Origin of the sequence: Nocardia lasii (assembly GCF_042658545.1) — a bacterium.
Classification (GTDB): domain Bacteria; phylum Actinomycetota; class Actinomycetes; order Mycobacteriales; family Mycobacteriaceae; genus Nocardia; species Nocardia lasii.
Genome location: NZ_JBHSQN010000010.1, coordinates 2,457 through 60,127 on the forward strand (window position 1 = coordinate 2,457; position 57,671 = coordinate 60,127).

A 57,671-nucleotide genomic window follows, 5' to 3' on the forward strand; every position below is an offset into this window, starting at 1 on the left:
CACCCCGATCGGCCGCCGTCGCCGTGTCGGGCCCCGCGCCGCCGACGCGTCATCGACGGCGACGGATTACTATGGGGTAGCCGATCACGGCACCAGGTTCGTTCCCGCCTCGAAAGGATCCAGTTGTCACCCGCGTCCAAGGGCGCCACACAGGAGGGCTCCTCTACGGAGCCGGGTGACAAACCCGGCGTCCTCCTTTCCCCAGCGTCCGTTCCCTTCTCCGGTTTCCCTGCGGCATCACCCGGGTGGTGCTGAGGATGTCCATTCTGATCACCGTGCTCAGCCTGCTCGGCTTCGTGGCACTCACCCTCGGAACGGCCCTGTTCGTGGCCGCCGAGTTCTCCCTCACCGCGCTCGAGCGCAGCACCGTCGACGCCGCCGCCCGCGAGGGTGACACCCGCGCGCGACTGGTCAAACAGGCGCACCAGACCCTGTCGTTCCAGCTCTCCGGCGCCCAGCTCGGCATCACCATCACCACCCTGATCACCGGTTTCATCGCCGAACCCGTTCTGGCCCGACTTCTGAACCCGCTGCTGCACGGCGTCGGCCTGAGCGAAAGCGCTTCGGGCGCTGTCGCTTTGGTGCTCGCGCTGGTGCTGGCGACCTCGCTGTCGATGATCTACGGCGAACTGGTGCCCAAGAACATCGCCATCGCCGAACCGATGATGGTGGCCCGGTTCACCGCGGGCCCGATGATCGCGTTCTCGGTGGTGTTCGGGTGGCTCATCCGCTTCCTCAACGGCACCGCCAACTGGGTGGTGCGCCGCCTGGGCGTCGAGCCCGCCGAGGAATTGCGTTCGGCGCGCTCCCCGCAGGAGCTCGGCTCCCTGGTCCGCACCTCCGCCATGCGCGGGGCGATGGATCAGCGCACCGCGCTGGTCATGGACCGGTCGCTCGAGTTCGGTGAGCGCAGCGCCGAGGAACTGATGACCCCGCGCGTGAAGGTCGAATCGCTCGACCGCGACGACACCATCGCCGACCTCATCGCCGCCTCCGCGCGCACCGGCTACTCCCGGTTCCCGGTGATCGACGGCGACCTCGACAACACCCTCGGCGTCGTGCACGTCAAGCAGGCGTTCACCCATCCCGGCGAGTCCCGCAAGCGGATCCCGCTGAGCGAGCTGGCCGTGGCGGTGCCGATCGTGCCCGCCAGTCTCGACGGCGACGAGGTCCTCGAGCGGGTGCGCGCCGACGGCATGCAGGTGGCCCTGGTCGTCGACGAATACGGCGGCACCGCGGGCATGGTGACCATGGAGGACCTCATCGAGGAGATCCTCGGCGATGTCCGCGACGAGCACGACGAGGAGGAACGCGACGTGCGCCGGGTCTCCGACGGCTGGGACTGCTCGGGTCTGCTACGCATCGACGAGGTTTCGCGCGCGACCGGCTACGACGCCCCCGAGGGCGAGTACGAAACCCTCGGCGGCCTGGTCCTCACCCAACTCGGTCGCATCCCGACCGGCGGCGACGAGGCGGTCCTGCCGGACTCGCGCGGCGCCGGTGGCGGGTGGATCGCCCGGGTGGAACGGATGGACGGCCGACGCATCGACCGGGTGCGGTTGATCCCTGTCGACGCCCAGCATCTCGCGGAACGGGAGCACAACCATGGGTGACCTGTTCGGCATCGTCCTGACCGTCGTGCTGTTGGCGGGCAACGCGTTCTTCGTCGCCGCCGAGTTCGCGCTCATCTCCGCGCGCCGCGATCGCCTGGAAGCCCTTGTGGCCCAGGGCAAGAAGAAGGCGCAAACGGTCATCGAGGCGGGCGAGAACCTGTCGATGATGCTCGCCGCCGCCCAGCTCGGCATCACGATCTGCTCGATCCTGCTGGGCCGGGTCGGCGAACCCGCCATCGCGCATCTGATCGAGCGCCCGTTCGCACTGCTCGGCCTGCCCGACCAGCTGCTGCATCCCGTCGGCTTCACGATCGCGTTGACGCTGGTGGTGATCCTGCACATCCTGCTGGGCGAGATGGTCCCCAAGAACATCGCCCTGGCCGGTCCGGAACGCTGTGCGCTGCTGCTGGTTCCGATCCATCTGATGTTCCTGCGCCTGGCCCGTCCGCTCATCGCGGTCTACAACCTGGCGGCGAACATGACCCTGCGCATGCTGGGCGTGGAACCCAAGGACGAACTCGACGCGACGGTCTCGACGGTGGAGTTGGCCGAGATGATCGGCGAGTCCCGCTCCGAGGGCCTGCTCGACGAGGAGGAGCACCGCCGCCTCACCCAGGCACTGGGCACCTCCGAACAGGTCGTCGGCGACGTGATGGTCCCGCTCGCCAAGGCCCGCTCGGTGCCACTGATCGGCAACGGCACCACCCTCGGCGAGGTCGAAGCCGCCGTCTCCGAAACCGGCTTCTCCCGCTACCCCGTCGCCACCCCCGACGGCTCCCTGGTCGGCTACCTCCACATCAAGGACGTCCTCGACGAGGTGGCCGACGACAACGCGGGCCCCGACACCGTCATCCCCCGCACCGACATCCGCCCCCTGCCCACCGTCAACACCCGCACCCCGCTCTACGAGGCGCTGGCTCGCTTGCGCCGCACCAGTTCTCACCTGGGGCGCGTGGTGGACAGTCGGGGTAACACGGTCGGCGTGGTGGCGCTCGAGGACCTGGTCGAGGAGTTCGTGGGTACTGTCCGAGATGGGACACACCGCAACGCGGAATGAGTCCCCTTTCCTCAGTGCCGGAAGGAACCCGATGCCACACGGGAGCATCTCCCCGTCCCCTTCGATCACCGAACAGTGGGGTCGCGTCGCCGCCTGGCTGCGCGCCAACCTGTCCTCGGTGACGCTGAACGGGGCCGAGCCCGCAGACCTCACCCGGACCATCGAAGCCATCGGCGGCACGTGGCCCGCGGAGCTGTCGACGCTGTTCACCCACATCAACGGCTTCGCCCGCGAACACTGGGTCAGGTTGCTCCCGCTCCACGACCTCTTCGACCTCGACAGACTCGTGCGGGAGTACCGCGTCGAACTCGAGGTCTGGGGCGATGTCGACGCCGACATGGTTCCGCACGCCCCGTTGGCAGGCGACACCGCGGGCACCTACCTCCGCCAGTTCGTCCCTTTCGCCGGGGAAGACGGCAATCTCCTGTTCGTCGACACCAGGCCGGGACCGCTGCACGGCTGCGTCAGCGAATTCGACAAGGTCAGCGCGGACGGCGGTCCGCGCTGGGCTTCGCTCAGTGCCATGTTCGCCGACCTCGCCGACAGCTTGGAAACCGGTGCGGTGTTCGATCAGTACTGGGCGCCGAGCGTGGAGCAGGGTGAATTGTGCTGGGAGTTCGAGCCCTGAGCGAGGTGCCGCACGCCGTCTGCGCACCACCCACGCTGTCACGGCCCGGCGGGCGGTTGGTGCGCAGGGAAGTCGATACGCTGGCGGGACGCTCGTTCCGCGCGAGGTCGATCGTTCACCGGCTACCCGAAGGAGACCCGATGGCAATGACGTGGGACGTGTTCTATTGGGATGTCGCCCGGGGATCCGCGCATTCGCGCTTCGGCAGCGCGGCCGACCGCGCGGCGGCTGTTCGGGACCTCATCGGGGTGGCGCGCACGATCGCGTCCCTGCGTGATGAGGGCGGCGCACCGCTCAACACCGTGGTCCAGGTTCGGGTGGGCGACGAATTCGCCGTCGCGCCCACCTTCGACGACCCGACCCTGTCCGATGCCGAGCTGAGCCGACGCATCGACGAGGCGATCCGAGCGCAGAACGAACTCAACAGATCGGTGCCCGTCCCGCCCCCACCGGCCGCGACCGTACCGACTCGCTCCGCGACCTCGCCGAGTTCGGTCACCGAACAGTGGACGCGCGTCGCCACCTGGTTGCGGGCCAACCTGTCGTCGGTGGCGCTGAACGGCGCCGAACCCGCCGACCTCGCCCGCGCCGTCGAGGCGACGAATATCCCGTGGCCCGAAGAACTTTCGACCCTGTTCACCCACATCAACGGCTTCCCCCGCGAACACTGGGTCCAACTCTTCCCGACCCACGAACTGTTCGACCTCGACCGCCTAGTCACCGAACACCACATCGAACTCGACGTCTGGGGCGAATTCGGCGAGGAACTGGAAGCACCCGCGCCCGCCGCGGGCGACCCCGCGGGCACCTACCTCCCCCAGTTCCTCCCCTTCGCCGGCCGCGACGGCAACCTCCTGTTCGTCGACACCCGCCCCGGACCACTCCACGGCTGCGTCACCGAATTCGACAAGGTAGGCGCGGACGACGACGGCCCACGCTGGACCGCCCTGAGCGCCATGCTCGCCGACCTGGCCCACAGCTTGGAAACCGGCACCACCTTCGACCGCCAGTGGCTACCGACTGTCGAAGCGGGCCAACTCCTTTGGCAGTTCCAACCCTGACCGCCGCGCGACCACCGACTCTCGGATCCGGTCGACGAGCGGCGTCTAGGTAACTTCGCGGCGGATTCTCTCGCGGCCGTTTTCTTCTTCGGTGGTGCCCTGGCGCCAGTAGCCGGTGAAGGTGATGGTGCGTTTGTCGATGCCTCGGTCGGTGATGAGGTGGCGGCGGGTGTGTTTGACGAGGTCGGCCTCGCCGGAGATCCAGGCGTAGGGCGGGCCTTCGGGGAGGTGGGCGGTGCGTAGGGCGGCCAGGACGGCCTCGCCGCGGGGGCGGTTGCCGCGGTGTACCCACTCGATGTGCGTTGTGTTCGCGTCGGCGAATCGGAGGTGGTCTGCGGAGTCGGTGACCTCGATGAAGGCGTGGACGGGGGTGTCGGTGGGGAGGCGTTCGATGATGGCGGCGATGGCGGGCAGCGCCGTCTCGTCGCCGATGAGTAGCTGCCACTGTGCCTCGGGCGGTGGGCAATACAGGACGTGGGCGGGGTAGAGCAGGCCCACCTCGTCGCCGGGGGCGGCCGTTGCCGCCCAGTCCGAGCCGGGGCCCGCGTGGCCGGGGTGGAGGACGAAATCGATATCGAGTTCGTTGAGTTCGGGGCGTTGGGCGCGGATCGTGTAGGTGCGCATCGGGGGGCGCAGCTCGTCGGGCATGGCCAGATACCTTCGGTACCAGGTTATTTCGGTGTCGGTGGTCTCGCGTGGCGGTAGGGTCACCGGCTGGTCGGGGCCGGGCGGGAACAGGACCTTGGTGCACTGGTCGGGCCCCGCGTCGATCAGGGGGAACGGCGGGTCGCCGACGAAGGTGACGCGAATCATGCGGGGGGTCAACGGGATTACGCGGAGCACGCGCAGGGACACGAAGGACCGGTTCGGTCGGTGGGTGCTCATCGGTTGCGGCTCCCGGGCACGATCATCGGCGAACCTGTCACCGGGTCGTCGATGACCACGCAGTCCAGGTCGAAGACCTCGCGCATCAGCTCGGCGGTGACGAGTTCGCGCGGGCTGCCGTGGCCGATCACGCGTCCGTCGCGCATCGCGATGAGGTCGGTGGCGTAGCGGCAGGCCAGGTTGAGGTCGTGCAGGACCGCGACGACGGTGCGGCCGTGCTCGCGATAGAGCCGTTCACACAGGTCGAGCACGTCGAGTTGGTGGCTGATGTCGAGGTAGGTGGTCGGTTCGTCGAGCAGGACGATCGACGTGGACTGGGCGAGCACCATCGCGATCCAGACCCGTTGGCGTTGACCGCCGGACAGTTCGTCGACCCGACGGTGGCGCAGTGCGGTGGTGCCGGTGGCGGCGAGGGCCTCGGTGACCGCGACAGCGTCGGCGTCGGACCACTGACGCAGCAGACCCTGGTGCGGGTAGCGCCCGCGCGAGACGAGATCGCCGACGAGGATGCCCTCGGGGCTGCCCGGTGATTGCGGCAGCAGACTCAGGCGGCGCGCGGTCTCCTTCGTGGAATAGCGGTGGATCGCGGCCCCGTCCAGGATCACCGACCCGCCGTCGGGGCGCAGGATCCGGCTCAGCGCGGCGAGCAGCGTGGATTTGCCGCAGGCGTTGGGGCCGACGATGACGGTGAATCGCCCGTCGGGGACGGTGATGTCGACCTCGTGCAGGACGGTGTGGTCGCCGTAGGCGACGCGCACCGCTTCCGCGCGCAATCGCGCGGTGGACGTTTCAGACACGATGGCTGATCCCTTCGCGAATCAGGAGCCAGAGCAGGAAGATCCCGCCGATGCTCACGGTGAGCACACCGACGGGCACCGGCGCGGGAAAGGCGTGCTCGGCGATCAGGTCGCTGATGCCGAGCAGCAGCGCGCCCACGCACGCGGCGGCCAGGATGCCGGGACCGCGGGTGAGGCCGCGCGCGAGATGCGGTGCGGCCAAGGCGATGAAGGTGATCGGGCCCGCGGCGGCCACCGCGAGTCCGACGAGCAGGGTGGCGGCCAGCATCAGCGCGAGGCGGGCATGACCGCCGCGGACGCCGAGGGTGGCCGCGACGGTGTCGCCCAGGTCGAGTGCGCGAAACGACCTGTGCAGCAAGGCGATCAGCGGCGCGATCACCGCCAGGCCGAGGGCGAGGATGGTGACGTGGCCCCATCCTCGACCGCTGAGCGACCCGATCAGCCAGGTGTGGGCCACGGCCGCCGAGGGGAGGTGGGCCTGACTGAGGATGTAGGTGGTGGCCGAGGAGGCCAGGGCGCCGAGCGCGATGCCCACCAGCACGAGTCGGGTGCCGCGCAAACCGCCGACGGCGGTGAGCATTCCGATGATCGCGAAGGTGGCGAGAGCGCCTGCGGCCGCGCCGATCGCGCCGGTCGTGAGACTCCCGCCCAGGGCGATCAGCACGAACACCGCCCCGAAGGCCGAACCGCTGGTGAAGCCGATGATGTCAGGGCTGGCCAGCGGATTGTGGTGCAGGCGTTGGAAGATCGCGCCCGCCGCCGCCAGTCCGCCGCCGACCCCCACCGCGACGAGGACTCGCGGCAGTCGACGGTCGAGCACGAAGAACCGGTCGAGGCGGCGCTGTGGCGCTCCGGTGAGCACGTCCCACAGCGCGCTCGGCCCGATCGTGTACTCCCCCACCATGAGTGAGAGCACGATCATGACCGCGACCGCCACCACCAGCACGGCGGTCACGGTCGCCCCCCGCCGATCCCAGCGCACGGTGGCGCGGCCGGTTCGTAGGACGCGATCGGTCGGGGTGATCCCGGTCGACGCGATGAGCCCCTTCATGATCCGGCTCCCAACTGCCGACTGCGGACGATGAGCACGATGAGCGCCGGGCTGCCCAGGAACGCGGTCATCACCCCGACCGGGACCGGCCCACCCCCGCTGAGCACCCGCCCGAGCACATCGGCGGTCAACAGCAGCGACGGCGCCAGCAGCATCGACAGGGGCACGAGCAGGCGGTGATCGGAGCCGACGAGGTAGCGGGCGATGTGATAGACGAGCAGCCCGACGAACGCGATCGGGCCCGCCAGCGCGGTGGCGGCGCCGCAGAGCACGGTGACCACAAGGAAGCCGGCGAAACGGACGAACCCCAGATTCACTCCGAGGCCGGCGGCGGTGCGGTCGCCGAGGCTGAGCGCGTTCAACGCCCGACACAGCCCCAGCGTCACCAGGGCGGCGACCAGGACGTAGGGAATCAACGGCACGATATCGGGCAGATCGCGCGCGGCCAGCGAACCGACCTGCCAGAACCGGAACGAGTCGAGCACGCTCTCGTCGAGGAACACCAGCACCTGGGTGACGCCGGTCAGGACCGCCGCCAACGCCACCCCGGACAGGGCCAGCCGCAACGGCGACGCGCTGCCGCGCCCGATCATCGACAGCAGGTAGACGACCACGGCCGCCAGCCCCGCGCCGACGAAGGCGAACCAGGTGAACCCGGTGACGCCCATCCCGCCGGTGAGGGTGAGTCCGACCGCGATGCCCAGTGCCGCACCGGCATTCACGCCGAGCAGCCCGGGATCGGCGATGGGGTTGCGGGTGAGCGCGCCGATGACGACCCCGGCGGCGCCGAGCGCGACCCCGCACACCAGTCCGACCAGGGTCCGGCTCAGTCGCCACTGTCCGACGATCACCCGCACGCTGTCCTCGCCGCGCCCGAACAGCGCCGCGAGCACGTCGCCGGGCGGGATGGACTGCGCGCCGATCGCCATGCTGGCCACGCACACCCCGCACAGCACCAGCGCCGCGACCACCAGCACCGCCCCGCCGCGAGCGAGTCGGGCGGGTGCGGCGGAGGGCGGCAGCGTCGAAGGCACCGGCGGACTGTACCCATCAGTAACTGGATAGGGCAACCTAACTAAGGATAGGCTATTGTTCGGCGCCATGAAGACAAGATTTCGACCGATCCTCGCGGTCGGCGCGCTGGTCACCGCGTTCGGACTGCTCGTAACCGGTTGCGGCACAACCGATGTCGCCACCGAGGACGGCCACGTCGTCGAGCACGCGATGGGCAGCACCACCGTGCCCGACGCTCCCCAGCGCATCGTGGTGCTCGATTCACCGCACCTGGACGCGCTGCTGGCCCTCGACCTGACGCCGATCGCGTTCACCGAACGCGCGATGGGCTACGGCGCGCCGAAGTACCTCGGCGACCGCCTCGACGGTGTGGCGACCGTCGGCACGATCCAGGAGCCCGACCTCGACGCCATCGCCGAGCTCGAGCCCGATCTCATCATCGGCGCCAAGGTCCGCCACGAAGCCCTCTACACCCAGCTCGCGGCCATCGCCCCCACCGTGTTCTCGGTGACCTCGGGCACCGACTGGCACGACCAGGCCACCCTGACCGCCGCCGCCGTGGGCGAATCCGCCGAGATGACCCGGCTGATCACCGACCTCGACACCCGCGCCAAGGCGGTCGGCGAGCGGATCGGCGCGACCGGCACCACCGTGTCGATGGTGCGCTTCACCCAGGACCGGTTCCGCCTCTACGGCCCCGACACGTTCTCCGGTTCGGTCCTCGCCCAGATCGGCTACACCCATCCCCCGCGCGAGTGGAACCAGTACTCGATGGTCGAACTCGATCCCGAGCAATACGCACAGATCAACGGCGACACCGTCTTCCACGCCGACTACACCGGCAACGCGACCGGCACCGTCAAGGCCAGGGTGGTCGGCCTGTGGGGCACGCTGCCCGGCGTGCGCGCCGGGCGCGATCACGCGGTCGACGACGACACCTGGATGCTGGGGATCGGCGTCATCGGCGCGAACAAGATCATCGACGACGTGGCGCGGATCACCGCGAAGTAGTCGCCGCCGGTGTGTCGAACGCGGCCCTGCTCAGCGCTCGTTCGACACACCGGCACCCGCTGTCCATCGTTCGCACTACAGACACGCCCCGGGCCCGGAATCTACGGTCGATCTGGGCTGGGGTCAGCTCCATCTGTGCTGTGGGCGAAGGGAATTCACCATGCGGATACCGTCACGGATCCTGCCGGCGGTCGTGCTCGGCGCGCTCACGTGTGCGATCCTCGCGATCTTCGGCCGCAAGACCACCTCGAATCACACAGCCAACGAAACCTACTTCCCGGACGGGCTGTTCCTCGCGACGATCCTGTCGCTGGTGATCTCGATCGGCGCCACATTCGTCATCGATCGAGCGTTCGGCAAGTCCGAGCGCGCCCCGCGCTGGTACTGCATCGGCTTCGCGGTCGGGGTCGTGCTGTTCCTCTTCGGGTTTCCGTGGGCGAATCTGGACTGGGGTGGCGGACAGGCGTTCACCCAGCTCGAGTGGTGGCGCGCGCCGGTGATCGCGGCGCTGGCCTACCTGGCCGCCGCGGTCCTCGACGCGTACGCGCGGGAACAGCGCGAGCGGGCGGCGGCGCTCGAACAGCGCCAACGCGACAGTCGCGCGCGGGCCGAACGGCAGCGTCACCTGGGCGAGTCACTGCAACGCTGCACCGACGGCGCGCTCGAGGCCTTCGAGGAGCTGCCGAGCCATTTGTTCGCCGCCAGAGACACTCTCGACCAGGCCGAACAGCTCTTTCGCGAGAACGCCTACGCGCCGTTCTGGTCGGCCATCGAGGCGGGCACCGCGCACCTCGGGCGATTCAGCGCCACGCTCGTTCGGCTGCGGCTCTTCGCGGCCGACTACGCCACCGCGGCAAGCGAATACGAGGGTGTGGCGCCCCCGTTTCCGGTCGACACCGCCAGCGTCGACCAGTTGGCGGTGCACCAGGTCCTCGTCGCCCGCCTGCACGAACGCGTCCGTCCCGCCCAGCGCGACTTCCACTTCGCCAGCATCTACGAACAGCGCAAGACCAACACCATCCTCGTCGCCGGCTTCGGCACCCTGGCCTCGGCGATCGAGACCATGGGCGCCCACCTGGCCAACGAGATCGCCGACCTGCGAACGGGCGTCTCGACGATGTCGACCAGCCTGAGCAGCGAACTGTCGGGCATGCACTCGAGCCTCACGACCTACCACCGCGACCGCAGCCACGTCGACGGCGAACTGCTGCACCGCCACGACCGGGTGGTATCCATGCTCGACAACATCCAGCGCGGGCATCGTCCGCTGCTGTGAGCCGATCGGCTACCGGTTGTCGCGGTCGGGTCCGTTGAGCAGGCGGGTCATCGCGTCGAGGTCCTCGGTGAAGGTGTCGCGGGGGTGGCGGCGTTCGCAGGAGGTGAGCAGGCGGGTGAAGTCGGCGGCCGCCTTGTCGATGCGGGTGGACAGGCCGCCGGACTCGTAGGCGCCGAAATCGTCGGTGGCCGCGTAGACGCCGGTGGGGGCGATGATCGCGTGCAGATACGAGAACATCGGGCGCAGTGCGTGTTCGAGGACCAGGGAGTGGCGGTCGGTGCCGCCGGTGGCCGCGATCAGCACCGGCATGTCGGTCAGTGATTCCTCGGGCAGGACGTCGAAGAACGACTTGAACAGGCCGCCGAAGGAGGCGTTGAAGGCGGGGGTGACCGCGATCAGGCCGTCGGCGTTGGCGACCGACTCGAAGGCCTGCTCGAGGTCGGTGCCGGGGAAGCCGGTGAGCATCGCGTCCATGATGGCGCGGCCGTGTCGACGCAGGTCGATGAAGGTGAAGTCCGCGTCGCCGTCGAGGGCCTTGCCGACTGCGGCGGCCAATCGGTCGGCCAGGAGCCGGGTCGACGAGGGTTCGCGTAGGCCGCCGCTGACGACCGCGATCGCCTTCATGCTTCAGCGGCCTTGTCGTCGGCGGCCTTGTTCTCGGCGGCCGCGACCAGCGACGCGTGGGTCGGGGCGGCGGGGACATCGGCGGGGCGACCGATCGCGAATTCCTTGCGCAGCACCGGAACTACCTCACCGCCGAGCAGATCCAGTTGTTCGAGCACGGTTTTCAACGGCAGGCCGGCGTGGTCGACGAGGAACAGTTGGCGCTGGTAGTCGCCGACGTAGTCGCGGAAACTCAGGGTCCGGTCGATCACCTCCTGCGGTGAGCCGACCGTCAGCGGCGTCTGCGCCATGAACTCCTCCAGCGACGGACCGTGCCCATAGACCGGGGCGTTGTCGAAATAGGGGCGGAACTCGGTGATCGCGTCCTGACTGTTGGGGCGAATGAACACCTGCCCACCGATCCCGACGATGGCCTGTTCAGGGGTGCCGTGGCCGTAGTGGGCGAAACGCTGCCGATAGAGCCCGACCAGTTTCTCGGTGTGCGAGGACGGCCAGAAGATGTGATTCGCGAAGAAACCGTCGCCGTAATAGGCGGCGAGTTCGGCGATCTCGGGAGTGCGGATCGAGGCGTGCCAGACATACGGCGGAACCCCGTCCAGCGGTCGGGGCGCGAGGGTGAAACCCTGCAGCGGGGTCCGATACTTGCCGTTCCAGTCGACCACCTCGTCGTCCCACAGGGCGCGGAGCAGTTCGTAGTTCTCGACCGTCAACGAGATCGCGGCCCTGATGTCCTTACCGAACCACGGATAGACCGGCCCGGTATTGCCACGCCCGAGCATGAGATCGACCCGGCCCTCGGTGAGGTGTTGCAGGACGCTGAAGTCCTCCGCGATCTTGACCGGGTCGTTGGTGGTGATCAACGTGGTCGAGGTCGACAGGATCAGCCGCTCGGTCTGCCCCGCGATATAGCCGAGCAGGGTGGTCGGCGACGACGGCACGAACGGCGGATTGTGATGCTCACCGGTCGCGAACACGTCCAACCCGACCTCTTCGACCTTCTTCGCGATCGCCACGGTGGCGGTGATGCGCTCGTGTTCGGTCGGCGCCCGCCCGGTCGTCGGGTCCGGCGTGACATCGCCGACGGTGAAGATCCCGAATTGCATACCGCTCATGCAGTGCACCTCGCTCGTTCGGAGCCGGTCGATTGCTCGGAGTTGTAGTGATCAGGGTAGGTGGGGTGGTGGGGGGCTGCATCACACATCGTGGGTGAGATCGGACTTCCCGTCGGCGGTGTCGACCATCGACCTCCGCGATCCGAACCCGGCGGTCGAAACGGCCCATGTCGAGTGATCGGCCGATACCGCATCGGTGCGTGACGGCGCATTCTGCGCTGATGGTATTCAGTGGTGGCCCGCGAGGCCGTTTTCTCCCAGGGGCATCCGTCGCGGTGACGTTCTTCGTGGCACTGACCCTCGTCGGTTGCTCCGAGCCGCCCCCTGCCCGAGTCGCGGGAGGCCCTGTCACCACCACAGAATCGTCGACCGTCTCGCAGGCGGCGGCACCGATCACCGTTCGCAACAGCGGAGCGGGCAGGTCCGCTGTCGCTGTTCGTCGGGGGGTCCTGGCTTGGGGGTGCAACGGCGCACCCTTCGCGAAAGACAGCCCGGATACGGCCCAGATCCTGGTGCCCACCACGGCGACCCGCGCCGAGATTCGGGTACCGACCGTGCCGAACGAAGTGTCCGGCGATACGAAGTGCGCGACTATGGGCTCGGGTGCCGAGAGCATCGTCGTCATCGCCGATGTCGTCCACCGGAAATCGTCCGGACTCGAGTCCGAGTCCTACGAATTGACGCTGTTCTCCTTCGATCTCACGTCGCCGTCGCCACTCGCGAAGACAGTGGTGACCAGCGACAGCACACCGATGTCGCTGACCGGAATATTCGGCTCCGCGGACGGGATAGCGGTTTCCTATGCCATGGCGAACAACGGCTATGAACCCCAGGTGCACTATTACTCGGGTCGAACCTTGACACCGACCTGGAAGGGCCAGGGAACTGTCATCGGCGCGACGGACTCCCTGTTCGCTGTCGAGCACCCGATCCTCGCAGCGACTTCGCGGTATTCAGTGTTGGCCGCAGCCGATGGGCGTCCGCTGGACGCCGGCCTGTACGACCGAGTAGGCACCATCGTCCGGGCATTGTCGTTCGTCTACTCCTCCGATGTCGGCTTCGCGTTCGCATGGCACGGGATCAGCGCCGACGACCACAGCCTTGTCATCGACGGAATCGTGTGGATCGACGGTGGCGACATCGGCAAACAGCAGGACAAGCTGGACGAAGCCACCGATATCCAGCCCGATCCGATCTCCGACCTCGTGCTCGTCACCTACGGCGACAGCAAACCGGCAGCCTACAAAGTTTTCGATCGAACAACATGGGAATTGAAATTCGAGATCGACTCGGCGAAATCCAGCGGTGTCAATATCTCAGCCCTCGGAATATCCGGTGAGAAGTTGTACATCCTCAACGGTCACGACGCCCCGGTAATCGATATCGCGACCGGTCGATCGGTGCACTCCGGCTGGAGTGCGTTCCCGCTCGCCGACCTCGGCGGCGTCACCGTCGTCGCCATGGAAAGTGACCACGGCCTCAACGCCGGGTGCATCGATCCAGATTTCGGACGCGGCGATCGGAAGGTGATCCACTACAACTGCGGCGAATTCACCCTCGTACCGGACGTCGACGGCCGGTTTCCGGGGCCGAACTACTGACGACCTGTCGGCATCGCGAAGCCGACGTTCACACTCCGGGCAGGGCCAGAGCTTCGGCCAGGGGAATACCGTGGCGGGCGGCGTGGGCACGGCGGGCGCGCAGTCGGGCTCGGCTCCGTGGGCGGGACTTCGGTTCGTGGCCGCAACCGCAGGGTTCGAAGCCTTCGTAGCGCAGGCCGGCGTCGAGGACTGCGCCGACTACCGACCAGGCTCGGCTGTCGATGCGACGAGGCGCCGCGAAATCGTGTCCCGCGCACTGCATCTGGGCAGCACACCGGGGGCAGCGGTGTGCCGTGTCAGCACTCGGCTGGAACCGCTTGAACGACACCCGGCAGGCCACGCAGGCGTAGTGCAGCTTGTACTGCATGAGACCGTAGGTACACATGAGGGGACTCTATGCCGAGCATTGGGCGGGTGGCCATTGCTTATCCGCGTCAGCATCGCCGAGACCGTGGGGGCGTCAGGGCGTTGCAGTGGCCGCACTCGAGGTTCTATGGCCCGACCAACCCGCTGGTACGCACCATCGATGGCCACACAATCCACATGCGTGGGGCGATGATCGACGTAGTCTTCAAGATCAGTACAGCTTTTATCCCCTGATAGATCGAGGAAGCATGAGCAGAGAACAGATAGATCCCCGCCCACTCGATGGCCACGAAGAGTCGATCATTCGACAGTTACTGTCAGTAGAGTTTCCCGGTGCGGCCAAATTTGCGTCCCAGATTTCACACACGCAAGTAGTCGCCACCTGGGGAAAGGGATCGCAAAGCCTGGACTTCCGTGTCTCCCCCGGCGCTTCAACAGGTCCCGCCGAGGATGGCGAATTGCCAGTGTTCGGAGAGGTCGCGGACACTGATGGGACAGTGACCGGATTCATCACCCTGTGGGTGAAAAACGGCCTCCTCGATGCGCTCGAATACGGATCACATACCGACGATAGTCCGGTAGCACTGCCGGAAATTTCCGCCATCTCCGTAAGTCGATTCAAATAGCCCGGCGACAACACAGTACATCAGGATCCTTCGGAAGCTCCGAAGCGGTGCGGGACAATATTGGTCACCGTTAATTTTGCCGGTCACCGAACGCGCCGTGGATGCTGTCCTCGGCGGTCGTGCGACGCCATTCTCGCGGAGTGACGCCGTAGGTGACGCGGAATCGGCGAGTGAAGTGTGAGGCATCGCGGAAGCCCCAGCGTTGAGCGATCATGGCGATGGACCAGTGACGCAGCCCAGGGCTGGCGAGGTCGGCGCGGATGCGGTCGAGACGTTGGCCGATGATCCACTGGGCGAGGCTGTAGTCGGCGGCGGCACAGATCTTGTACAGGTGACGCACAGAGATGTTGAGGGCGCGGGCGATGCGCGCGGCATCGAGTTCGGGGTCGGCGAGATTGCGTCGCACGTAGCTGCGGATCTCGGCGAGCATGATCTCCGAGGGGATGACCGCGCCGTCGTGTCTGTCGGGTTCGCTCGTCGAGAGCAATAGCCCGCGGATCAGGTCGATACTGGCCGAGCCGGCTAGGCGCGCGGCGGGCCCGGCACTGAGATCGTCTGCGCACCGGGTCATTTCGGTGATATGCCCGGTGACGAGTCGGTAGTAGGGGCTGCGATGCAGGTGCGGGGCGGCCCGGCGAATGCGTTCGACCGGGAGATCGAGCTGATCGAGGGGCACATGCAGGCAGGTCGACCCGCCGTCGCCGTCCCAACGAAAGTCGTACGGGGCGTTGAGGTCCATCAGATGGAGGTCGCCGACGGCGACTTCGCGCTGGAGACCGTCCTGTTCGTAGCGGGCCGAACCCTTGCGATGCACCGCGAGAGCCAGCATGGGCGAGGGGTTCGCCCGGATTTGTTTCGCCGTCCGGATCAGCTGAATACCGGAGATGTCGGCACGAAAAATATTGACATCCCCGAACTCCCATACATCGAACCGGGCGTGTGCGGGAACGCCTGGATTCTCGTGCACCACATGGCAGGGCGTGGATGCCTCCTGCATGGCAGTGGTGATCGCCGCGGCACGTTCCGTCGGTACCAAAGCGCCGGTCTCGAGCACTGTGGCCATAACCCGCCTCCCCCAGTCGGGCTCTCCGCCTGATCACGACTGATCCGTGCGGCACCATCAGCCCAGAAATCGTGCACGCCGAGACCAGTTTGCCTGGTCACAGCGCCCTACGCTCGGCAACATGACTGGGCACATGCCCGAGCAGGAGGGTTGTCGTGTTCAAGCCCATGGGACGAGCGGACGAGCTCGACCACCTCAACGGATTCATCGCCGCCGCACGCAACGGCCTCGGGCACGCGGTAGTGCTGCGCGGCGAGCCGGGAATCGGCAAGTCGGTACTGATCGAGTCCCTGATCGTGTCAGCGCACGGGTTCCGAATCCTGCGCTCGGACGGCTACGAGGCTGAAGCCAACCTGCCCTATTCGGGCGTGCAGCGGTTGGTCGGATCCATCGAAGTCGACAGCGCGCAGTTGCCCGATCTGGAGCGGGAGGCGCTACGGGTCGCGCTGGGAGTGTCGGCGGGCGCGGTGCCGGATCGCTTCCTGGTCGGGCGAGCGGTGCTCAGCTTGCTCGCGATCGTCGGTTGCGGCGGACCCGTGCTGTGCGCGGTCGATGACGCACAGTGGTTGGATCGGGAATCGTTGGACGCGTTGGGTTTTGTCGCGCGACGACTGCGTGCCGACGCGGCAGTGGTGGTGTTCGCGGCACGTCCCGACGACGACGTCGATGTCCGACTCGCGGGAGTGCCGACGCTTCAGATCGACGAACTGGCCCGTACCGATGCCATCGCATTGCTGACCCACTCGTTCGACGGGGTCCTCGAGCCGCGGGTCGCCGCCGATATCGTCGACGAGGTCGGCGGGAACCCGCTGGTCTTGACCGATCTCGCGCGCGATCTCACCATCCGCGAACTCACGGACTCGTCCTTCGTCCCCCGCCCGCTCCGCGCAAGCCAACGACTCGAAGAGTTCTATCGACGCAAGCTGGATCTCCTGCCCGATTCCTGCAAGGACTGGATCCTGGTGGCAGCCGCGGAATCGACGGGAGATCTGAAGCTGGTGGATCGCGCGGCCGCACTCCTCGATATCGACGAGAGCGCGGGTGAAACGGCGGACGACGCCGGGCTGGTCGTCATCGATGGGGCAGTGCGATTTCGGCACCCGCTGGTGCGCGCGGCCGTTTACCGTGCCGCGACGGCTGCCGCGCGTCGTCGCGTCCACGGTGCCCTGGCTCAGGCCGCCGAGGCATCCGGGTCGGTCGATGTCGGGGCGTGGCACGCCGCAGCGGCGACTGCGCGCCCCCACGACGGTATCGCGCAACGCCTGGTCGATGCGGCAGAGCGTGCCGGGCGGCGTGGTGGCCTGATCGCCAGGGCGAGCCTGTTGGCGCGGGCGGCTGAGCTGAGCGAGGATCCCGTGCTGCGCGACGATCGCCTGCTCGCCGCCGCCGAGTCGGCATCCGAGTCCGGGGCCGGACGATTCGCCGTGGACCTGACTGATCGGATCCCCGACCCGCAAGCGCTCGAGCCGGTCGCCGCCGGACGGCGATTGTTCGTGCGGGCATCGCTTGCCGCCTTTCTCGGCGATCCCGAGGCGATTCGACTCGCACCAGATCAACTGACCGCGGCGGCGGACCTGTTCCACGGCCGGGACACACGCCGCGAGCACCTCGCGCTGCTGCGCGCTTTCGATGTGGCCCACAGCGCCGAACGCACGGTGACCGCTGACACCATGCGCGGTCTCGGTCTTCGGATGCGGGCCGCCGCGACCGAGGCCGAACCGATCACCCGCGCAATCCTCATCGGTGTCGCGGCTCTGCTCCTCGATACCTATGCCGAGGCGGTCGCTCCGATGCGGAAGGCAGCCCACGTCCTGAGTGAACTGGGCGATCGTCGAGCGCTGGAGTTCAGCATCGTAGGGGTGATCTTCACCAGCGCCTTATGGGACGAGCGGGCACGCAACAACTGGCTCGATCGTGGGGAGCGGATCGCCACCCGGTCGGGCACCCTCCGGGAGTTGGATTCCTTGCTCTGGATGCGGTCGCTGACCGAACTCGATCGCGGCGATGTCACCGCCGCCGGGCGGGCGGTCGCACGCGTCCGGGAGCTGCGCCAAGCGATGGGCTATCCGGCCGAACATGTCGTCAACGGCTCGTACCTCGCCTGGACGGGAGCGCCGACAGCGGTGGTCACCCAGATCGCCGAGTCGACCCTGGCGGCGGGTTTCGGCGGTGTCCACACCGCGACGATCAACGCACTAGCGATCCGCAACCTCGCTGAGGGGCACTACCACGACGCCTACACGCTGCTGACGCCGTTCGAAGCCGATCGATTCCTGCAGGTCTCGCCGCACCAACTCCCCGAGTACATCGAAGCGGCCGCCCGAGCGGGCCACACCGCCGACGCCGAACGAGTCGCTGTCGAATTCGCGAGGTTCGCCGACGACATCGGGTCGCCATGGGCACACGGTGTTGCCTTGCGGTGCTCAGCACTGATCGCGCCGACCGAGGACGCCGAGGAACTCTATCTGGCCGCTATTGCCGCGTTGACCGAGACCGACACCCCGATCGACCTCTATCGTGCCCATCTCCTCTACGGCGAATGGCTGCGTAGACAACGTCGCCGTACCGACGCAAGGGTCCAATTACACACCGCAGTAGAGGGATTGACACGATTCGGCGCAGTCGCCTTTGCCGAGCGGGCAGCACGCGAGCTGGATGCCTTCGGCGAGCGGGCACAGGTCGACAACCCTGCCAGGTCGGTCGAGTTGACCGCCCAGGAGTCCGAGGTGGCAGCGCTGGCAGCAACAGGCCACACCAACGCCGAGATCGCCGCCACCATGTTCCTCAGTGCCAACACCGTCGATTACCACTTGCGCAAAGTCTTTCGCAAACTCGGCATTTCCTCGCGCCGCCAACTGCGCGAGCACCTGCCGCCGACTGCGAACTGACCTCAGGACTACGTGCGACACGTGATTCGCGCGGAGTCCGTTGTGGCCCATCGTGAACACAGTGCTCAGCACCCACTCGCGAGGAGGCCGCAATGCCGACGATCACCGCCGACGACGGAATTCAGATCTTCTACAAGGACTGGGGTCCGATCGACGGGCGTGCGGTCCTGCTCAGCCACGGCTGGCCGCTGAACGCCGACGCCTGGGAGAGCCAGGCGCTGTACCTGGCCGAGCACGGCTGTCGTGTCATCGCCCATGATCGGCGCGGACACGGCCGTTCCACCCAGCCGTGGAACGGCAACGACATGGATACCTACGCCGACGATCTCGCGACGCTGCTCGACACCCTCGACCTGACCGATGTGACCGTGGTCGGGCACTCGACCGGCGGCGGTGAGGTGGTGCGCTACATCGCCCGCCACGGATCCTCGCGGGTCGCGAAACTTGTTCTCGTCTCGGCTGTTCCGCCGTTCATGCTGCGCACCGACGACAATCCCGAAGGGCTGCCGATCGAGGTCTTCGACGCGATCCGCGCCGGCGAACGCGCGTCTCGCTCGCAGCTGTATCGCGACCTCGCCGACGGCCCGTTCTTCGGCCACAACCGGCACGGCGACATCCCCCAGGGGATGCGAGACGCGTTCTGGTTGCAAGGCCTCGCCGCAGGCCATCGCGGCGCCTACGAATGTATCGCTGCATTCTCGGCCACGGACTTCCGTGGCGACCTCGCCGAGATCACCGTGCCGACACTGGTCATCCACGGTGACGACGACCAGATCGTCCCCATCGACGTGGGCGGTCTGCGCTCGGCGAAACTCGTCGCCGGTGCCGAGCTCAAGGTCTACGAAGGCGCCGGTCACGCGCTCCCCGACACCGAGAAGCAGCGACTGTCCCAGGACCTGCTCGACTTCATCGACTCGTGAACACCGGAACGGAGAACACCGCAATGAGCCAACCGAAACACACCCACAAGCCGCCGATCGTGCTCATCCACGGGCTCTGGATGACTCCGTCGAGTTGGGACACCTGGGCGCGGCGCTACCGCGACCTCGGACACCAGGTGATCGTTCCGGGCTGGCCCGGCATCGGTGATCGCGCCCCTGCCGACATCCGCGAGGATCCGCGCTCACTCGAAGGCGTCGGCATCGTCGAGATCGTCGACTTCTACGCCGATCTCATCGCATCGATGCCCGAACAGCCCATCATCATGGGCCACTCCTTCGGCGGGATCTTCACCCAGATGCTGCTCGATCGAGGCCTCGGCATCGCCGGGGTCGGAGTGGCGCCCGGTCAACCGGCCGGCGTTCTCGCCCTGCCGTTCTCGACCTTGCGCACGGGTCTTCCGGTGTTGTCCAACCCGTTCCGCTTCGGCAAAGCCAGCCCGATCTCCAAGCGCCACTTCCACTACACGTTCGGCAACGACCTCAGCCGCGCCGACTCCGACCTGGAATGGGCTGCGAGCGCCGTGAATTCGTCCAATCGGGTCTTCTTCGAAGGCGTGCTGTCGTTGCCGAAGAAGAAGTCGGGCATCACCGCGGTCGACTTCCGCAAGGCAGACCGGGCACCGCTGCTGCTCATCTCCGGTGGCATCGACCACGTCGCGCCACCCGCCATCCAGAAGGCCGCCCTGCGCAAGTACTCCGAGGGCACCGCGCTGGTGGAGCAGATCGAGTTCCCCGATCGCACGCACCGACTGGTGAGCCAGGACGGGTGGGAGGAAATCGCCGACTATGCCCTGGACTGGACGCTGCGCCACGCCGCGACCAGATTCCCGCAGGCGATGTAGCGCTCACCATGACCGGCGTCAGAATCACCCACATCGGCGGGCCGACCACGCTCATCGAGATCGACGGGTGGACCATCCTCACCGATCCGACCTTCGACGAGCCGGGGGCGCGCTACGACTTCGCCCTGGGCACCTCCTCGGTGAAGACGATCGGCCCGGCGATACGGGTGGACGACCTCCCCGCGATCGACGTCGTGCTCCTCTCCCACGACCACCATGCCGACAACCTCGACCACGTCGGACGCGCACTGTTGCGCACCGTGCCGAGGGTCATCACCACCGCGAGCGGCAGTCGCCGGCTCGGTCTCGCCCACGCCGAATCGATGGTGCCTTGGCAGGAGACCGTACTGGCCTCGCCGGTGCGCGCACCGCTGCGGGTGATCGCCACTCCCAGTCGCCACGGGCCGCCGTTCAGTCGGCTGCTCGTGGGTGAAAACCTCGGCTTCGCGATCCAACGACCATCGGAATCCGCTGTGGCGGTATGGATGTCGGGCGACTCTGTCTACTTCAAAGGCCTCGAGCAAGTCGCCCGCCGCCTCGACGTCGATATCGCGCTGCTGCATCTCGGCGCCGTCCGATTCGGGCTCACCGGGCCGGTGAAGTACACGATGGACGCCCGCGACGCCGCCCGATTCATCAGGCTCCTCGAACCGCGCATCGCCGTGCCGGTGCACTACGAAGGCTGGACCCACTTCAGCGAGAGCCACGACCGTGCGCGCGTGCGGTTGCTCGAGGAGTCCGAAGGCGTGCATCACCGGGTGCGGTGGCTGCCGTCCGGAAAGCCTGTCGAATTTCCCTCTCCCACACCGCCGCTCGCGCACTGAGCGCTCCCGAAAAGGTGAACGACCATGTCTACTGATGTCCCGAATCCGCGCCGGCGTCGGCTGCTGAGCGCGCTGGCCGCGACCGTTGTCGCTGTCAGCCCAGTCGTCCCGGCACTCGCGACCGCCGATCCCGGCGAACCCACCCTGGTACTGGTCCACGGCGCGTTCGCCGACGCCACCAGCTGGGACGGAGTCGCCGCCGAGCTGCGTGGGCGCGGCTATCCCGTAGTCGCCGTGAACAATCCGCTGCGCGGTCCCCGCAATGACGCGGCGGCACTGCAGGGTGTTCTCGACAGCATCGACGGCCCTGTCGTGCTCGTCGGACACTCCTACGGTGGTGCCGTCATCACCAACACCCACAACCCCAAGGTCACAGCCAATGTCTACATCGCCGCGTTCGCTCCGGCGCAAGGCGAATTCGTGCAAGGACTTCTCGATCCCATCCGATTCCCCGGCAGCCAACTCCTGCCACCCGCACTGCAGGTCCGGGTCGTGGACGACGCCACCGGAATCGGTGGTCACAACGTGGACGGCTACATCGACGCGCCCTACTTCCACCAGATCTTCGCCCAGGACGTCAGCACCGAAACCGCCGCGGACATGTACGCACACCAACTCTCGGCCGCACTGAACGCCAACCTGGAGCCCTCCGGCCCACCGTCCTGGGCGACAACTCCCAGCTGGTACCTGATCTCCGCCGAGGATCGTGTCATTCCCCCTGCCGCACAACGATTCATGGCCGGGCGGGCAGCGTCGAGCACGACGAAGGAGATCAACTCCTCGCACGCCTCACTGGTATCCCAGCCGGTCACAGTCGCCGACACCATCGTCGAGGCCGCGAACTCGGTTCGATAGCCAGCCAACCGATCGTGGAACATTCGATCGTGTCCAGTCCTACGACCTCCTGGTACCGGCGGGACAGGGTCGGAGCTGCGGACCGCGATTGTCGAGCAGCGAGATCGGGACGGAGTCGATCCGAACATCGGCTCCGTCCCATCCGGCGCACTGCTCCTCACAGCCGGACGTGCACGGATACATTGCAGTGAGGCCGCACCGTGCAGCAGTCCCTGAGTCGGTCACACACTGCCACGACGCCGCTCCGCATGACCGGAACGGGGGGCGCGGTGTCGCCACGTTGGATGCATTGATCGGACTGCTTCGACCTCCATAGGGCTGTTCGGTTACGGTCGGACGCGACCAGACCTGGAGAGGACGGCAAGTAGATGACATCCCCGGATCCGAACGGGACGTTCTCGATCACACCCGAACATGTCCAGAACGCGGGCCTCTACATCCAGCAGACCGCGCAATCCTTGCTGACCGGGGTCCGCGCCACCGACGCCGACGTAGACGATCTGCTGACCGGATGGCAGGGCCCGGCATCGGAATCGTTTCGGACCGGGTGGGCCGAAGTATGCACCGGCGTCGCCGGTGTCCTGGGCGCGTTGACCGAGATGGCGGACGCACTCGGCGTGACCAGTGTGACGCTTTCCGAACAAGACCGGGACTGGGCTGGGGAACTCTCGCCGGAATTCACGCTAGACCTGCCGTGACTTCAGGTCAGGCGCGCCGACAACAACGCTAGGAGAGACGTGCGGTACCGGGTGAACCTGAACGAACTCGATGACGCGGTGATCCAGATCAACGCGTTGAAGAACTTCCTCGAAGAATCATTGGTCGAGATCGATGAGCGAGTGAACGCGATGCGAGCCGACTGGACCGGTGCAGCTTCCCTCGCCTACGACGCCGCGCATGTCGACTGGATCGCCTCGGCACGGACCGCTGCCGCTGGCATCGAAAAGATGCGGGCCGCCGCTCGCACCGCCCACGACTCCTACACCGCAACCATCGTCGCGAACAGAGCTCTGCTCGGACGCGGTGGACAGGCCACCGGTAGCGAGAGCCAAGCATGACCATCGTCGATGTCGATACCGAGACCTACTACACGGCGGGTAGAGAGCTATGTGCCGCCGCCGCGTCGTGGTGGACGGCGATCGACGCCCAATGGGCGACGTTGGCCCAGTGTGGCAGCATGTGCGGCTCCTATGAAGAGGCCAAGACCTGGGCCGCTGAGTACGACACCAAGGCCAACGAGCTGATCAACTCGGTTCGCCAGGTCGCGGCCGCCGGTGACGCCTACGGCAGGGTCCTGATGGAGCTCGGCTACAACCACGAAATCGGCGACTACTTCGCCACCTCAGAGTTCGGTGCCGCCATGCCACCGCGGCCACAGATGCCCGCTGAACTGGTAGCGGTGTGCCGGGTGCCGTTGCCCTCGGCAGGCGGTCCGGGCAGCGGGTTGTCCGAGGCGATCGGCCTGGCCTCCGAGGTGGGTATCACCGTGCCCGATGGCGATACCGGAAAGCTGAACAACGCCGCCAGCCTGTGGAAGAGCCTGGCGACCAACGAGGCCGTGACCGGCTACGTCGCCGAACTCCACCGAATCGCCGGCCTGTTCGCCGACATCACCGCCGAGGAGTACGACTCCGTCGACGAGGACATCCGCGCGATGAAAGCCGCTGCGGACGATGTCGTCGCCGGGTTCGCCGAGGTCGGCGCCAGTACCGAGACACATCGCAGCGCGTTGGTCGCCATGCGCGAAGCCATCGAGCAATTCCTCATCGACATGGCCAAAGACATCGCCATCGAGACGGGGGTCACCGCGGCGATCTCGATCGCCGCCTCGTTCGTCACCTTCGGTGCCGCCGCCGTCGGTGGTGCGCTGATCCTCACCGCCCGTGTCTCCCATATCGTGGCGCGGTACGCCCCGAAGATCCGACCGCTGATCGCGGTCTTCAAGTCCAACGGGCTGGCACGCAAGTTCACCAACGTGCCCGACTTCTCCAAACACAAACAGGAGATGCAACGCATCCTCGACATGCGTGCCAAGAACGGCCCGCCCCGCAAACACGGACTCGCGCCTGATGTTCTGGACCCAAAGAATCGCGACATCCTGGCGCGTGGGCCTTCCGACCAGTACGGCACCGACCTCGGTGGTGTGCTGCGCCGCGGTGAGACCCCGACACCGGAGCAACAACGTCAGATCGATGGGTTGAACGAAGCACTGGAGAAGCTGCCCAAACACGAGGGGCCGGTTGTGCGACACGTGAACATGACCCCGGAGCAGCTTGCCGAGTTCGAACAGGGTGGATCGTGGGCTGACCCCGGGTTCATGTCCACATCGAACAAGCCCGGCGGGGTCTCCGACGTCTTCGCGGAGAACCGGAACGTGGAAATGCAGATCGTGTCCAAGAACGGACGCACCTACTCCGACCCCGACACTGGCATGCCGTTCGGTACCGACGACGAAGTACTGTTCCCGTCGAACAGCCAATTCACCGTGCACAACAAGTATTTCGACCCCGCGACGGGCCGGGTCGTGATCCAGATGGTCGAGAGGTAACGGCGGTCATGACGACTCCCCACGACGAAGAGTACGCACGGGCAGTGCGGCAACTGGAAGAGTTCGAACAGATGCGTGCCCAGGTGCGACTGCGTGCGTTGGATCCCACCGCCCCACGCGACGTCACCCATATCAAAGATGACGGCAGGTCCGGTACCCCGCAGGAGAATTGGACGGTCTCACACGACGGACGCGAATGGCGCGACGAGAACGGTGCGGTGGTCTACCGCCGCGACAGCGAAGGATTCTGGCTTGCCCCCGATGGGCGCCGCGTGTTCGACCCCATCGGCAACCCGATCAACTCCTGACGCTCACCCCAACCGCCGTGCGAGTTGCGACGGTGGAGGACATCGGCCGGTCGGTCGGCGTACCGCACCTGAAAGGCTCACGACATCGTGACGAGATGGAAGTGGCGTTCATCCCCCGCGATCGATCGTGTCGGACTGATGCTCGACTCGCTCGACGGCCTGTCCGTCGGCGATGCGCTGGGCGCGCAGTTCTTCATCATGGGCCGCTCCCTGTCGGACCTTCGGTCGGGCACTCCCCCGCCGGGACCGTGGGACTGGACCGATGACACCGAAATGGCTTGCAACGTGGTCGCCGAACTCCACCGACACCAGCAGATCGACCAGGACCGACTCGCCGCAGGTTTCGCACGCCGGTTCTCACCAGAGCGCGACTACGGACACGCAACGGTCACCACATTGCGGCGGATCCGCGAAGGCAAACCGTGGAAAGAGACAGCAAGCGCGGCATTCGAGGGCCACGGTTCCTGCGGCAACGGCGCTGCCATGCGAGTCGCCCCACTCGGGGCCTACTACGCCGACGATCCACAACAGGCCGTCACCGAAGCCGTCCGATCAGCACAAGTCACCCACATGAACCCCGAAGGCGTGACCGGCGCCGTCGCGGTAGCGGTCGCCGCAGGACAGGCCGCCCACGCCCGTCGGACCCAAACCCCGCCCACGCCAGCGGAATTCCTCATCACAGTCCTTGGCCATCTCGCGCCCGGCGAGACAACGCACGGCATCCGTCGCGCTCGCGCCCTGCTCGGCACATCCGTCGCCGAGGCCGCACACGAGTTGGGAAACGGATCCAAGGTGACGGCGCAAGACACCGTGCCGTTCGCATTGTGGGCCGCGGCAACCTATCTCGACGACTACCCGGCGGCCATTGCCGCGTGCATCGAAGCAGACGGCGATATCGACACCACCTCCGCGATCACCGGGGGCATCGTCGCGGCCCACACCGGCACCACCACCGAAACGGGCGTACCGCAGACCTGGCTCGCGGCCCGCGAACCGTTACCGTCCTGGCTCACCACGATCAATCGCCCACGCCGCCGACCGTGACCACAACAGGATTGACCTCGCCGATCGGGCAAGGCCTAGAGGCCGAGCCCAGGTCTCGCCCTCGGAAACCAGTGAGCTCGGGGTGTCCGAATGTCTCACTCAGCCTGACGGAGAGGGCCTACCTCGGCTGAGCCGCGCATGGGTCGCGATGCGCGGGTCCAGGCGGGACCAACTGCAGCCATCGCGCACGAGTCAACCCCTCGGGTTCCATCGCACACAAATACGCGGTGACCCCACTTAGCGGCGTGGTGTCCCAGACACCAATCCAGTTGAGGCCGCTCGCAGTGAACATGCGGTCACCGCTGGCGCTGAACGCGAGGCTGAGGTTGATCGTCGTTGCCGAAAAGAGAGGAGCGACCAGCAAACGCTTGGTCGGCAGGTGCCACAGTTCGACCCGCTCACCTGCCGCTAGTGCCACCACGTCACCACTAGGCGCAGCCGCGAACGCGTTGGCATTGGCTAGGCGAGTCGGTGGAATCTCAGGTTGGAGGGTGTCCCACAGTCGCGCCATGGAATCGTGCCCGACCGTGATTATCCACCGACCTTCGCCCACAAACGCGATCTGGCGGATTGATGTAGTACCCGGCGCTGGCGTGCCACCCAGAAAAGCCCCGGATGGGACGTTGAACAGCTGCAGACCGCCGTTCTCATCGGTCCGGGCCAACCGCCTACCGTCAGCACTGAGCGCGGCCACCGAACCCGACACCATCGGAGCCATGGACGGGCCGACGCTCGACATATCGGAGCGCAGCACGAGCGTGCCACGTTCACTGCTCGACGCGATCAGGTAGCCATTGCGTTGGAGACTGAGGTACTGGGGCGACGGCATGGGCAACTCGGCACTCGCGTAAGTACGCAGGTCGATCACGGTCGTGCTCGGCCGCGACACCGACGATCCGACAGTTGCCAAATAGCGCCCATCCAGCGCGAGTCCACCGAAGGTTTCGTCGGTGGTCGGCGACCAGAGCATTCGGACATCGTTCCAGCGATCAGCCGTGCGCGATTCCAGTTGACCCCGAGCATTGAAGCTGAGGAGATCGCCGTCAGAGCCAATCGTCAGACCTGCCGGACCCGCCGCCAGCAGATTCGAAGTCTGACGGAAGGTTGCGAGGTTCCACGTACGCAGCAAGCCGTCCTCGGTGACCGTCAGCAGTCGTGACCCTCCATCGGTGAACTTGAGCAGGACGGGTCGGCCAAGCGACGTGGCGACCGTGGCCGCGCCGAGCTCGGGGTGGAAGAGATCCCACACGCGTAGCGTGCCGCTGAAATCCACCGCCGCCAGGGTGGCGTCAGTCGGGTCGTAGGCGATGATCGACGCGTAGGAACCGCCGACAAATGGTGCGCCGCGTGGGGTGCCGTCGTGAACGTTCCACAGCCTGGTTTGACCGCTCCCGTCGCTGACGGCGAACACGCTCCCAGTGGCGTTGAAGGTCGCCGAGAGAATCGAGTTGGTCGTTGGAAGCTCGACAATTCGATTGTCGATCAGGGTCCACAGCAGCACGCGGGACTCAGCGTGAACCACGATGCCACGCCCGTCAGGGGTAGCGCGGAGAAATCTGAACGAACCAAGGTCTGTGGGTGGCCGTGTCGTGGCGACGACGGCATTGGCACGCAGACTCCACTGCGTCACCACACCTTGCTCGCTGACGATGAGCAATCGCTCATCGTCAGCGAATACCGGCTGGACGTAGCTACCATCGCCGATCTCGAGGAACCGCGTCTCGGCGCCGGTGCGTACATCCCAGAGTTGAATGCCTCCGGGTCTGCCGCCAGCCAGCACAGTGCCGTCTGGGCTGAGCGCGGCATCCCAGCTACCCGAATATGGCCCCGCGACACGGTATCCGTCGCGCCATACCTCGGTTTTGCCTGAGGAGCTCAAGGCCACGGTCGCACCTGTTGCGTCGGTCGACGCAGCGGTCGCGGCGATATCGGTTTTGACAACGCTAATTTGGCGTCGCGCGGCGGCGGCCAACTTCGCGAACTCTGCCGGCGCGCCGCCCCTGACCCCGATCTCGCCTGCGGCCAAACTAGACAACCGCGAGCCGGATGGATCGAGGTCGGCGAGGCTATTGCTCTGGTCGATCAGGACTGATTGGATCGCTTCGTCACGCTGTATTCGATTGGTATTTCCCTGATTCCACACAACCACCAGCAGACCGGTCAGCACGAGAACGACGGTCACCAGGCCCCCCGCCTGCCACCGTCTAATGATCGTTTTGCGTCGGTGCATGTGCTCGCTCGCCACGAGGAACTCCGTGACGATGGCCGGCACGTCGAGCCCGGCGATCGCGCCCCGGGTGATTCGATCGACCAGTCGTCTGGCGGAGGTTGTTCGCTGTGCGGTCAGCAGCGGCGCGTCAGCAGCTGAGGCGAGCCATTTGCTGGCCTCTTCGTGCAAGGCCGCGAGTTCGTTTCGCTCGTTGCGCACCTGGCTAAGCCATGTGCGCAACGATGGCCACGAGCTGAGCAAAGCCTCATGCGACACTGTGACGGTTGGCCCATCGATGACAATCAAGCGTTTGGCCGCGAACGCCTCGAGCATGGTCGAGACAGCCGCACCTGAGCCGGTAGCAGCGCCCGAGATGACCTCGTCGACTCGTGCCGACCTCGCGTAGTCAACCTGATCGTGACTTGTTGTCAGATAATTGACGAATACGCGCTCCGCTTCAGCCCGCTCGGCAGGGCCGAGCCGCAGATAGACCTCCTCCGCAGTTGTTCCGACGGCTTCCTCGATACCGCCGGTTCTCTCGTAGTCTCGTACGGTGAGTCTGTCCGACGCGGTATCGCGATCGCGCCACACCAGATCAAGTGCGTAGGAGAGCAGGGGGAGAGCGCCGCCGCTGCCGATGCTGCCACCGAAGGTTCGCCGAGTGCGGGTTCGCAACTCCTGCAACAAGAGATCGATGAGTTGGTCCTGGACTTGGACCCCAAGACTCGCTGCAGGTCCAGCAATCGCGATCCGCAGCTGGTCGTCGGTCATTCCCGTGAGCAGGTACCGTGCCCGCACAGCATGCAGCAGCGGTGCCATAACCTCGCGTTGCGATTCCAGGTTGGCATGTTCAGCGAGCGCGCCCTCGAAGTCGTTGCGTATCACCACGATGACGACGGCAACAGAATTGCCGTCGCCATCGCGTGACTGTGCGATCGAACACAGGGCGACGAGGAACTCCTCCAGCTGGCCGAGCTCGACCTCGCCGGAAGTGAAGACCGATTCGAACTGGTCGACGACCAGTACGAATCGTGCGGGTGCTGCCCGGTCCAAGGGCATGTTCGTGACTGCCGCCGCTACCACATGACCCCACCGGTGTGGTGGGATCAACCCGATGTCGGGGTGGTCGCCACGAAGGGTGCTGATCGCGTTCGAAAGCTCCTCCATGGGAGCGGTTTTGGGTGAGAACACCACCGGCCGCCAGCAGCAGTCGGTCGCGTCGGAACTCGATCCGGAGACCAATGCCGGGACCACTCCCGCACGGATCAATGACGACTTGCCCGACCCTGAGACACCCGAGACCACAACGAATCCGCCGTGCCCGAGCGCCGCTCTGACCCGCGTGGTGACGGACCTGATAGCGCTCGCCCGACCGAAGAACAACGCCGAGTCGTATTGCCCGAAGGGCTTCAGCCCTTGATAGGGGCTATCGCGTCGAACCAGGTTCGACGGCGCGACATATCTGGCTTGCCCACCGATAGAACGTAATTGGGGCTGCTGGCGGACACCCGAGCGCGCGAAATCCTGCTGCACCCGGGTCATCAGCAGATCAGGTTGCAGTAGCCCCGACTGACCGGTCTCGGCCTCGACCTGTTGGATCGCCGATCGCAACGCCCGCGAGTAAACGCCGGTGCCGAGCATGGTGTCGTTGGCGGCGGTCTGACCGGGGCTGGCCGCGAACAGGCCGCGTTGAGTTGGCGGCACAAACAGTGGGTCGCCACCTTGGAGGTGTTCGGAGTAAACATCGCTGTGCCCGGTCATGTGCCGGGACTCCGTCAAGCACATGTCAGCGATGAACAGCTGATTGGGGTGGCCCGCATAGTAACTGGAGCGCATGATCTCCATCAGTCGGTCCAGATCGAGGTTGCGCATGTCGGTGACGGTTGCGCCGGAATGCAAGAGCCGAGCCCGGTTCGCATGGACGAACCCATGGCCACCGACGTATACGATCAACAGGCCGCTGGCACTGCGACGGCTGGCCATTTCGTCCCGGTGCTGTAAATCCTCGGTGAGTGCGGCGACGATCTTGTCCTGGTCCGCCGGTCGCAACTCGATACCGGCGGGCAGGGCCGCCGCGTCTTTGGATCGGCCACTCGACGGCGACGCCAACGCGATGATGTCGCGGGGATCGACACCCCGCGCGATTAACATCTCGGCGAACAACACCAGGTCGTTCATCGGCCCGTCGAGCTCCCAACCTGTGCCGAGTGCGTAGCGCTCGACCGCGATGAGGACCGCGACCGTGCCGGGAGGAAGTTGTGGCGGGCGGACCGTCACGCCATGACCTCGTCGAGCACGTCGTAAAAGTGTCGCGAGCGCAGGTATCCGGTGTGCGCCCGGGGAAAGGGCGCGTCATTGTCGACCACTCGGTCGCTGACTCGGCCGGGAAAAAGCGGGGCCGCCACGTACGCAAGGAAATCGCGAGGGTCATAGAGGTTCGTCCACCTTGGGACATGGGCGGGTAGGTCGGTGCCGAAACTGAGCCCAGGCAACGCATCGATCTCATAGAGAAACGATGCCTGTGAGCCAACGGTGATCAGGTGTGTCACCGCAGGTATCGGCTGTTCGATTAGGCACTCCAATGCGGCGATCCCGCCGAGGCTGTGCCCGATCACGACGACGTCGCCGTTTGTCGCGCGCACTGAGTCAGCGATGATGCGCCGCAGCCGCGAGCCCCTGGCGAGGTAGCGCAAGACATCCCCGGGCACCGCCGAGACCGCGCCTGTGATCGCATGCCGTCGGTGCTCGATCGGCCGTGCGACACCGGCCAATAGCCAGCTCCCCACCCCTCGCTCGGATACTCCCAGTGCATCGAGCAGCGCCGTCGCGACCGCCTCGCGATGCCCACCGTCGATGGCCAAGGTCCCATCCAACAACTCATCCGTGGCCAGGGTCGCGACGGCGACGCACGCGCGCGCGACGACTGCGTCGGCACCCTGTATCGACCCTGCCGACAACACCGCGCGCCGAGCAGCCTCGCTGGTAACCACACTGTCGACGGAAGCGGCCCAGCAGTGCCCGATTCCGGCTGCGGTGGCTTCCCGTAACACTGTCGCCGACTTCGCCGCAAGGCGTAGGCGGTCAAGCTGAACCAGTTGCGCACCGACCGTGTGCGGCGGGATCACCCCGGGTCGCGCGAGTGAGGCCGCCTTAAGCTCGGCGAGGGGGTCGATGTCGAGTTGCGCCCACAGCTGCAAGAGCGGATCGAGCGCTTCCGAATCGTTCGGGCTACGGGTACCGACGCGCGTGCCAGGAATCGAGGCACCCCCGGCCCGCAGGCGTGACCCGAACTCGTCTCCCCAGTAACAGGGCTCGACCGTAAGCGATGGCCTGATCCGGGCCAGCCCCTCGCGCAACGCCGCGAACGAATCATCGAAGGATGCGCGCCGCACACCCGTTCCGTGTACGAAGACGGCTGTCGGCATCTCGAATCCCCTCGATCGGTCACGCTGGCCCTCATCATCGCCGATCCTCGCCGCTGGCGATATCTGAATTCACTAGCTGAGCTGATCTTCGATGTAGCCAGGCCCTAACCATTGCGCGCATGTTGAGTGGCTGTGAAGCTCACATCAGCCATGAACTGCTGCTCCTTGTTTGGAGTTACAGAAGGGACAGAAGTAGATGACAGACCGGGATGAATGGGGACGCAAGCCAATCCACTACGCCGCCCGAGACGGCGATGTCGCGGCGATCGCGAGGCTGCGATACAGCGAGGGCGTGAACGCGACTGACGCCGAAGACTGGACTCCTCTGCACTTCGCCGCACAAGGCGGGCACGCGAGAGCGGTGGAAGCGCTTCTCGACGCGGGCGCCGACGTGCACGCATTGACAGACAGGGGATTCCCGGCGATCTACTGGGCAGCGGTCGCCGCAGGAGGCAACCCGGTCTCGACAATACGAGTTCTTCGCGCACATGGGGCCCGGACCCCGACTGCTCGCTCGAGCAGTGAACACAACTCCCTTGCTTCGACATCGATGCGCATTCGAACACCGTAAACGCAACGTGTCCGGCCCAAACATGCTTCCGCGCAAGTCCTTCAATCACCGGTCAACCACATCGGTCGCGAGATTGGGTGAAGCGGGCTGGCCGAAGTTCGTACGGTCCCGTCTACTCTGCTCGACGGCGCCGAACTCGATGCGGTCCGCACGATTCCAGTTGCCGGTCGGGACGCCGATTGCGGATGGCCATGTCCAAGACATTCACGACCACCCGTTAGACCCGTGCTGGCCCGAGCTGCCTCTAGCTACCAGTCAGGGTCATCAGGACTGACAGAGCTACCGACGGGTACCGCCCATCGCAGTCTTCGACTCGTCGCCAGTTTGCAAGCGTCGGGCGGCGGCGCGCCGAAAACGTGCGTAGGCCAACGCAATCGATGTTCAAGTGATGAGGGTAGATGCCATATTTCAGCGCACCGTTCTGGCGCCGACTCGCGGCCCGTCTGATCGACTTGGCGGTTTGCTTGGCGCTCACCTTCCTGCTCGCTGTTCCAGCGACACCCCTGGTCTTGATCGCCGAGGCTGTCATAGGCAGCGAGTACGAGGACACCCTCCTCGATGTCGCGGCGTGGGCGTGCTACTTCACTGCCTATATCGGGCTCGAAGTGTTCATGCTGCTACGCCGCGACGGCCAAACCATCGGCAAGGGACTGCTCGGCGTGCGTGTCGTCCCGGCTGATCCCTGGGCACGCCCGCGCCTTGATCTGCGTCCTGCCGCTGTCCGCATGCTGATCATCTTTCTGCCGTTCTTCTTCCTTTCGGTCGCTGGTTCCAACCCCGAGTCCACCGCACTCGACATCGTGGCGATGACCGCGTTCGGCACCTTCCTGGTGAGCTGCGTTCTCGCGCTTGTCCCCGCCAACAGCAGGCGAACCATCCATGACCTCGTCACCGGAACCCGAGTCATCCGGGCACCGAAACGTAAGGTCGAGCTCAAAAAGGATCTGATGATGGCGCTGCCTGGACGCATTGACTTCGCCAAACATTGACGGTGGGACTTCTCGGGCTCGCTCGCCGACGCTGCGAGCAATCCCATGACTTTCGCGGCGTCACGACGTGGCCGTGCGCGGCGAGCTCGGCATCGCGAGGTTTCGTCTGTTACCCGGAATCGAGTGGGTGGTCGCCCGAGATGCGAGCCGGGTACACCCGCTGGCCTCCGCCGTCGGGGTGCAGCGTCAGGTAGCCGCGTCTCTCGCGGGCGCTGCGGTGGTTGCGCTCCATGAGCCGCAGATGCGCGTCGACGTAGGTGGCGAAGGTAGCCGCAATCTGAGTGTCCTCGTGCGGTTTCCCGTCACTCCACCGCATAACCGGGCCGTCGAACCCGCCGATCGCCCGCACGTAGTCGAACGTATAGCCCTGGTGAGTCAGAACAATGGCCGCGTCCGGAGGCAAGTTCCATGAGCCACTGACATCGTCGACGATCTCGCGAGCATCCTCGCGAAACCGGTCGAAGCCACGGATGCCTGCGCGCTCGCTGCCTCGGAACAAATCACCACACGCCTCCCCCATGTCCAGCAGATACTGGCGAAACACTGCCGGGAACCGGCTGCCAACCCGTGCCTCGACAGCATCGAGTTCCTCGACGTGACAGCCGCAGAAGGTGCTGAGCCGGGCACGATGGTCGTCGATCAACGCTTGTGGCGTGTCGACGAAGGTGTACTCCGGATTGTCGGCAAGGGTGACCAGTCGCGACTTCCATTCGGCAATAATCGCTTCAGCGGCCACCTGCGAACTCATAGCCTCGATCGTGGCACAATCCCGCAACTGTTGCTGCGGGAGCAGTCACGACGATCCGTCGCCTTCGGCCGGTGCGGTCTGACATTCGACCGCCGCACCGCGAGCCGACAGCTGAAATCACCGGGGCGCCTACCAGCACGGGCAATTGCGCGATCACGGTCTCCACGTCCGCGGCATCTCGATACCGGCGGACCTGATACTGCCGTCTATTCGAGGGCCCACCCAGGCAGACGAGCTGGTCTGTCGAATTCCTGAACAGGTCGTTGCCCTCGACGTGCCGGTCCGGGTCGGGGGTCATGGTCGGGTGCCGAACGCTTGTCAGAAGTCCGACTACGACCCTCATCGCGCCCTTGGAACGCCACGCACCGAGCCCCTGTTCAGGCTCCTTCGGAGGCTCCGAAGCGGTGCGGGACAATGGTGGGGTGTGCACCGCCGATTACCTCGACCACTCCCCTGAGCTGCGCGTATTGCCGGCGTCGGAGTGGCGGGCGGCGGCTCGGGCGCATCGGGAGAGGGTTGAGCCGTTGGTGGGGCCGTATGTCGAGCGGCGGGCGGCGGGGCGGGCGCATCCGGTGATCGACTTCCTGTTCACCTACTACGGGCATAAGCCGTCGCAGTTGCAGAGGTGGCATCCGGGGTTCGGGGTGGGACTTCGGGGGGCGGGTGAGTATCGGGGGGCTCGGGGGTACTGGGAGGTGCCGGGTGAGCGGGGGGTGTTCGCGGCTGACCCGGGGTATCTGGTGAAGCGGCGGGAGACGATCGAGTTCGTTGCGACGTTGCTCGCGCGGACTTCCGCGCGTCCGGCTCAGTTGTCGTGTTTCGGGTTGCATGAGTGGGCGATGGTGTATCGGGCCGAGGAGGTTCGGCATCAGCGGGTGCCGTTGCGGTTGGGGCGGGTGGGGACCGATGCGGTGGTGGAGTCGATGTCGTTGCGGTGTACGCATTTCGACGCGTTTCGGTTCTTCACGCCGGAGGCGGTGCCGCTCAATGTGGAGCCGCTGACGCGGGCGGATCAGGTGGCGCGGGAGCAGCCGGGGTGTTTGCACGCGAATATGGATCTGTACAAGTGGGGGTTCAAGCTCGCGCCGTTGATCTCCTCGGATCTGCTGCTGGATTGTTTCGAACTTGCCTGTACCGCACGGGAACTCGATATGCGGGCCAGTCCGTATGATCTGGCCGATCTCGGCTACGAACCGATCCGCATCGAAACACCCGCGGGGCGGGCGGATTACGTGCGGGCCCAAGCGGCGATCGCGGAGACCGCGAATGGGTTGCGGGAGCGGTTGCGGGCGGCCTGCGCGGACTTGGTCGCCGCGCAGGCCCGGATCGACGGTTAGTCCTTCTTTTCGACGGGTTCCTCGGGGGCGGGTTCGGTGACCAGGGCGAAGTCGCCCTCGTGGAGTTCGGTGCCCTGGTCGACGGCGCCTTCGACCAGTTCGATGCCCCGGTCGGCGCGCACGATCAGGGGGTCGTCGCGCAGGTCCTTGTAGAGCGAGACGCACATCGCGACCATCACCACCAGGAACGGCAGGGACACGACGGTGGTGAGGGCTTGCAGGCCGGTGAGGGCGCCGCCGAGGTTGTCGGAGTCGGCGATGACGAGCATGATGGCCGCGACGGCGCCGGTGGCGGCGCCCCAGAAGATGACGACCCATTTCGAGGGTTCGATGCTGCCGCGTTCGGACAGGGTGCCCATCACGATCGAGGCCGCGTCGGCGCCGGAGACGAAGAAGATGGCGACCAGGATCATCACCAGGACCGTGGTCACCGAGACGATCGGGTACTGGTCGAGCAGGTGGAACAGGGCGAAGTCGGAGTCGACCGAGCCGTCGGGTTCGGTGAGGTCGCCGTGGCGGGACTGTTCGGCGATGCCCGCGCCGCCGAAGATCGCGAACCAGATCAGGCTGACCACGCTGGGGACCAGCAGGACGCCGGTGACGAACTGGCGGATGGTGCGGCCGCGGCTGATCCGCGCGATGAACATGCCGACGAACGGGGTCCACGAGACCCACCAGGCCCAGTAGAAGATCGTCCAGCTCGACAGCCAGGTCTGCATGGCGTCGTCGCCGGCGCCGGTGCGCGAGGCCATGGTGGGCAGGTACTCGATGTAGTCGCCGATCGAGGTGGGCAGGATGTTGAGCACGAACAGGGTGGGGCCCGCGACGAAGACGAAGGCCGCGATGGCAAGGGCGAGAACCATATTGATGTTGGACAGCCACTGGATGCCGCGTTCGACCCCGGACACCGCCGAGAGCACGAAGGCCACGGTCAGGCCCGAGATGATCGCGACCAGACCGATTTTGCCGATGCCGTCGATCCAGCCGTTGAACTCCATTCCGGCGCCGATCTGCAAGGCGCCGAGGCCCAGGGAAGCGGCGGAGCCGAACAGGGTCGCGAAGATCGCCATCATGTCGATGGCGCGCCCGCCCAGGCCCTCGGCGTGGCGGCCGAGCAGCGGGCGGAACACCGAGGAGATCAGCTGGGAGCGGCCTTTTCGGAAGGTGCCGTAGGCGATGGCCAGGCCCGCGACGGCGTAGATCGCCCAGGGGTGCAGGGTCCAGTGGAACAGGGTGGTGGCCATCGCGACCTCGGCGGCCTCGGGTGAGCCGGGGGCGGCGGTGTGCGGGGGCGGATTCACGAAGTGCGACAACGGTTCCGCCACACCCCAGAACATCAGGCCGATGCCCATGCCCGCGCTGAACATCATCGCGATCCAGGACACGGTGCGGAATTCGGGCTTCTCGTCGTCGGCGCCGAGCGGGATGCGGCCGTAGCGGCTCACGGCCAACCAGATCACGAACACCACGAACGCCGAGGCGGTGAGCACGAACAGCCAGCCAGTGTTGGTGATGACCCATTTCTGGGCGGCTTTGGCGGTGGCCGCGAGACTCTCGTCGTCGAGGATGCCCCAGGCGACGAAGGCGAGCGTGCCGATCGCGGTGGCGCTGAACACGAGTCGATCGAGCCGAGGCCCGCCCGGCGATTGACCGGCAACCGCCGCGCCGGACGCTTGCGCGTCACCGGATTTCCCTACGACATCGTTCGACATGGAATCCGAGTCCTCTCCGGTCGCGGATAAGGCGGTCACGGCAGACATGCGTGGCGGTCAGAGCAACCGTACAGCGTGTCGGCCGCTACCCGGGGGATTGCGCGACGCGTACCAAGAACCTGTTCCCGCGAAGTGCCCTCGCTAACCAAATGTCCGATTTACCATTCATGCAGGGCCACAACTGTCTGAGCCAGTCGTGGCGTCTGTGTCAGCGAGTCAGGGGGCCCGATGCCGACACGATTTCTCACCCGAGCCGGGATGCTGGTCGTGGTCACCGCGCTGGTCGTGGTCGGGTTGCCGCCGGGAGCGTCGGCGGATCTCGGTGCGGCCGTGCACGAATTACTCGACGTGGGGCGAACGGCGGTGCCGCGCGCGGACTGTGGTCCGGGGTCGGCGCCGGAAGCGGGATTGCAGGGCGACGTGCCCGCGGCCGATCGCGACAGCGGGCGCAGTACGCAGGGCTATCGCTGCAATCTGTCGATGGTCGGCGGCTATGCCGGGCGCGGCGGCGGGATCACCTCGACCAGCTATGAACACTGCGCCTACCTGGGAACCCTGTTCCCGGGGACGCTGCTCGGTGAGCATCCTGGCGTGCAGGTGCTCGACGTGTCCGATCCGGCGAATCCGCGACTGACCGCGACGCTGGCCGAGCCCGCGATGCTGGCGGGGACGTGGGAGTCGTTGAAGGTCAACACGACTCGCGAACTGCTCGTGGGCACGGGGGTGCCGGTGGGGCTCGGCGCCGGGTACCTGTCGGTGTACGACATCTCCGATTGCGCGCGTCCGCGCCTGCTCAATCCGGGCTTCGGCTCGAATCTCGCGCTGCCGCTGCCGATTACGACGCACGAGGGCGGCTTCTCCCCCGACGGGCGCACGTATTGGGCCTCGGGACTGGTGCCCGGATTCCTCAGCGCCATCGATCTCGTCGATCCGGCGAATCCGCGGGTGATCTGGCAGGGGCTCACCGGGATCGAAGCGCACGGGCTCGGCGTGAGCCCGGACGGGAACCGGCTGTATCTGTCCGCGCTGGGCGGGTTCACCGTGCTCGATGTGAGTGCGGTGCAGCGCCGCGATCCGAATCCGTTCGTGCCGCACCTGGGTCGCACGTTCTGGACCGACGGGTGGGCGACCCAGCACAGCGTGCCGGTGACCTATGCCGGGGTGGCGCACCTGTTCACCGTGGACGAGGGCGGCTCGGGCGGGGTGAAACTCCTCGACGTCTCCGACGACAGCGCGCCGCGGATCACGGCCAGGATCAAGCTCGAGATCAACCTGCCCGACAATATCGACGCCAATATCGGGTCCGGGATGGGCGGCTCGCTGTTCTCCTACGAATCGCACTACTGCGCCGCCGACCGACCCGCGAACCCGACCGCGCTGGCCTGCGGGTGGGTCTCGTCGGGGATCCGGGTCTTCGACGTGCGCGATCCCGGCGCCATCCGCGAGATCGCCTACTTCAACCCGCCCGCGCGCACCGGCCGCAATCTCGAACTCTGGAACTCGCCGCACGCGCTGGCCTCGATCATCGGGATCCCGCTGCTGGGCGCGCCCGCGGTGCTGCGGGCGATGGCCGAGGGGGTGTTCGATCCGGCGCAGGCCCTGACCTCGCGCGCGGGCGACGTGGCGTTCGGTGACCTGTCCACGGACTGGTGCATGTCGCCGCCGGAGTGGCGGGGCGAGCAGCTGTATGTGACCTGTGCCGACAACGGGTTCATGGTGCTGCGGTTCGACAACGGGGTGTACACCGCGCCCGCGGATCAGCAGTCGACGGTGGGGTCGTGAAGGTTCTCTGCGCGGGGGTGGCGGCGGTGTTCCTGCTGGTGCTCGGTGCGGCGCTGCGGCCGGTGTTCTTCGCCGACAGTGCCGCTCCCCCGACCCTTTTCGGGGTGACGGAGTTGGGGTTCGTGCAGGATATGACCGCGCATCACCAGCAGGCGTTGATCCTCACCGAACGGCTGGACGCGGGCGTGGATCCGGCGGTGCGCGGGCTGGCCGATCAGATCGCCGACGTGCAGCGGATGGAGATCGGGACTCTGCTCGGTTGGACTCAGTTGGCCGGTGCGGCACCTACTTCGGCCGAGCCGATGCGGTGGATGGCGCGGGACCACCACTCGTCGAGCGGGCACGAGGGGATGCCGGGGATGGCCACCGTTGCCGAACTCGACGCGTTGAGCGCGGCCCGCGGGGCGGCGGCCGAGACGTTGTTCCTGCGGTTGATGTATCGGCATCACGCGGGCGGGATCGCGATGGCGCGGGCGGCGGACGCGCTGCTGACCTCGGGGCCGGTGAAGCAGGCGGCGCGGGCGATGGCGCAGTCGCAGAGCCAGGAATTGGGGTATCTCGGCATGCTGCTCGAGCTGCGCGGCGCGCGGCCCGCGTCGTGAGCTTCGAGGGGGTCAGGGGCGGTCGGTGAAGTGTTCGTTGAGGGTCGACTGGGCGAGTTGGGTGGCGGCGTAGGTGAAGGTGCCGTGCTCGGCCAGTTCGCGGGCCGCGTCGAGCAGGTGGCGGTAGAGCAGGCGGGCGATGCTGCCGCCGACCGTGACTCGACGCACCCCGAGCTCGGCGAGTTCGGCCATCGTCAGGGCGCCCTCGGACAGGCCCATGACGACATTGAGTGGGCCGTCGAGGGCACGCACGAGGGTGGTGATGGTGGTGGCGTCGGCGGCGCCGGGGACGAAGACGCAGTCCGCGCCGGCGGCGAGGTAGGCGTTGCCGCGGCGGATGGCCTCGTCGAGACTCGCGTCGACGAGCAGGGCGTCGGTGCGCCCGACCAGGACGAAGGGTTCGCCGCTGGCGGCGACCGCGGCGCGGGCGGCGCGGACGCGGTCCACGGCGTGGCTCTGCTCGAACAGGGGCGCGGCGCGGTCGCCGGTGAAATCCTCGAGGTTGCCGCCCGCCGCACCGGCGTCGATGGCCAGGGCGAACGTGGTGGCCACGGTTTGCACGTCGGGGCCGTAGCCCTCCTCGAGGTCGGCGCTCACCGGAATCCGGACCGCGTCGGTGATCTCGTGCAGGCGGCGCAGCATCGTGGGGCGGTCGAGTCGACCGTGTTCGCCGTGCTCGGTGAAGAAGTCGTGGTCGGGGCGACCGAAGGAGAAGGCGATCCCGGCGCTGGTGGTGGCCACGGCCGGAAAACCCACCGATTCGAGCAGGCGCGCGCTGCCCGCGTCCCAGGCGTTGGGGAGCAGCAAGCAGCCCGCGCGGTGCAGATCGACGAAAGCCTGGGCGCGGGCGCGCTGTGCACTGTCCACGATTGCTCCTGGTGGGAGGCCGGGTGTCGGCGTACGGGTCCATTCTGCCCCACCCGCACCGTCGGGCTCGCGCGTCCGTGAGCACAACGTCATCGCGAGGCAACTGCCGGGAAAATCGCAGGCAATCGCCGGTGCGCACGATGAGCGCAGTGTCGGTGACGGGTGTCGGAAGGCGAATCGTGGTGGTGAGCGCGCAGGCGGGCACAGTTCCGACGGTGCAGTGCGGGGTGGAACGGGCGCGCGCGCAGATCGCCGCCGCGCTGGAACCGATCGCGGTGCGCGAACGCCCGGTGGCCGAGGCGGTGGGGGCGACCCTGGCGATCACGCTGGCCGCGGGCACTCCCCTGCCGCGGGTCGACACCGCGGCGATGGACGGTTACGCGGTCGCGGGGCCGGGGCCGTGGTGGCAGCTGCATCAGCAGGTCAGCTACGCCGGACGCGGCTGTTCGGTGGTGCTCGCGCCCGGTGAGGCGGTGCGGATCGCGACCGGCGCGGCGACCCCGCTGGGAACCACGGCGACCCTGCGCGACGAACACATCGTGCGCACGACCGTCTCCGGGAAGCCGGTGGTCATGCGCGCGCCCGGTGCGCCGGTGCGCGATGACACGCGTCGCCAGGGTGAACACTGGAGCAGCGGAACGGAATTGGCGCGGGCGGGGGCACGGGTCTCGGCGGCGCTGGCCTCGGCGGCACTGAGCGCGGAATCCGAAACCGTCACCGTGCGTGGGCCGTTGCGCGCCGACGTGGTGATGACCGGGGACGAGATCCGCGCGGTCGGGCCGCTGGCGCCCGGGGAGACGCGGGATTCGCTCGGGCCGCTGCTGCCGGAGTTCCTGCGGTGCTGCGATATCGAGAGCACGGGGCTGTGGCATCTGGCCGACAGTCGCGATCTGCTGCGCTCCTGGCTGGCGCTGAAATCGCACGCGGATCTGGTGGTGATGGTCGGGGCGACCGGGCGCGGTGCGGCCGATCACCTGCGCACGCTGCTGGCCGAGCTCGGCGCGCGGATCATCGTGGAGCGCATCACGATTCGGCCCGGCGGTTCCACGCTGGTCGCCCACCTGCCGGACGGTCGAATTCTGCTGGGACTGCCAGGGAACCCGTTCGCGGCGGTGGCCGCGTTGCTCGCGGTCGGGCCGGCGATCGTGGACGCGCTGACCCTGCGCACGCCCGGCGCCACGCTGTGGGGGCGACTGTCGGACGCGGGGGTGATGGCGGGGGAAGCGACACGGATCGTGGGCGTGCAGCAGCATCCCGGCGGGGTCTGGCGCAGTACGGGGCCCGCGCACACGCCGCATCTGGCGGGGCTCATCGGCTGCCAGGCCCTTGCGGTGCTGCCGCCGGGCACGGGGCGCGGCTCGCTCGTCGAATTGCTGCCGCTGCCCCGCTGAATTCCGTTCGCCGCCGGTGGGATCGCGGTTCCGAGCCATCGTGGACACCGATACGCCTGCCTGGTTGCCGGACATCGCGGGGCGGGATTATGCCCATTGCGTCACGACTTCGCGACATCCTCACGCGACGGACATCCGAAAGTATTGCCACACAACGACTCCGACCCCGATGCATGATTCGCACCGGGGCCGGAGGAGGTCGGGATCAGCCGTGTTGCGGCGGCTGCCACGGGCGACCGTACGGGTCGTCGGGGCGGCCGACGGGCGGCTGCTGGGGCTGGTGGGGCTGCTGGGGCTGGTTCTGCGGCGGCAGTTGCTGCTGCGGATTCTGCGGGGGCAGATTCGGGGGCGGTGTCGGGAGCTGCGCCGAGTTGCCCTGCGGGACCGAGGTTTTCGGGCGCGGGGCCGAATCGAAGCCCTCGACGGGGGTGCGGGCGGTGGCTTCCGCGGCGCGGACGGCCTCCTCGATCTTGGGATCGGAGGCGGTCTCGAACCAGTCGGCCACGTCGGAGTCGTCTTCGATCTTGACCGGGGTGTCGTCGGCGGTGGGCTCGTAGCGGAACACGCCGTCCTCGCCCTTGGTCGCGAAATTCTGGGCGAAACCCTCGAGGGCCTTGCCGAAATCGCTGGGCACCAGCCACACCTTGTTCGCGTCGCCCTTGGCCACCATCGGCAGGGTCTGCATGTACTGGTAGGCGAGCAGTTCGGGGGTGGGCTTGCCGTTCTTGATCGCGGCGAAGACCTTCTCGATGGCCTTGGCCTGGCCCTGCGCCTGCAGGTAGGAGGCGGCGCGTTCACCCTGGGCGCGCAGGATGCGGCTCTGGCGCTCACCCTCGGCCGACAGGATCGAGGACTGCTTGCCGCCCTCGGCCGACAGGATCGCGGCCTGCTTGGCGCCCTCGGCGGTCTTGATCTGGGCTTCGCGGTGGCCTTCCGCGGTGAGGATCATCGCGCGCTTCTCACGATCGGCCTTCATCTGCTTCTCCATCGATTCCTGGATCGACGGCGGCGGATCGATGGACTTGAGCTCGACGCGGGCCACGCGCAGACCCCAGCGGCCGGTGGCCTCGTCGAGCACCCCGCGCAGCTGGTTGTTGATCTGGTCGCGCGAGGTGAGCGTCTCCTCCAGGGTCATGCCACCGACGACATTGCGCAGGGTGGTGACGGTGAGCTGCTCGACCGCGGCGATGTAGTTGCTGATCTCGTAGACCGCGGCCTGGGGCTCGGTGACCTGGAAATACACCACCGAGTCGATCTGCAGCGTGAGGTTGTCCTGGGTGATCACGGGCTGCGGCGGGAACGACACCACCCGCTCGCGCAGGTCGACCTTCGCGCGGATGCGGTCGGCGAACGGGACGAGGAACGTCAACTGGCCCGACACGGTGCGCGAATACCGCCCGAGTCGTTCGATCACCGCGGCCTCGGCCTGCGGGACGAGCGCGATCGATTTGAAGACCACGACCACAACCAACAGGATGAGGACGGCGGCCACGATCAGGGCAACGATGTCCATTATCTCTAGGGACCCTTCCAGACGACGGCTGTCGCGCCGTCGATCTTCATCACGTAAACGGTCACACCGGCTTCGTACACTTCACTCGGGTCCAGTGGACGCGCTGTCCACACCTCACCACCGAGCTTGACCCGCCCCGAATGCTCCCCCACCGGCTCGAGCACCAGCGCGGACTTGCCCGGCAGCGCCTCGGCGTTGGTGAGGGTGGGCGGCGGGGTGCCGAACTTGCGCCGCAGCACCGGGCGCACCCCGAGGAACAGCACACCCGCGATCGCGGCGAACACCAGCGCGTCGCCCCAGACCGGGATGTCGGTCGCGGCCGCGACGCCGGCGGTGCCGAGCGCGGCCACACCCAGCATGAGCAGCACGAGGTCCCCGGTGAGCATTTCCGCCGCCGCGAGGACGATGCCCGCGATCAGCCAGACTATTGCGGCCACACCGCCAGCCTAGCCGGGTTCGGCGTTTCGCGGGCGGGCTCGCGGGATCGGTGCGGCGCTCCCACGCATGCTGTTGCGCGCGCGGTAGTTTCGAGGCGTGAGTGCGCGAGACCGCTACGGTGACATCTTTTCCGGCCACGATCGGACCAAGGCCACGCCCGTGCCGCTCGTCGCGGCCGAACGCGACCTGGTGGTGGAGGACGCGGCGAGCGGATTCTGCGGCGCGGTAGTCGGTTTCGACCGCAGCTACGACGGCGAGTTCGTCAAACTCGAGGACGCGCGCGGGGCGGTGCGGCTGTTCGCGATGCGGGCGGCGGCGTTCCTGATCGACGGGAAACCGGTCACCCTGACCCGGCCCACCGCGACCGCGACCGCGCAGCCCGCTCGGTCGGCGTCGGGGTCCACGCGGGTGGAGGGGTTGCGGGCGCGGGTGGCGCGCACGAGTCGGATCTGGGTGGAGGGCGTGCACGACGCGGCGCTCGTGGAGCGGGTGTGGGGGCACGATCTGCGGGTGGAGGGCGTGGTCGTGGAGCATCTCGAGGGGCTGGACAATCTGGGCGCGCGGCTCGTCGAGTTCGAACCGGGTCCGGGCGCGCGGGTGGGTGTGCTGGTCGACCACCTGGTGACCGGGTCCAAGGAGACGCACCTGACCACCGGACTCGGCCCGCACGTGCTGGTGACCGGGCATCCCTACATCGACGTGTGGCAGGCCGTGCGGCCCGCCGCGCTCGGGATCGAGGCCTGGCCGAGCGTGCCGCGCGGCGAGGATTGGAAGACCGGGATCTGCGCGCGACTGGGCTGGGGCACGCCGCAGCAGGGCTGGCGGCGGGTCTACGAGGCGGTCGAGACGTTCCGGGATCTGGAGGCACCCCTGATCGGCGCGGTCGAGCGGCTCATCGACTTCGTGACCGAGCCGGAGTAGTCGCACAGCAGGTCAGGTGGGGCGCGGTCGACCTGGTCGGTGCCCGCACGCGAATCCTGACGAACCTTTATGCTCGATGATTATGTGCTCTCCCAGTGCCACGCTGACGCTGTGGGCCGGCTCCTGGCTGGCCGGGACCAGCGCGCCCGACGACGTGCTGGCGGCCCTGCATGCCTGGGCGCCACGGCACACGATCGCGGCGGGCGACCCGGTCACCGGCGGGCGCACCGACCTCCCGTGGACCTCGCGCGGAGAATCGGGCACCGGCGCCATGCCGCTGCTCAAGGTGATCCGCGAGGCCATGGCCCCGGCGGGCGCGCAGCTGCGGCTGGTGCTGCCCGCGCCGGGCGATGTGCGGGGGCTGCCGGTGGGCACGGCCTTCGCCGCGGACGCGATCGACGCCGAGGAAGGGCTGCTACTCGGGGTTCCCGGCGAGCCCGGTACCGGGTTGATTCCGCAGTGGGACGACGACGAGACCCTGCAGTGGACCGTGTACGGGGTCGATATCCCCCGGATCACCGCCTCGGACATGTCGCTGGGCGAGGCCGAGTACACCATGCGCGAATCGGTGCGCGATGCGGCCGACGCGCTCATGCGGCTGCACACCACCTCGATCGGCACCGGCGACGACGATCCGCGCGAGCAGATCGAAGCGCAACTGGCGGCGTATGCCCGTCACGCCTATCCGGATTCGATTCCGTTGCGCGCCAAGCGCATCCTCGACACCGCCGATCACGTGGCCGCGATCCTCACCGTCGCCCAGCACGAACCGGCCTCGGCACCCACCTCGGCCACCGCGATCGGCGCGCACGAGTCGCTGCTGCGACCGCTGTGGAACACGATTCGCGAAGCCCGGCTGGTCGCGGTGCACGCCGCGGCGGGCCGCAACGGGTGACTCTGACGCAAAAGTGCCTCGGCGGGTTCAGAATCCGTTGAGCGCGACCCGCAGGCTGGCGACATCGAGGACGCCGAGCACGGCGGTGCGGACCCGGGGGCAGGCCCTGCTGGTGGCGGTGTCGACGATATTGCGGTTGTAGGCCACCGCGGCGCCCGCGACGGTGTCCTGGATCGTCCACAGCCGCATCACGCCGGTGAACGCCACCTGGGCGACCTGCGGACCGAGAGCCTTCCAGGTGCCCTTCTGGGTGTTGAAGATGCTGCACAGCTCGCCGACGGCGGCGGGTGAGATGGTGGTGGGCGGTGCCGGAACCGGCTCGGTCTGGTAGCCGCCCCTGCCGCAGCCGGTCAGGCCGAGCGCGGCGACGGCGACTACCACGGCGACTTTCGCCCGGCGATGCGGCGATATCCTGGCCATCGGAAAACCTCCGATCAGTCGAGCGCGACTGAGCAAAGGCTACCCCGCGAACAGGGGTGTCCCGGAAAAAGGTTATTCGGTTGTGTTCAGCGACGCACCGGGCGCGCGGGCAGTTCGCAGCAGCCCGGAGCGCATCGGGCGCCGTCGGCGGTGCAGCCGTAGCCGGGGACCTCGCCGAGTTCGCGCACCGGACCGTCGCTCACGCGCTCGGCGATCAGTTCGACGATCATCCGGGGGAAGCGCGGGTCGGTGCCCGGGGTGGCGGCGCGGGCGAAGGCCATGCCGAGCTCGTCGGCGCGGGTCGCGGCCTCGTTGTCCAGGTCCCAGATGACCTCGAGGTGGTCGGAGACGAAACCGACCGGGCAGACCACCACGGCGTCGATGCCCTTGGCGTGCAACACATCCAGGTGATCGAGAATGTCGGGTTCGAGCCAGGGCACCTGCGGAGGGCCCGAGCGGGACTGCCAGACCACGTCGTACTCGGTGAAACCCGTTGCGGCGGCGCACAAGCGGGCGGCCTCGGCGACCTGCCTGCTGTAGAGGCGACCGCCGTCGGCCGGGGGGCCCGCCGCGAGGTCGGCGGCCACGGGGATGGAGTGCGCGGTGAACACCAGGCGCACACCCGCGCGGCGGTCGGCCGGAATCTGTTGGGCCGCAGCGGTGATGGCGTCGGCGAAGGCGGCGATCAGCAGCGGGTGGTCGAAGTACTGGCGCAGTTTCACCAGTTCGGGGGCCTGCGCGCCGACGGCGGCGCGGGCGCGGGCGATGTCCTCGTCGTACTGGCGACAACCCGAGTAGCCGCCCCAGGCCGAAGTCGGGAACACCAGCGCCGAGCGCACCCCGTCGGTGCTCATCCGGGCGACGGTGTCCTCGACCATGGGGTGCCAGTTACGGTTGCCGAAGTAGACCGGCAGGTCCAGCCCGGCATCGGCCAGATCGGCCTCGAGGGCGGTGATGATCTGCTGGTTGAGCGCGTTGATCGGCGAGACGCCGCCGAAATGCAGGTAGTGCTGCGCGACCTCGGCGAGCCGTTCGGGGGGTACCCCGCGGCCCCGAGTGACGTTCTCCAGAAACGGGAGTACGTCCTCGGGGCCTTCGGGGCCACCGAAGGACAGCAGCAGCAGGGCGTCGGGCATCAGTTGACAGCGAAGCTCTCGGGGAACCACATGTTGTGGCTGGCGCCGCCGTCGACGTAGATGATCGAACCCGTGGTGGCGGGCAGCCAATCCGAGAGCAGGGCCACGATCGACTTGCCGACCGCGCGCGGGTTGTCGACATCCCAGCCGATGGGCGAGGCGCCGTCCCAGTAGTTCTCCAGCTGGTTGAGCTGCTTGGCATCGTCGGTGGCGGTGCCCGCGATGGCCTTGGCGGCGAGAGTCTTGATCGGACCCGCGGCGATCAGGTTCGAGCGCACCTTCTTCGCGGCGCCGACCTCACGGGCCACGTAGCGGTTGACCGACTCGAGCGCGGCCTTGGCCACACCCATCCAGTTGTAGTACGGCATCGCCACGCGCGGATCGAAGTCCATACCGACGATGGAACCGCCCTCGTTCATGGCGGGCAGCACGGCGCGAGCCAGCGCGGCGTAGCTCCACGCCGAGATCTCGAACGACTTGGCCACATCGGGGCCGGGGCCCTCGAGGAACGGCGCCGAACCCGGACCCATGATCGAACGCGGCGCGAACGCGATCGAGTGCAGCACGCCGTCGACACCCTCGGGGGCGATCTCGGCCAGCTTCGCGGTGAGCGCGGCCAGGTCGTCCTCATTGGTGATATCGAGACCGATCGCCGGGGGCACCTCCTGCGGCAGGCGCTTGGCGATGCGGTCGATCAGGCGCAGGCGGTCGGGGATACCGGTGATGATCACCCTCGCGCCCTGCTCCTGCGCGATCGCGGCCGCGTGGAACGCGATCGACGAGTCGGTGATGATGCCGGTGACCAGGATGGTCTTGCCTTCGAGCAGTCCGCCCATGAGTTTTCGGTTCTCCTGAAATCTGTTGAATGATGATCCGTCAGCGGATCAGTGGCCCATGCAGAATGTGCCGTCCGAACTGTGGACGGGTGCTCTCCACGGGATCAGTGGCCCATGCAGAATGTGCCGTCCGAACTGTGGACGGGTGCTCTCCACGGGATCAGTGGCCCATGCCCATGCCGCCGTCGACCGGGATGACGGCACCGGTGACGTAGCGGGAGTCCTCCGAAGCGAGGAAGCTGATCACCGCGGCGACGTCCTCGGCCTGGCCGAGACGGCCCAGCGGGATGAACTTCTTGGCGGTTTCCTTGAGGTCCTCGGGCAGCTCGGCGGTCATGTCGGTCTCGATGAAACCGGGGGCGACCACGTTGGCGGTGATCGAGCGCGAGCCCAGCTCACGGGTGATCGAGCGCGCCATGCCGATGACACCGGCCTTGGAGGAAGCGTAGTTGATCTGACCGGGACCACCGCCGAGACCGACGACCGAACCCAGGAAGATCATCCGGCCCCAGCGGGCGCGCAGCATGGCGCGGTTGGCGCGCTTGGCACAGCGGAAGGCGCCGGTGAGGTTGGCGTCGATGACCCGCTCGAACTGGTCCTCGCTCATGCGCATCAGCAGGGTGTCGTCGGTGATGCCCGCGTTGGCGACCAGCACCTCCACCGGACCCTGGTGCTCCTCGACCTCGGTGAACGCACGATCGACCGAATCACTATCGGTGACATCGCATTTCACCCCGAACAGGCCCTCGGGCACCCCCGATCCACGATGGGTGACAGCGACCTTGTGGCCGTCGGCGAGCAGACGCTGCGCGACCGCGAGACCGATACCGCGATTACCGCCGGTGACCAGCACCGACCGGGATGTGACGTTCGACATAGGGTCCAACCTATCTGTTCGGATTCGTGCGCCCCGCGTCAGGGTCGGGCCGTTGCGACACCTCACAACCCGGACGCCGGGGTGCTAGGGCAGGCGTTGACGATAGAGCAGGCTCACCACGACGCCCGCGGCGATGGCCAGCATGCCCGCGATCAGCCACGGCCTGCTCGCGTCGCCGCGAGTGGTCTCGTAGCCGATCTGCTCCTCGAGGGTGTCGTAGACCGCGGTGAGCTCGGCCAGCGACGAGGCGGTGTAGAAGTCGCCGCCGGAGAGCTCGGCGATCTCGCGCAGGGAGTCGTTGTCCACGGGGACCTTCACCCGCTGTGAGCCCTTGCCGTCGGAATCGGGGATCTCGACGGTGCCCCACTCGGTGCCGAAGGAGATCGTGGACACCGGGATGCCCTTGTTCTTGGCCAGGCGCGCGGCGGTGAAGCCGTGGCGGGTGTTGTCGACGTCCTTGTCGTCGGGCACGGTTTGCTTGCCGTCCGACATCAGCACCACCCGCGCGGGCGGGGGCGTCTCGGCGCCGCCGAGGACCGCGCCGAGGGTGTCGATGGACTGCAGGGCGGTGAGGATGCCCTCGCCGGTGGCGGTGCGCTCGGCCAACTTGATGTTGTCGATCGAGTGCTTGACCGCCTCGCGGTTGGTGGTCGGGGAGACCATCACCGAGGCCGTGCCCGCGAACGTGACGAAACCGAGGTTGATGCCGGGGGTCAGGCCGTCGACGAATTCCTTACCGGCCTTCTGCGCGACCTGCAACCGGTTCGGCGGCACGTCGGTGGCCTCCATCGACAGCGAAACGTCCATCACCAGAACGACGGTCGCGCGGTTGCGCGGCACCTTCTGCACGGCGGTGGGGCCCGCGGCGGCGATGGTGAGCAGCACCAGGCCGACCAGGATCAGCGCGATCGGGGCGTGGCGCATCGGGCTCGGGCGCGACGGGGCGACGCGCTCGAGGATGGCCATGTTGCCGAACTGCAGCATCCGCTTGTGCCGGGCGCGCTGCACGAGCACGTAACCGAGCACGAGCAGGGCGACGACCGCGAGGAAGCCGAGCCAGACGACGGCGGTGAAATGCGAAATACTCACTGGCGAGGCACCCGCCCGCTCGGGGCGCCGAGGCTGTGGCGCCGGGTGGATACGAACCGGACCACGTCGGCGATCCAGTCCCGATCGGTCTGCAGGGTCAGCACCGGCGCGCCGCAACTGCGCAGCGCCTGGGCGACCTGGGCCCGCTGGGCACCGGCCGCGGCCGCGAAATCGGCGCGCAGGGTGGGCGTGACGCTGAACTCGCGGGTGCGGCCCGATTCGGGATCGTGCAGCACCACGTCGCCGCCGTCGGGCAGGGCGATGTCGAGCGGGTCGAGGACTTCCACCGCGAGCAGGTCGTGGCGCGCGGAAAGGGCGCGCAGCGAACGCTGCCAGTCGACGTCACCGAGGAAATCGCTGATCACCACGGCCAGACCGCGTTTGCGTTGCGGACGGCGCAGGGATTCGATCCCGGCTTTGAGGTCACCGCGCACCCCGTCGCGGGCGTGCGGGGTGGTCGCGATACCGCGCACCATGGTCTGCGCGTGCAGCCGTCCGCTGCGCGCGGGGATGCGCACGAGATCCTGACCGGTGGCCACCACCGCGCCGATGCGGTTGCCGCCACCGGAGGTGAGGTGGGTGATCGCCGCGGCGGCCGCGATGGCCAGGTCGCGCTTGTGCACCCGGCCGGTGCCGAAGTCCAGGCTCGACGACAGGTCGACCACGAGCCAGGTCTCGAGCTCGCGATCGGCGATCATCTGGCGCACGTGCGGATGGGTGGTGCGGGCGGTGACCGACCAATCCATCTGGCGCACATCGTCACCCGGCTGATACAGCCGCGCCTCCCCCGGTTCCGAACCCGGACCGGGGATCAGACCCTGGTGGTCGCCGTGCAGCACACCGTCGAGCCGGCGCCGCACAGTCAACTCGAGGGTCTTCAGCGCGGCGGACAGCTTCGGATCGGTCAGATCACCGGCCCGGAACGACGGCGGGGCGTGAGACGACATGGGCACGCGGACAACGGGTTCGGGCGCACTCACTGGGGCGCGACATGGCCGGCGGGCTGGGACTGCTGCCCGTTCACCGGCTGGGGCACAGGATGGGGCACCGGCGGCTGGGGCACCGGCGGCGGCTGCGGCACGGACTGGCCGCCGACCGCCTGCGGGGCGACCTGCGGCAGACCCACGGTCTGCAGCACGCGCTTGACGACCTCCTCGGGGGTCACCTCGTCGGCCAGCGCGTCGTAGGACAGCACCAGACGGTGCCGCAGCACATCCGGGATCACCTCGACGACATCCTGCGGGACCACGTAGTCGCGACCGCGGATCAGCGCGACGGCGCGGGCCGCGGCGATGATGCCGAGGCTCGCGCGCGGGGAGGCGCCGTAGGAGATCCAGCTGGCGACATCGTTCATGCCGAAGTCGGCGGGCGTGCGGGTCGCGGTGATCACGCGCACGACGTAGTCGACCAGCGCGTGGTGCACGAAGACGTTGGCGGCCACCTTCTGCAGGCGGATGATGTCCTCGGGGTCGAGGATCTGCTTGGGCTCGGGCGCGCTCACCCCCATCCGGTAGATGATCTCGCGCTCCTCCTCGACCGAGGGGTAGTCGACGATCACCTTGAACAGGAAGCGGTCGCGCTGCGCCTCGGGCAGCGGGTACACGCCCTCGTTCTCGATCGGGTTCTGGGTCGCCATGACCAGGAACGGATCGGGCATCGGGTAGGTCTTGCCGCCGATGGACAGCTTGCGCTCGGCCATCACCTCGAGCAGTGCCGACTGCACCTTCGCGGGCGCGCGGTTGATCTCGTCGGCGAGCACGAAGTTCGCCACGACCGGGCCGAGTTCGGTGTCGAACTCCTCGCGGCCCTGCCGGTAGATGCGGGTACCGATGAGGTCGGTGGGCACCAGGTCCGGGGTGAACTGCACCCGGGAGAACGAGCCGCCGACGACCTTGGCGAAGGTTTCCACCGCAAGAGTTTTCGCGACGCCCGGCACACCTTCGAGCAAGACGTGGCCCCGCGCCAGAACGCCCACGAGCAACCGCTCGACGAGCCGATCCTGACCGACGATAACCCGCTTGACCTCGTAGATCGCCTTCTCGAGAGTCTGGACGTCACGCTCCAGGGTGCTCGGCGTGGCCGTACCGGCGTCCTTCGCCAGCTTCGGCCCGCTCACACCTTCCGTCGAAGTCACCAACATCCCCGCTTTCGCTTTGGTCCTGTGCGTGCGGCACCAACTATTCCATTGAATCGCCCGGTGCGCCGCAACCGGCCAGCACTAGACGGGATTTCGTCGGGCCGGTGACGGCGCGCACATCGACGCACGCCCGTGCGCGCCGCCGCACCGGAAAGGCTTCTACCAGCACAGACGACGTGTCAGCCGGTGACGATACGGACCGCGTAGGGCATGATGCCCGCCTCGCGAACCGGGGAAATCTTCACGACATCCCCGGATTCAGGGGCCTCGATCATCTTCCCGTTGCCCAGGTACATCGCCACGTGCGCGCTGCCGCCGGGGCCCCAGAACAGCATGTCGCCGCGGCGGCGGTCGTCGACGTCGACGCGGGTGCCCGCGTTGTACTGGTAGCCGCTGTAGTGCGGCAGCGAGACGCCGATGCCGGCGAAGGCGTAGAGCATCAGGCCCGAGCAGTCGAAGCCGACCTTGTTGAAGTCGCCGTGGGCGTCGCCGGTGCCGCCGTCGCGGATGCCGAGGGTCGGGCCGTCCTCGTCGCCGCCGCCCCAGGCGTAGGTGACGCCGAGTTGCGACATCGCGCGGTCGACCACGGTCTCGATCGCGGCCGAACCGGTCACCTGGGGTTTGCCGGGTTTGGGTTGGGTGCGTCGCGGGGTGGTCGGCGCGGATTCGAGGTCGGCGTGTGGGCGCTGGCCCTCGTTGAGCGCGGCGGCGCGGTCGCGGGCGGCCTTGTCGGCGGCGGCGCGTGAGGCCGCGGCGTTGGCGGCGGCGAGCAGGGCCATGATCTCGGCTTCGCGCTGGGCGTCCCAGGACAGGAAGATCTCGCGCTGGGTCTGTAGGCCCGACACCGTGGAGCGGGCGATGTCGAGGGCGGACTGGGCGGCGGCGCGTTCGCGCTGGAGGTCGTCGCGGGCCACGGCCTGGGTGTCGAACTCGGTCTTGGCGACCGAGACGGCGGTCTGGGCGGCGTCGCGCTTGGCCTGCGCGCTCGCGGCGGCGGCGTCGGCGTCGGCCTTGGCCTGCCGCGCGGTGGCGTTCTGGTTGGCCTGCGCGATCTGGGCGCGGCGCAGTTCGTCGAGGACCTGGCGTTGGTTCTTGGCGACCATGCCGAGCACGTTGGCGCGGTCCATCGCGGCCTCCGGGGTCGTGGAGGCCAGGTAGCTCACGACCGAACTGGTGGCCGGGCGCACGTAGGCCTGGGTGGCGACCTGGTCGAATTCCTGGCGTGCCACCTCGACTTGCGCGCCGACCTCGACCAGGTGGGTCTGACTGTCGGCCACGGCGGCGGCCGCGGTGTCGGCGGCGTCGCGGGCGTTCTGCAGGTCGACCAGGGCCTGGTTGACCGCTTCGCGCTTGATCGCGAGGGTGTCGTCGAGTGCGCGCAGGCGATCGTCGGCGGCGGCGACGCGGTTGATCAGCGCGCCGATCTCGCTGACGCGCGCGTCGACCTGGGCGCCCGCCCCGGCGATCTCGCCGTCGGAGGGATTCGGTGGCGCCGGTGGAGCCGCGCCGACCGGTGCCGCGCCGCCGAGTACCACCAGCACCGCCAGCAAACCGATCGCTATTCGTAACAGTCCCGCTTCGTCTTGCCTGCCCGCACCGCGCACGGTACCTCCGAGTAGCTCGACTCGACATTCGCCACCAGCGCATCAGCCGACCCACCGATCACACGAGTCGACCAACACCCCCTGGACCACTGCATTCACGATCGCGATCACTAGCAACGGTACGTCACTTAGTTCCCAAAGGAAACATCTATCACAGGGGAGCCCGGCGACGATTCATCGATTGCTCGGAATTTGCCTGACGCGGCACAGTTTTCTACCGAATAGAACAGACCGGTGGCCTGGGTTTGGGACTGGAGTGAAACCAGTTAGTTGGGTGAGCCCGCATCGAAGCGCGGTGCCGCGACCGGCGCGGGCGTCTCGGGACCACGGCGCCGCTTCACGACGTACAGCCCGGCGATGGTCAGCGCCGCCAGAGTCATCAACACGATCGTGATGACGGCCCACGAGGTGCCCTCGGGCTGCTCGAGCCGGTCGACGAAGACCTGTACAGCCTCTTCGGGACGATTGCCCTTGTACTTGGCCGCGTCCTCGGCCCACTCGAGCCGCACGCGGCTGATCGTGTCGCTGTAGGTGCCGATCCAGTCGTCGCTGAACACCGCGACGGTGCCCTCGGTGACCTCGCCGACCTGGGTGGCCAGGTCGCGCAGGCTCGAGTCGTGGCCGGGATTGCCGGGGACGATGACCACGCTGAGCGGGATGCCGTCGGCGCGCGCCTGCGCGACGATGGCCGCCAGATTCTCCTGATCCTGGCCCTTGGGGGCCGCGACGTGATTGTCGGCGAGGTCGGAGGTGATGCTGCTCAGCACGGTGTTCGGCGGCAGTTCGGCCGCCAGCGGCGCAAAAGTGGTCATCTTCCATCCGGTCTGTCGAGCCACGATCGCCTGCGTCGCGACGGGCGTCCAACACTGCAGGGGTGAGCGGCACTGCGTCTTCCCCGACTTCGCTCGACAGGCACAGTACGCGACACGCGGCTCAACTACGCTGGCACGGCGTCGCGAACGGGCCCCGCGTATTTCATAGGACAAGCGTACTGTTAGGCTCGTACGGCGAGGAAACCGGCATCTCACGGCGCCGGATACCTCCGATAGACGCGAGTCGCCGGCACAGCCCCGCCGGTGGCACACCCTCACACATGAGTGGAGCTGACGTGACGAAGATCGATACCTTCGGCGCCAAAGGCACGCTCGAGGTCGGAAGCAACTCCTACGAGATCTTCCGTCTCTCGGCTGTTCCCGGTACCGAGAAGCTGCCCTACGCCCTGAAGGTGCTGGCAGAGAACCTGCTGCGCACCGAGGACGGCGCGAACATCACCGCCGACCACATCCGCGAGATCGCGAACTGGGACCCCTCGGCACAGCCGAGCGTCGAGATCCAGTTCACCCCCGCGCGCGTGATCATGCAGGACTTCACCGGCGTGCCCTGCATCGTCGACCTGGCCACCATGCGTGAGGCCGTCACCGTCCTCGGTGGCGATCCGAGCAAGGTCAACCCGCTCTCCCCCGCCGACATGGTCATCGACCACTCGGTGATCCTGGACGTGTTCGGCCGCGCCGACGCGCTGGAGCGCAACGTCGAGCTCGAGTACGAGCGCAACGGCGAGCGCTACCAGTTCCTGCGCTGGGGCCAGGGCGCCTTCGACGACTTCAAGGTCGTCCCCCCGGGCATGGGCATCGTCCACCAGGTCAACATCGAGTACCTGGCCCCCACGGTCATGGTCCGCAACGGCCAGGCCTACCCCGACACCTGTGTCGGCACCGACTCGCACACCACCATGGTCAACGGCCTCGGCGTGCTGGGCTGGGGCGTCGGCGGTATCGAGGCCGAGGCCGCGATGCTGGGCCAGCCGGTCTCCATGCTGATCCCGCGCGTGGTCGGCTTCAAGCTGACCGGTGAGATCAAGCCCGGCGTGACCGCCACCGACGTGGTGCTCACCGTGACCGAGCAGCTGCGCAAGCACGGCGTGGTCGGCAAGTTCGTCGAGTTCTACGGCAAGGGCGTGTCCGAGGTCCCCCTCGCCAACCGTGCCACCCTGGGCAACATGAGCCCCGAGTTCGGCTCCACCGCCGCGATCTTCCCGATCGACGGCGAGACCATCAACTACCTGCGCCTGACCGGCCGCAGCGACGAGCAGCTCGCGCTCGTCGAGGCGTACGCCAAGGAACAGGGCATGTGGCACGACCCCGAGCGCGAGCCGGTCTACTCGGAGTACCTCGAGCTGGATCTGAGCACCGTGGTGCCCTCGATCGCCGGCCCGAAGCGTCCCCAGGACCGCATCCTGCTCAGCGAGTCCAAGAGCGCCTTCCGCGCCGACATCGTCAACTACGTCGGCGAGGGTGAGCTCACCGCGCTCGACGAGGGTGTCGAGGAGTCCTTCCCGGCCTCGGATTCGACCGCGGTGTCGGCCAGTGCGGCCGATGACACCTACGTCCCGGCCCACTCGGCCGCCAAGGGTGCCAACGGTCGTCCGTCCAAGCCGATCGAGGTCGTCGGCGAGGACGGCAACAAGTTCGTCCTCGATCACGGCGCCGTCGTGGTCGCGGGTATCACCTCCTGCACCAACACCTCCAACCCGTCGGTCATGCTGGGCGCGGCCCTGCTGGCCCGCAACGCGGTGGAGAAGGGTCTGTCGACCAAGCCGTGGGTGAAGACCAACATGGCTCCCGGCTCGCAGGTCGTCACCGACTACTACGAGAAGGCCGGCCTGTGGCCCTACCTGGAGAAGCTGGGCTTCTTCGTCGGTGGCTACGGCTGCACCACCTGCATCGGTAACACCGGTCCGCTGCCCGAGGCGATCTCGGCCGCGATCAACGACAACGACCTCTCGGTCACCGCGGTGCTCTCGGGCAACCGTAACTTCGAGGGTCGCATCTCCCCCGACGTGAAGATGAACTACCTGGCCTCCCCGCCGCTGGTCATCGCCTACGCGCTCGCGGGCACGATGGACTTCGACTTCGAAGCCGACGCGCTGGGCACCGACACCGACGGCAACCCGGTCTTCCTGAAGGACATCTGGCCTTCGGCCCAGGAGATCGACGACACCATCAAGTCGGCGATCAGCCAGGACATGTTCCGCAACTCCTACGCCACCGTCTTCGACGGCGACAAGCGTTGGCAGGAACTGTCGACCCCCGAGGGCGACACCTTCGCGTGGGACGAGAAGTCGACCTACGTGCGCAAGGCGCCGTACTTCGACGGCATGTCGATGGACCCCTCCCCGGTCACCGACATCACCGGCGCGCGCGTGCTGGCCCTGCTGGGCGACTCGGTCACCACCGACCACATCTCCCCGGCCGGTCCGATCAAGCCGGGCACCCCGGCCGCGCAGTACCTCGACGCCAACGGTGTGGCCCGCAAGGACTACAACTCGCTGGGCTCGCGTCGCGGTAACCACGAGGTCATGATCCGTGGCACCTTCGCCAACATCCGGCTGCGCAACCAGCTGCTCGACGACGTCTCGGGTGGTTACACCCGCGACTTCACCGTCGACGGTGGCCCGCAGGCGTTCATCTACGACGCCTCGCAGAACTACCAGGCCGCCGGCATCCCGCTGGTCGTGCTCGGTGGCAAGGAATACGGTTCGGGCTCCTCGCGTGACTGGGCAGCCAAGGGCACCAGCCTGCTGGGCGTGAAGGCCGTCATCACCGAGTCGTTCGAGCGCATCCACCGCTCCAACCTGATCGGCATGGGCGTTGTGCCGCTGCAGTTCCCGGCCGGCGAGTCCGCCGCGTCGCTGGGCCTGACCGGCACCGAGACCTTCGACATCGCGGGCATCACCGCGCTGAACGAGGGTGTCACCCCCAAGACCGTCAAGGTCACCGCCACCGCCGAGGACGGCACGGTCACCGAGTTCGACGCGGTTGTCCGCATCGACACCCCCGGTGAGGCCGACTACTACCGCAACGGCGGCATCCTGCAGTACGTGCTGCGCAACATGATCCGCGGCTAGTTGTTCGACACGTGGCGCGTAACGTGTTGCGCCACAAGGGCATTGACCTGCCCATTGAATAATGCGACAGCCCCCGTCTCGGTTCGCCGGGGCGGGGGTCCGTGTATCCGCTAGTTGGAGGAATCATGCCCAAGGTCAGCGACGACCATCTCGCCGCCCGCCGCAGCCAGATCCTCGACGGTGCACGGCGCTGTTTCGCCGACTACGGCTACGACGGCGCCACCGTGCGC

Annotated in this window: 52 protein-coding genes (1 of these 52 only partly in view); 28 read left to right on the forward strand and 24 right to left on the reverse strand. The window is 67.4% G+C overall.

The genetic code is table 11. From position 1 onward, the window contains the following. Positions 1-257: 257 nt before the first annotated feature. From ACFP3H_RS14560 to ACFP3H_RS14575, 4 genes are all read left to right on the forward strand, one after another. A complete protein-coding gene (locus ACFP3H_RS14560; RefSeq protein ID WP_378605567.1) occupies positions 258-1,613 on the forward strand; it encodes a hemolysin family protein in 1,356 nt (451 codons plus the stop codon). Then, a complete protein-coding gene (locus tag ACFP3H_RS14565; protein WP_378605570.1) occupies positions 1,606-2,670 on the forward strand; it encodes a hemolysin family protein in 1,065 nt (354 codons plus the stop codon). The genes ACFP3H_RS14560 and ACFP3H_RS14565 overlap by 8 nt, the downstream gene beginning before the upstream one ends. Before the next feature lie 31 nt (positions 2,671-2,701). Next, positions 2,702-3,298: an SMI1/KNR4 family protein gene (locus ACFP3H_RS14570; RefSeq protein ID WP_378605573.1), complete on the forward strand. Its 597-nt coding sequence runs from the start codon at positions 2,702-2,704 to the stop codon at positions 3,296-3,298. A gap of 140 nt (positions 3,299-3,438) precedes the next feature. Next, positions 3,439-4,359, forward strand: coding sequence for an SMI1/KNR4 family protein (locus tag ACFP3H_RS14575; protein WP_378605576.1), 921 nt, complete (start codon positions 3,439-3,441; stop codon positions 4,357-4,359). A 45-nt stretch (positions 4,360-4,404) separates the two neighbouring features. On the opposite strand, the gene ACFP3H_RS14580 is transcribed toward ACFP3H_RS14575, so the two are convergent. The 4 genes from ACFP3H_RS14580 to ACFP3H_RS14595 are packed head-to-tail and all read right to left on the reverse strand — an operon-like array spanning position 4,405 to position 8,126. Continuing rightward, positions 4,405-5,244, reverse strand: coding sequence for a siderophore-interacting protein (locus tag ACFP3H_RS14580; RefSeq protein WP_378605579.1), 840 nt, complete (start codon positions 5,242-5,244; stop codon positions 4,405-4,407). Next, positions 5,241-6,044 (reverse strand): ABC transporter ATP-binding protein, encoded by an 804-nt coding sequence (locus ACFP3H_RS14585; RefSeq protein ID WP_378606382.1) that lies wholly within the window; start codon positions 6,042-6,044, stop codon positions 5,241-5,243. Before ACFP3H_RS14585 ends, ACFP3H_RS14580 begins: the two co-directional genes overlap by 4 nt. Beyond that, positions 6,034-7,092, reverse strand: coding sequence for a FecCD family ABC transporter permease (locus tag ACFP3H_RS14590; RefSeq protein ID WP_378605582.1), 1,059 nt, complete (start codon positions 7,090-7,092; stop codon positions 6,034-6,036). Before ACFP3H_RS14590 ends, ACFP3H_RS14585 begins: the two co-directional genes overlap by 11 nt. Continuing rightward, complete coding sequence (locus tag ACFP3H_RS14595) at positions 7,089-8,126, reverse strand: FecCD family ABC transporter permease (RefSeq protein WP_378605585.1); 1,038 nt, start codon at positions 8,124-8,126, stop codon at positions 7,089-7,091. The genes ACFP3H_RS14590 and ACFP3H_RS14595 overlap by 4 nt, the downstream gene beginning before the upstream one ends. Before the next feature lie 67 nt (positions 8,127-8,193). Here ACFP3H_RS14595 and ACFP3H_RS14600 point away from each other — a divergent pair, with 67 nt between their 5' ends. Then, a complete protein-coding gene (locus tag ACFP3H_RS14600) occupies positions 8,194-9,117 on the forward strand; it encodes an ABC transporter substrate-binding protein (RefSeq protein ID WP_378605588.1) in 924 nt (307 codons plus the stop codon). 160 nt (positions 9,118-9,277) lie between these two features. Then, on the forward strand, positions 9,278-10,393 hold the full coding sequence (locus tag ACFP3H_RS14605; RefSeq protein ID WP_378605591.1) for a hypothetical protein: 1,116 nt from the start codon (positions 9,278-9,280) through the stop codon (positions 10,391-10,393). 9 nt (positions 10,394-10,402) lie between these two features. Here the strand turns inward: ACFP3H_RS14605 and ACFP3H_RS14610 are convergent, their stop codons facing one another. Together ACFP3H_RS14610 and ACFP3H_RS14615 are read right to left on the reverse strand one after the other, a co-directional pair. Then, on the reverse strand, positions 10,403-11,017 hold the full coding sequence (locus ACFP3H_RS14610) for a CE1759 family FMN reductase (protein ID WP_378605594.1): 615 nt from the start codon (positions 11,015-11,017) through the stop codon (positions 10,403-10,405). After that, entirely contained in the window at positions 11,014-12,120 is a 1,107-nt protein-coding gene (locus ACFP3H_RS14615) for an LLM class flavin-dependent oxidoreductase (protein WP_378606385.1), read from the reverse strand. Before ACFP3H_RS14615 ends, ACFP3H_RS14610 begins: the two co-directional genes overlap by 4 nt. Before the next feature lie 284 nt (positions 12,121-12,404). Here ACFP3H_RS14615 and ACFP3H_RS14620 point away from each other — a divergent pair, with 284 nt between their 5' ends. Then, the gene (locus tag ACFP3H_RS14620) at positions 12,405-13,730 is read left to right on the forward strand and encodes a hypothetical protein (RefSeq protein WP_378605597.1); all 1,326 of its coding nucleotides are present in this window, start codon (positions 12,405-12,407) and stop codon (positions 13,728-13,730) included. Between the two features lie 28 nt (positions 13,731-13,758). Here ACFP3H_RS14620 and ACFP3H_RS14625 read toward each other — a convergent pair whose 3' ends face one another. Beyond that, positions 13,759-14,115 carry a hypothetical protein gene (locus ACFP3H_RS14625; protein ID WP_378605600.1) on the reverse strand — a complete coding sequence of 119 codons (357 nt, stop codon included), beginning with the start codon at positions 14,113-14,115 and terminating at the stop codon, positions 13,759-13,761. Positions 14,116-14,344: 229 nt separating this feature from the next. On the opposite strand from ACFP3H_RS14625, the gene ACFP3H_RS14630 reads away from it, so the two are divergent. Further along, positions 14,345-14,722: a hypothetical protein gene (locus tag ACFP3H_RS14630; RefSeq protein ID WP_378605603.1), complete on the forward strand. Its 378-nt coding sequence runs from the start codon at positions 14,345-14,347 to the stop codon at positions 14,720-14,722. 70 nt (positions 14,723-14,792) lie between these two features. On the opposite strand, the gene ACFP3H_RS14635 is transcribed toward ACFP3H_RS14630, so the two are convergent. Beyond that, on the reverse strand, positions 14,793-15,785 hold the full coding sequence (locus ACFP3H_RS14635) for a helix-turn-helix domain-containing protein (RefSeq protein WP_378605606.1): 993 nt from the start codon (positions 15,783-15,785) through the stop codon (positions 14,793-14,795). A gap of 155 nt (positions 15,786-15,940) precedes the next feature. Here ACFP3H_RS14635 and ACFP3H_RS14640 point away from each other — a divergent pair, with 155 nt between their 5' ends. The 10 genes from ACFP3H_RS14640 (at position 15,941) to ACFP3H_RS14685 (ending at position 26,035) form a co-directional block, all read left to right on the forward strand. Further along, positions 15,941-18,673, forward strand: coding sequence for a helix-turn-helix transcriptional regulator (locus ACFP3H_RS14640; protein WP_378605609.1), 2,733 nt, complete (start codon positions 15,941-15,943; stop codon positions 18,671-18,673). Positions 18,674-18,765: 92 nt separating this feature from the next. After that, complete coding sequence (locus ACFP3H_RS14645; RefSeq protein ID WP_378605612.1) at positions 18,766-19,593, forward strand: alpha/beta fold hydrolase; 828 nt, start codon at positions 18,766-18,768, stop codon at positions 19,591-19,593. 23 nt (positions 19,594-19,616) lie between these two features. After that, positions 19,617-20,456, forward strand: a complete 840-nt coding sequence (locus ACFP3H_RS14650; RefSeq protein WP_378605615.1) for an alpha/beta hydrolase — start codon at positions 19,617-19,619, stop codon at positions 20,454-20,456. Between the two features lie 8 nt (positions 20,457-20,464). Continuing rightward, a complete protein-coding gene (locus ACFP3H_RS14655) occupies positions 20,465-21,280 on the forward strand; it encodes an MBL fold metallo-hydrolase (protein ID WP_378605618.1) in 816 nt (271 codons plus the stop codon). A 24-nt stretch (positions 21,281-21,304) separates the two neighbouring features. Continuing rightward, positions 21,305-22,135, forward strand: coding sequence for an alpha/beta fold hydrolase (locus tag ACFP3H_RS14660; RefSeq protein ID WP_378605621.1), 831 nt, complete (start codon positions 21,305-21,307; stop codon positions 22,133-22,135). Between the two features lie 368 nt (positions 22,136-22,503). After that, positions 22,504-22,833: a WXG100 family type VII secretion target gene (locus ACFP3H_RS14665; RefSeq protein WP_378605624.1), complete on the forward strand. Its 330-nt coding sequence runs from the start codon at positions 22,504-22,506 to the stop codon at positions 22,831-22,833. 51 nt (positions 22,834-22,884) lie between these two features. Then, entirely contained in the window at positions 22,885-23,193 is a 309-nt protein-coding gene (locus ACFP3H_RS14670; protein WP_378606388.1) for a WXG100 family type VII secretion target, read from the forward strand. Beyond that, the gene (locus tag ACFP3H_RS14675; protein WP_378605627.1) at positions 23,190-24,683 is read left to right on the forward strand and encodes an ADP-ribosyltransferase family protein; all 1,494 of its coding nucleotides are present in this window, start codon (positions 23,190-23,192) and stop codon (positions 24,681-24,683) included. The genes ACFP3H_RS14670 and ACFP3H_RS14675 overlap by 4 nt, the downstream gene beginning before the upstream one ends. Positions 24,684-24,691: 8 nt before the next feature. Further along, a complete protein-coding gene (locus tag ACFP3H_RS14680; RefSeq protein ID WP_378605630.1) occupies positions 24,692-24,991 on the forward strand; it encodes a hypothetical protein in 300 nt (99 codons plus the stop codon). 138 nt (positions 24,992-25,129) lie between these two features. Then, on the forward strand, positions 25,130-26,035 hold the full coding sequence (locus ACFP3H_RS14685; protein ID WP_378605633.1) for an ADP-ribosylglycohydrolase family protein: 906 nt from the start codon (positions 25,130-25,132) through the stop codon (positions 26,033-26,035). A gap of 118 nt (positions 26,036-26,153) precedes the next feature. Here ACFP3H_RS14685 and ACFP3H_RS14690 read toward each other — a convergent pair whose 3' ends face one another. After that, the gene (locus ACFP3H_RS14690) at positions 26,154-30,521 is read right to left on the reverse strand and encodes an nSTAND1 domain-containing NTPase (protein WP_378605636.1); all 4,368 of its coding nucleotides are present in this window, start codon (positions 30,519-30,521) and stop codon (positions 26,154-26,156) included. Continuing rightward, complete coding sequence (locus tag ACFP3H_RS14695; RefSeq protein ID WP_378605639.1) at positions 30,518-31,669, reverse strand: alpha/beta fold hydrolase; 1,152 nt, start codon at positions 31,667-31,669, stop codon at positions 30,518-30,520. Before ACFP3H_RS14695 ends, ACFP3H_RS14690 begins: the two co-directional genes overlap by 4 nt. Positions 31,670-31,865: 196 nt before the next feature. Here ACFP3H_RS14695 and ACFP3H_RS14700 point away from each other — a divergent pair, with 196 nt between their 5' ends. Together ACFP3H_RS14700 and ACFP3H_RS14705 are read left to right on the forward strand one after the other, a co-directional pair. Beyond that, positions 31,866-32,240, forward strand: coding sequence for an ankyrin repeat domain-containing protein (locus tag ACFP3H_RS14700; protein WP_378605642.1), 375 nt, complete (start codon positions 31,866-31,868; stop codon positions 32,238-32,240). Between the two features lie 398 nt (positions 32,241-32,638). Next, positions 32,639-33,229 (forward strand): RDD family protein, encoded by a 591-nt coding sequence (locus ACFP3H_RS14705; protein WP_378605644.1) that lies wholly within the window; start codon positions 32,639-32,641, stop codon positions 33,227-33,229. A gap of 109 nt (positions 33,230-33,338) precedes the next feature. Here ACFP3H_RS14705 and ACFP3H_RS14710 read toward each other — a convergent pair whose 3' ends face one another. Further along, positions 33,339-33,977 (reverse strand): SMI1/KNR4 family protein, encoded by a 639-nt coding sequence (locus ACFP3H_RS14710; RefSeq protein WP_378605647.1) that lies wholly within the window; start codon positions 33,975-33,977, stop codon positions 33,339-33,341. Between the two features lie 422 nt (positions 33,978-34,399). On the opposite strand from ACFP3H_RS14710, the gene ACFP3H_RS14715 reads away from it, so the two are divergent. After that, entirely contained in the window at positions 34,400-35,314 is a 915-nt protein-coding gene (locus ACFP3H_RS14715) for a 3-methyladenine DNA glycosylase (RefSeq protein ID WP_378605650.1), read from the forward strand. Here ACFP3H_RS14715 and ACFP3H_RS14720 read toward each other — a convergent pair. Beyond that, a complete protein-coding gene (locus ACFP3H_RS14720) occupies positions 35,311-37,026 on the reverse strand; it encodes a BCCT family transporter (protein WP_378605653.1) in 1,716 nt (571 codons plus the stop codon). The two genes, ACFP3H_RS14715 and ACFP3H_RS14720, sit on opposite strands and share 4 nt — an antisense overlap. Positions 37,027-37,284: 258 nt before the next feature. Between ACFP3H_RS14720 and ACFP3H_RS14725 the strand changes: the two genes are divergently transcribed. Beyond that, on the forward strand, positions 37,285-38,808 hold the full coding sequence (locus ACFP3H_RS14725; protein ID WP_378606391.1) for an LVIVD repeat-containing protein: 1,524 nt from the start codon (positions 37,285-37,287) through the stop codon (positions 38,806-38,808). Then, on the forward strand, positions 38,805-39,410 hold the full coding sequence (locus tag ACFP3H_RS14730; RefSeq protein WP_378605656.1) for a DUF305 domain-containing protein: 606 nt from the start codon (positions 38,805-38,807) through the stop codon (positions 39,408-39,410). The genes ACFP3H_RS14725 and ACFP3H_RS14730 overlap by 4 nt, the downstream gene beginning before the upstream one ends. A 12-nt stretch (positions 39,411-39,422) precedes the next feature. On the opposite strand, the gene ACFP3H_RS14735 is transcribed toward ACFP3H_RS14730, so the two are convergent. Next, on the reverse strand, positions 39,423-40,277 hold the full coding sequence (locus ACFP3H_RS14735) for an isocitrate lyase/PEP mutase family protein (RefSeq protein WP_378605659.1): 855 nt from the start codon (positions 40,275-40,277) through the stop codon (positions 39,423-39,425). A 140-nt stretch (positions 40,278-40,417) separates the two neighbouring features. On the opposite strand from ACFP3H_RS14735, the gene ACFP3H_RS14740 reads away from it, so the two are divergent. Then, the gene (locus ACFP3H_RS14740) at positions 40,418-41,668 is read left to right on the forward strand and encodes a molybdopterin-binding protein (RefSeq protein WP_378605662.1); all 1,251 of its coding nucleotides are present in this window, start codon (positions 40,418-40,420) and stop codon (positions 41,666-41,668) included. Positions 41,669-41,873: 205 nt separating this feature from the next. Here ACFP3H_RS14740 and ACFP3H_RS14745 read toward each other — a convergent pair whose 3' ends face one another. Then, positions 41,874-43,175 (reverse strand): SPFH domain-containing protein, encoded by a 1,302-nt coding sequence (locus ACFP3H_RS14745; protein ID WP_378606394.1) that lies wholly within the window; start codon positions 43,173-43,175, stop codon positions 41,874-41,876. Positions 43,176-43,186: 11 nt separating this feature from the next. Further along, a complete protein-coding gene (locus ACFP3H_RS14750) occupies positions 43,187-43,618 on the reverse strand; it encodes an NfeD family protein (RefSeq protein ID WP_378605665.1) in 432 nt (143 codons plus the stop codon). A 97-nt stretch (positions 43,619-43,715) separates the two neighbouring features. Between ACFP3H_RS14750 and ACFP3H_RS14755 the strand changes: the two genes are divergently transcribed. Further along, a complete protein-coding gene (locus ACFP3H_RS14755) occupies positions 43,716-44,540 on the forward strand; it encodes a DUF3097 domain-containing protein (RefSeq protein ID WP_378605668.1) in 825 nt (274 codons plus the stop codon). A gap of 82 nt (positions 44,541-44,622) precedes the next feature. Continuing rightward, positions 44,623-45,435: a hypothetical protein gene (locus ACFP3H_RS14760; protein ID WP_378605671.1), complete on the forward strand. Its 813-nt coding sequence runs from the start codon at positions 44,623-44,625 to the stop codon at positions 45,433-45,435. A gap of 27 nt (positions 45,436-45,462) precedes the next feature. Here the strand turns inward: ACFP3H_RS14760 and ACFP3H_RS14765 are convergent, their stop codons facing one another. From ACFP3H_RS14765 to ACFP3H_RS14805, 9 genes are all read right to left on the reverse strand, one after another. Beyond that, positions 45,463-45,855, reverse strand: coding sequence for a hypothetical protein (locus tag ACFP3H_RS14765; protein WP_378605674.1), 393 nt, complete (start codon positions 45,853-45,855; stop codon positions 45,463-45,465). 86 nt (positions 45,856-45,941) lie between these two features. Next, positions 45,942-46,991 carry a ferrochelatase gene (locus tag ACFP3H_RS14770; RefSeq protein ID WP_378605677.1) on the reverse strand — a complete coding sequence of 350 codons (1,050 nt, stop codon included), beginning with the start codon at positions 46,989-46,991 and terminating at the stop codon, positions 45,942-45,944. Then, positions 46,991-47,827, reverse strand: coding sequence for an NADH-dependent enoyl-ACP reductase InhA (gene inhA / locus ACFP3H_RS14775; protein WP_378605680.1), 837 nt, complete (start codon positions 47,825-47,827; stop codon positions 46,991-46,993). Before inhA ends, ACFP3H_RS14770 begins: the two co-directional genes overlap by 1 nt. Before the next feature lie 160 nt (positions 47,828-47,987). After that, the gene (gene fabG1 / locus ACFP3H_RS14780) at positions 47,988-48,704 is read right to left on the reverse strand and encodes a 3-oxoacyl-ACP reductase FabG1 (protein WP_378605682.1); all 717 of its coding nucleotides are present in this window, start codon (positions 48,702-48,704) and stop codon (positions 47,988-47,990) included. Between the two features lie 84 nt (positions 48,705-48,788). Further along, positions 48,789-49,793 (reverse strand): VWA domain-containing protein, encoded by a 1,005-nt coding sequence (locus ACFP3H_RS14785; protein WP_378605685.1) that lies wholly within the window; start codon positions 49,791-49,793, stop codon positions 48,789-48,791. Beyond that, positions 49,790-50,740: a DUF58 domain-containing protein gene (locus ACFP3H_RS14790; RefSeq protein WP_378605688.1), complete on the reverse strand. Its 951-nt coding sequence runs from the start codon at positions 50,738-50,740 to the stop codon at positions 49,790-49,792. The genes ACFP3H_RS14785 and ACFP3H_RS14790 overlap by 4 nt, the downstream gene beginning before the upstream one ends. Before the next feature lie 29 nt (positions 50,741-50,769). Further along, on the reverse strand, positions 50,770-51,933 hold the full coding sequence (gene moxR1 / locus ACFP3H_RS14795; RefSeq protein ID WP_378605691.1) for a chaperone MoxR1: 1,164 nt from the start codon (positions 51,931-51,933) through the stop codon (positions 50,770-50,772). Positions 51,934-52,109: 176 nt separating this feature from the next. After that, on the reverse strand, positions 52,110-53,477 hold the full coding sequence (locus tag ACFP3H_RS14800) for an NlpC/P60 family protein (RefSeq protein ID WP_378606397.1): 1,368 nt from the start codon (positions 53,475-53,477) through the stop codon (positions 52,110-52,112). 323 nt (positions 53,478-53,800) lie between these two features. Continuing rightward, positions 53,801-54,346, reverse strand: coding sequence for an Rv1476 family membrane protein (locus ACFP3H_RS14805; protein ID WP_378605693.1), 546 nt, complete (start codon positions 54,344-54,346; stop codon positions 53,801-53,803). 281 nt (positions 54,347-54,627) lie between these two features. On the opposite strand from ACFP3H_RS14805, the gene acnA reads away from it, so the two are divergent. Further along, positions 54,628-57,441 carry an aconitate hydratase AcnA gene (gene acnA, locus ACFP3H_RS14810; RefSeq protein WP_378605696.1) on the forward strand — a complete coding sequence of 938 codons (2,814 nt, stop codon included), beginning with the start codon at positions 54,628-54,630 and terminating at the stop codon, positions 57,439-57,441. A gap of 125 nt (positions 57,442-57,566) precedes the next feature. Further along, on the forward strand, positions 57,567-57,671 hold the beginning of the coding sequence (locus tag ACFP3H_RS14815) for a TetR/AcrR family transcriptional regulator (RefSeq protein WP_378605699.1). The gene runs 465 nt beyond the window's last position; the window shows 105 of its 570 coding nt (coding positions 1-105); it begins with the start codon at positions 57,567-57,569; its stop codon lies beyond the right edge, outside the window.

Coding starts and splice junctions, on each gene's coding strand:
- acnA (WP_378605696.1), top strand. CDS start 54,628: ATGAGTGGAGCTGACGTGACGAAGATCGATACCTTCGGCGCCAAAGGC.
- ACFP3H_RS14630 (WP_378605603.1), top strand. CDS start 14,345: ATGAGCAGAGAACAGATAGATCCCCGCCCACTCGATGGCCACGAAGAG.
- ACFP3H_RS14600 (WP_378605588.1), top strand. CDS start 8,194: ATGAAGACAAGATTTCGACCGATCCTCGCGGTCGGCGCGCTGGTCACC.
- ACFP3H_RS14665 (WP_378605624.1), top strand. CDS start 22,504: ATGACATCCCCGGATCCGAACGGGACGTTCTCGATCACACCCGAACAT.
- ACFP3H_RS14765 (WP_378605674.1), bottom strand. CDS start 45,855: ATGGCCAGGATATCGCCGCATCGCCGGGCGAAAGTCGCCGTGGTAGTC.
- ACFP3H_RS14580 (WP_378605579.1), bottom strand. CDS start 5,244: ATGAGCACCCACCGACCGAACCGGTCCTTCGTGTCCCTGCGCGTGCTC.
- ACFP3H_RS14725 (WP_378606391.1), top strand. CDS start 37,285: ATGCTGGTCGTGGTCACCGCGCTGGTCGTGGTCGGGTTGCCGCCGGGA.
- ACFP3H_RS14760 (WP_378605671.1), top strand. CDS start 44,623: ATGTGCTCTCCCAGTGCCACGCTGACGCTGTGGGCCGGCTCCTGGCTG.
- ACFP3H_RS14705 (WP_378605644.1), top strand. CDS start 32,639: ATGCCATATTTCAGCGCACCGTTCTGGCGCCGACTCGCGGCCCGTCTG.
- ACFP3H_RS14655 (WP_378605618.1), top strand. CDS start 20,465: ATGACCGGCGTCAGAATCACCCACATCGGCGGGCCGACCACGCTCATC.
- ACFP3H_RS14710 (WP_378605647.1), bottom strand. CDS start 33,977: ATGAGTTCGCAGGTGGCCGCTGAAGCGATTATTGCCGAATGGAAGTCG.
- ACFP3H_RS14635 (WP_378605606.1), bottom strand. CDS start 15,785: ATGGCCACAGTGCTCGAGACCGGCGCTTTGGTACCGACGGAACGTGCC.
- ACFP3H_RS14570 (WP_378605573.1), top strand. CDS start 2,702: ATGCCACACGGGAGCATCTCCCCGTCCCCTTCGATCACCGAACAGTGG.
- ACFP3H_RS14625 (WP_378605600.1), bottom strand. CDS start 14,115: ATGTGTACCTACGGTCTCATGCAGTACAAGCTGCACTACGCCTGCGTG.
- ACFP3H_RS14565 (WP_378605570.1), top strand. CDS start 1,606: ATGGGTGACCTGTTCGGCATCGTCCTGACCGTCGTGCTGTTGGCGGGC.
- ACFP3H_RS14805 (WP_378605693.1), bottom strand. CDS start 54,346: ATGACCACTTTTGCGCCGCTGGCGGCCGAACTGCCGCCGAACACCGTG.
- ACFP3H_RS14770 (WP_378605677.1), bottom strand. CDS start 46,991: ATGCCCGACGCCCTGCTGCTGCTGTCCTTCGGTGGCCCCGAAGGCCCC.
- ACFP3H_RS14695 (WP_378605639.1), bottom strand. CDS start 31,669: ATGCCGACAGCCGTCTTCGTACACGGAACGGGTGTGCGGCGCGCATCC.
- moxR1 (WP_378605691.1), bottom strand. CDS start 51,933: ATGTTGGTGACTTCGACGGAAGGTGTGAGCGGGCCGAAGCTGGCGAAG.
- fabG1 (WP_378605682.1), bottom strand. CDS start 48,704: ATGTCGAACGTCACATCCCGGTCGGTGCTGGTCACCGGCGGTAATCGC.
- ACFP3H_RS14700 (WP_378605642.1), top strand. CDS start 31,866: ATGACAGACCGGGATGAATGGGGACGCAAGCCAATCCACTACGCCGCC.
- ACFP3H_RS14605 (WP_378605591.1), top strand. CDS start 9,278: ATGCGGATACCGTCACGGATCCTGCCGGCGGTCGTGCTCGGCGCGCTC.
- ACFP3H_RS14645 (WP_378605612.1), top strand. CDS start 18,766: ATGCCGACGATCACCGCCGACGACGGAATTCAGATCTTCTACAAGGAC.
- ACFP3H_RS14675 (WP_378605627.1), top strand. CDS start 23,190: ATGACCATCGTCGATGTCGATACCGAGACCTACTACACGGCGGGTAGA.
- ACFP3H_RS14560 (WP_378605567.1), top strand. CDS start 258: ATGTCCATTCTGATCACCGTGCTCAGCCTGCTCGGCTTCGTGGCACTC.
- ACFP3H_RS14680 (WP_378605630.1), top strand. CDS start 24,692: ATGACGACTCCCCACGACGAAGAGTACGCACGGGCAGTGCGGCAACTG.
- ACFP3H_RS14685 (WP_378605633.1), top strand. CDS start 25,130: ATGCTCGACTCGCTCGACGGCCTGTCCGTCGGCGATGCGCTGGGCGCG.
- ACFP3H_RS14615 (WP_378606385.1), bottom strand. CDS start 12,120: ATGCAATTCGGGATCTTCACCGTCGGCGATGTCACGCCGGACCCGACG.
- ACFP3H_RS14740 (WP_378605662.1), top strand. CDS start 40,418: ATGAGCGCAGTGTCGGTGACGGGTGTCGGAAGGCGAATCGTGGTGGTG.
- ACFP3H_RS14610 (WP_378605594.1), bottom strand. CDS start 11,017: ATGAAGGCGATCGCGGTCGTCAGCGGCGGCCTACGCGAACCCTCGTCG.
- ACFP3H_RS14650 (WP_378605615.1), top strand. CDS start 19,617: ATGAGCCAACCGAAACACACCCACAAGCCGCCGATCGTGCTCATCCAC.
- ACFP3H_RS14720 (WP_378605653.1), bottom strand. CDS start 37,026: ATGTCGAACGATGTCGTAGGGAAATCCGGTGACGCGCAAGCGTCCGGC.
- ACFP3H_RS14660 (WP_378605621.1), top strand. CDS start 21,305: ATGTCTACTGATGTCCCGAATCCGCGCCGGCGTCGGCTGCTGAGCGCG.
- ACFP3H_RS14790 (WP_378605688.1), bottom strand. CDS start 50,740: ATGTCGTCTCACGCCCCGCCGTCGTTCCGGGCCGGTGATCTGACCGAT.
- inhA (WP_378605680.1), bottom strand. CDS start 47,827: ATGGGCGGACTGCTCGAAGGCAAGACCATCCTGGTCACCGGCATCATC.
- ACFP3H_RS14590 (WP_378605582.1), bottom strand. CDS start 7,092: ATGAAGGGGCTCATCGCGTCGACCGGGATCACCCCGACCGATCGCGTC.
- ACFP3H_RS14575 (WP_378605576.1), top strand. CDS start 3,439: ATGGCAATGACGTGGGACGTGTTCTATTGGGATGTCGCCCGGGGATCC.